Source organism: Terrabacter sp. R4-6, assembly GCF_057529065.1.
The window spans coordinates 2,093,753-2,149,514 of the sequence record NZ_CP197224.1 but is presented as its reverse complement, the minus strand read 5'-3'; the positions used below and the strand labels follow the sequence as shown (position 1 = coordinate 2,149,514).

The window sequence follows — 55,762 nt, the reverse complement described above, 5'->3', positions numbered from 1 at the left end:
GGTGCCGAGCCTCGAGGAGCGCGTCGGCGGACGCGGTGAGCAGGATGACGAGGTCGGCGGTCGCGACGGCGTCCATCGTCGTGGCGGTCGTCGTCGGGACCTGGTGGCCGACCTCAGCGGCGAGTGCGTCGAGGCGACCGGTCGACCGGGCGACGAGGGTGAGTCGGGCGGCGGCACGGTCGCGGGCGAGCAGCCGCGTGACGGCGGCACCGACGCTGCCCGTGGCCCCGACGATCGCGACGTGCGGGTCGGACGCGTGGTCGACGGCGTCGCGCAGGAGGCGGCGCGCCTGGTCGTCGACGATCGCGGCGGTGAAGGCGTTGCCGTTCGTCACCCCGATGTCGGTGCGGGTGCGGAGCGAGACCCCGCCCGCGGTCACCGTGGCGGTCAGGGCGCCGAGCCCCACGACGTCGCAGCCGAGGGTCCGGGCCTTGTCGACCGCACGGTGAACGCGGGCCCGGCCTTCGCTGGGGGAGGTGAGCAGGTGGCGTGCCCCGAAGGGCACGAGCACGACGTGGCCGACCGGCGCACCGCCGATGTGGATGCCGGCCATGGAGATCGGGCGCAGCGGGAGGCGGCGCAGGGCGGTGTCGTAGACGGGGTCCGGCACGCGGCCGAGCGGCGACCAGACGCGGGCGAGGTCCTCGCCGAGGCGGGCCCGCGGGTGGACGGTGAAGGCGAACGTGCTGCTCACGAGGTGCTCCTGAGGGGTCTGCGTATGCCGTGTGGCGGGGCTGCCGCCGTCACGAGTAGCGGGCCGGCGCGGTTGCAGGAGAGGAGGAGCGGGCGGAAGGGGTGATACGTCGAGGAGCGCGCTGGACGGCATACGCCCTCGGATCTGGGTACGCGTGCCTAGGCTGCGGTCATGGCGACATCACGCACGGGGAAGTGGTCGATCGCGTCGCGGAACTCGTTCCTGTCGATCGGGTCGACGGGGTCGGTGCTCTCCATCGGGAGCGTCGGGTCGGTGCTGTCGGTCGGCAGCGTCGGCTCGTTCGCGTCGTTCCTGTCGATCGGGTCGTCGATGAGCGCGTTGTCGCTGCTGTCGAACATGTCACGGCTGTCGGTGCTCTCGCACCAGAGCGACGGGTCGATCCTGTCGGCGCAGTCGAAGCGGGCCGTGCGCGGCTACCGGGTCAACGGCTCGCTGGGGCGGCGGCGTCCGTAGGGCGGTAGACGAGCCAGAGGGCTCCGCTCGGCGTCGGGGTCGCGCTGACGAGGGTGAGGCGCTGGAGGTCGGTGGCGCGCTCGAACAGGCGACGGCCCTCCGGGTCGACGACCGGCGCGACGGCGAGGTGAAGCTCGTCGACGAGACCCTCGGCGAGGAGCGACTGGGCGAGCTCGATGCTGCCGTGGACGCCGATGTCCTTGCCGGGCAAGGCCTTGAGGTCACGGACGATGTCGGCGAGCGGACCCGAGACGGGTTCGGCATCGCCCCACTGCGTCGTGAGCGGGGTGGAGGTCACGACGTGCTTGGTGACGCCGTTGATGAAGTCGGCGAAGGGCTGGACGTCGGACGTCGGCCAGTAGCGCGACCACTCGTCGTACATGTGGCGCCCGAGGAGCACGGCGTCCTGCTGCGCGATGAGTGCGCTCTCGCGGTCGACGAGCTCGTCGTCGAAGGTCGGCGGCTGCGGCAGGTCGGGGTCGACGTCGGGCGGGAAGAGCCGGGTCGGGTCGTCGACGGAGCCGTCGAGCGAGGTGATGGTGTAGACGACGATCCGGCGCACGGCGGTCTCCTGGTGGTCGGGTCTAGGGAGCGGCCGGGCCGCTGAGGGTGAGGCCGAGCCATGCGGCGAGGTCGGCGACCTCGCGGTCGACGGCGGTCCGGATGGCCTTGGTGAACCGGACGTCCTCGTGGATCGCGTTGACGACGAGCGTGCCGGCCTTGCGGTCGGCCTGGGCGTCGAGCTTCCCGACGAGCCGGTCGTGGTGGAGGATCGGCAGCGCGAAGTAGCCCCAGCGGCGTTGGTCCTTCGGCTTGTACATCTCGAGGATGTACTCGAAGCCCCAGAGCTGCTCGGCGCGGACGCGGTCGTGCACGAGCCGGTCGAACGGGCTGAGCAGCGCCGTGCGCCCCGTGAAGGTCTCCGGGACGTCGAGGTATGCGGGGTCGACGCGCCACGTGCCGGGCACCCCCTCGACCTCGGCGGGCTCACCGGCGTCGCCGACGTAGTTGCCCTCGCCGGGCATGACGGTGCCCGTGGCGCGGGCGATGCCGAGGGAGGCGAGACGACGCTCGTTGCGGTGGGCGATGGCCTCGTCGAGGCTGAGCGCGGGCAGGTCGGGCGGGTAGACGCGCTCGGGGAGGTCGAAGTAGCGCTGGCGGCCCTTGCGGCCGGCGATGGCGACCTCGCCCCGGAGGGCGAGGGCCTCGAGCATCTTGGTGATGTTGCGGTTGTTGGTCCAGCCGGTCGAGGGCCACGGGACGACGCTCGTGTCGGGGATGTCGCGCGACAGCAGCGGGCCGTCGGCCTCGAGCGTGGCGAGGATGTCGCGGCGGAAGGAGTCGTTGGCCTCGAGCCAGGTGGCCATGAAGGGATAGGGCTCGGCCTCGCGCACCTCCGCGATCACGGCCGGGATGTCCGTGGGGCTGCGGACGTAGGCGACGGTCTCGACGAGGGTGCGGTCGTGCTCGATGGCCCTCGTCAGGTCGGCGGGGTCGTAGGTGCGGCCGAGCCGGCTCCACAGGACGAGGTCGGCGCTCGGTGCGATGGCCGCCGTGGGGTCGATCTGCAGGAAGGTCAGGCGCTCGACGGTCCGGACGAGGTCGGTCGGGCGCGGCGTGTCGAGCAGCTGCGCGTGCACCGCGATGCGACGTGCCTGGTCGACTGTGAGCTGGTGGACCGCCATGCCGCAGACGCTAGCCGAGCGCGGGGACACGGCGGCCGAAGCGCGGCCAGGCATTGCGGGCAGCGCTGGTGCTCACGTGGTGGGTGAGCTCGCCGACCAGCCGGTGAGGTCGACGACCCGCAGGACGAGGACGCGCTCGAAGGGCCGGTCGCGGTCGCGGTACTGCGGGTAGCGGTCCCTGAGCAGCGCGGCGAGCCCGGCCTCGCGCTCGGGCAGCGGCTCAGCCACCCACTCGAGCGAGGCCCGAACCCACCAGAGCCTCGACCAGTCGTCGCGGTCCCACTGCTCGACGAGCAGCGTTGCGCGCGAGTCGGCCTCGAGGTTGTGCTGCCGCTGCAGACGCGACGACGACTTCGGCTTGACGCGGTCGACGGGCATCCCGACGAAGCCGTCATCATCGACCGCGAAGACGCACGGCACCGCGTCGACCCCGCGCGTCGCGTGGAGGGTGCAGAGGACGCCGTGGTCGCGGGCGACGAGCCGGCGCAGCGCCTCGTCGCGGGCGAGTCTCATCGAGCACCTCCAGCCGTCCACCGAGGAGTCGGGGTCGTGGCCACCCAGCGTAGGTGGCCAGAGGCGACGCGGACGTCGCTCACGGCATACGCCTCGCCGGGGACCGGCTGCGGAGGCCACTACTGTGGCGGCATGGCTGGTCAGGTGCAGGCGCCCTTCTGGGCCAAGGTCATCGCGACGTTCACCGGGTGCGCGTCGATCGGGGCGCTCGCCGGTCTCATGGGCGGCGCGCTCACGAACGACGTCGGCCGCGGGCTCGTCGTCGGCATCGTCGCCGGCCTGCTCGTCGCGCTGGCGCTCGTCGTGCTCAAGCCCGACCGCATCCGCGGCGAGTAGCGCCCGGCGGTCGGCTCGCCTCAGTCGGGCAGGCTCAGGCCGTCGCGCTCGTCGTCCCACGCGGCGGCGCTGATGCGCCACCCGTCGGCCGTGCGGACGAGCTGGATCGTCTTCATCCCGCGCCCGGTGAACGCCTCGCCCTCCTGCGTGCCCGCCTTGGCGTAGCTGCCGAACCAGTGGGCGATGTCGCCGAAGACCTCGACGCGTCCCGCGACCGGCCACTCGCGGAAGTCGGTGAGCGAGCCGTCGGTGAGCAGCGCCTCGCGCGGCGCGATGAACTCCTCGACGCCCATGACCGCCGGCTCCAGGCCGCACGTCCGCACGATGACCGCCCGGGGGAGCAGCAGCCCGCGCAGCAGGGCCATCCGCTCGGCGCAGCCCGGTCCCGACACGAACGCCCCGAAGAACGCGTCGACGATCCCCTCGATGGTGGCCCGGTCGGTCTCGTCCGTCGCGTCGGTCGTCACGGCCCACACGCTAGCCGCGGCACCCCGACCGATGGCGTATGCCGTGCGCCCGGGTCCGCGTGGAACGTGACCTCACGAGGCCTTGCGCGTGAAGGTGAAGTGGGTGACGCCGGTGGGGGAGGCGACGGTCTCGACGTCGAACGCGTCCTCGATGCCCTCGAGCCCGTCCCAGAGGCGGACCCCGCGGCCGAGCACGATGGGGACCTGGACGAGGTGCATGTGGTCGACGAGCCCGGCGGCGAGGAAGTCGCGCACGACGGTGGCGCCGCCCCCGATCCGCACGTCCTGACCGTCGGCCGCCGCCTGGGCCTTCTCGAGGGCCTCGAGCGGGGAGGCCTCGAGGAAGTGGAAGACGTTGCCGCCCTCCATCTCGATGGACGGGCGCGTGTGGTGGGTGAGGACGAAGACCGGGGTGTGGAAGGGCGGGTTGGGTCCCCACCAGCCCTTCCAGTCCGGGTCGTCGTGCCAGCCGGGCGGGCCGAACTTGTTGGCGCCCATGATCTCGGCGCCGATGCCGGGACCGTGCCGCTCGGCGTAGGCGTGGTCGACCCCGTCGGTGCCGTTCGGGTCCCAGTACTGGGTGCGCATCATCCACCGGTGCAGCTTCTGGCCCGCGTGGCCGAAGGGGGCCTCGAGCGACTGCGGCTCGCCCGTGGCGAAACCGTCGAGGGAGATCGAGAAGTTGTGGATCCGGGTGCGTGACATCGGTGTCCTCCGTGGTGGTCCGGGGCGCTCGCCGGTCGGCGCCGCCGTCGAGCTGCTCGGCGACCGTGCCCGACTCTAGTGCTGCGTGACGACACCGTCGGCGATGGCGGATCGGGACCTTCTGCAGGCGAGCGAAGAAATCTCGGGATCCGTGTCGAGGACCCCCACAGCCGGTCGACGTACGAGTACGAAGGACACCACAGCAACCAGGAGGAGAGATCGAGATGCCGCGTTTCATGGGATTCGTCAGGATGGCAGAGGGGATCGGTACGCCGCCGCAGGCGCTGTTCGACGCGATGGACGTCCACATCGGCGAGCGGGCCGCCGCAGGAGTGTTCCTCGACGGCGGGGGCCTCTACGGGACGGAGGACGCCGTCAACTTCGTCGTCAGCCAGGGCGAGATCACCCAGCACGACGGGCCGTACGCCGAGTCCAAGGAGGTCATCGGCGGGTGGTCGATCATGCAGTACGACACCGTCGAGGAGGCCGTGGCCGACCAGCGGAAGTTCGCCGAGCTGCACGCCGAGCACTGGCCCGAGGTCACGGTGATCTCGACCTTGCGCCAGATCTCCGACGGTCCGGACGCGCCCGGCGACTGACGCCGAGCCGCACGTCGTCGCCACGACGTGGCAGGTCGGTCCGGCCTGCCACGTCGTGCGTCAGTCGAGTCGCGCGCTCGCCGCGCGAGGGGCGCAGGCCGGCGGCGCGTCAGTCGAAGGCCGGGCGCAGCTCCTCGCGCAGCTCCATGACGTTGCGCGGGGTCACCTTCCAACGCGCCTCGTCGGTCTCCTCGAAGGTGATGTCGTACTTGCGGTTCGTCCGGTCGAACTGCACGAGGACCTTGCGCGGCAGCACCTCGCCAGGCTGGTAGTAGCCGTCGGTGTAGGCCTTCACGGCCGGCCGGACGGCCCAGGGGTCCGACGCCACGGCCGTTATCACGCCGTCGGGCGAGTAGAGGTAGCCGTGCGCTTCGTTGAACTCGCCGTCGGGGAACTCCAGGATCATCGCCATCGACTCCCAGCCGTCATCGACGCCGTGGCCCTCCAGCGTGTCGATGAGTGCGCGGATGAGATCGGCGGTGACGTTGCCTGCCATGAGGTTCCTCTCGAGTCTGGTGACCGCGCCCTCGTCCGTGCCGGGGTCGATCTGGACGCCAGTGTGCCAGCAGCACCGTTCCGTGCCGACGGCCGCACATCCACCCTGGGCAGCCCGTCCGGCCGGGGGCCTTGGGAGCGGGTCGAGTCAGCCCGTCGACCTGCGGAGTGAGATGCCCAGCCCCGTGAGGAGCAGGGCTGCGGCGAGGAGGCCGGCGGCGGCGCTGAGGTCGACGTCCTGCTCGCTGACCGTCACGTGCTTGGGCAGGTCGGCCAGCACCTTGGTCAGACCGTCGGCGTCGGTCGCGGCGAAGTACTCGCCGCCCGTCCTCTGCGCCACGCCCTTCAACGCCGCCTCGTCGACGACGAGGAAGTTGCGGCCACCCAGTGACCCGCCACCTGCACCACCGAAGTCCCGCGTCCGAGGCTGGAAGCCGCCGTACTGGTCGCGCGTGCACGCCATCTGCGTCGGGTTCGTCGTGCCGAAGCCGATCGGATAGACCCGGACCCCGCGTGCTGCCGCCTGCTCCGCGGCCTGGGCTGGGGTCACACCGCGCGTGTTCGCCCCGTCCGTCAGCAGCACGATGATCTCCGGAGCCACGTCCACGGCCGCCCCTCCGCCGGCGCCACCCGAGCCGCCACCGACACCGCCCGGACCACCCGAAGGCGTCGGCGCGGGAGTCGGGTCGGCCAGACCCGGCCCGTCCATCGACGGCTCGTCGACTGCGTCCGCCGGCGCCACGTTCGGGTCCAGCTCGGCGATCCCGTCGATCGACCGCAGGATCGCCGCGCCGATCGCCGTCCCGCGCCCCGTCGTCACCGCGTCGATGGACGACAGCAGCTCGTCCCGGTCAGCCGTGGGCGCCACCGCCAGCTGGGCGAACCCGGAGAAGACGACGAGCCCGACCTTCGTCTCGTCGTCCTGCCCCTCGACGAACGTCCGCACCGCCGCCTGCGCCGCGCTCAGCCGGTTGGGAGCCACGTCCGTCGCGCACATCGACCCCGACACGTCCAGGGCCAGGATGATGGTCGAGCTCGACGTCGGCACCTCGGCCCGCACCGTCGGGCGGGCACTCGCGAGCCCCAGCAGCCCGAGTGCGCCGAGCACCAACGCGATGGGCACGTGCCGCTTCCACGATGCCGACCCGGCCCCGGCAGCCCGCAGCAGCGCCACGTTCGAGTAGCGCACCGCCTGCCGCCGCCGACGCCGCAGCTGCCAGACGTAGACCCCGAGCAGCACCGGCACGAAGAGCAGCGTCACGAGCAGCAGCGGCACCCCGAACGACACGTCAGATCACCCGCCCGTGGCGCAGCACCGACACCGTCGCCCCACCGAGCAGCAGCAGCCCGGCGAAGGCCGCGACCCACGACGTCACCTCGTGCGGCACCGTCCGCGTCGTCCACTGCAGCTCGATGGCGTCATACACGGCAGCCAACGTCGCGGCGTCGGACGCCCGTCGGTACGTCCCGCCCGTCGCCTCCGCCACGGCCTGCAGCGACGACTCGTCGAGCGCCGTCGCGATGCTGAAACCGTCGACCGTGATCGTCGTCCCCGTCGGCGTCCCGAGCCCGATCGGCTCGATCCGCACCCCCGCCGCGGACGCGAGCTCGGCCGCGCCGGAAGGCCCGTCGTCCGTCGTGTCCTCGCCGTCGGTGAGCAGCACGATCGCCGTCCCACCGTGGTAGCCGATCGGAGTCTCCTCGTCCGTCCCCTTCTCCGCGTCACCGGGCGCCTTGACCGGCTTGCCGACGATCGCGCTCAGCCCGCCGAGGATCCCGTCGCTCAGCGAGGTGTCGCCGGCCGGCTTGAGCCGCGCCACCGCCGCGAGCACCGCGGTCCGGTCCAGGGTCGGGCGCTGCGTCACGAGTCCCGTCCCGCCGAACGCCACGACCGCGATCCGCACCGACGCCGGCTGCTTCTCGACGAACGTCCGTGCCGCCGCCTTCGCCGCCTCGAGCCGCGAGGGCTTCACGTCCGTCGCCGCCATGCTGTTCGACACGTCGAACGCGAGCACGACGGTGCCCTCCCGGTGCGGCTCCGCCACCGACGCCACCGGCCGCGTCAGCGACAGCACCATGACCGACAGCGCCGCGATGAGCAGCGCCGACCCCAGGTGCCGCCACCGCGACCGCGTCGGCGCGGGCATGACGAGCCCGTCCGCCGTCAGCGCCGCCCGCCGCTCCTCCTGCGCCCGCAGCACCCGCCGGTAGCCGGCCACGAGCAGCGGCACGACGAGCAGCCCCGCCAGCGCCCACGGCCACGTCAGCGACAGCTCGCTCATCGCCGCCACCTCATCGCCGCCACCTCATCGCAGCCACCTCATCGCCGCCACCTCATCGCAGCCACCTCATCGCAGCCACCTCATCGCCGTCGCCTCCGCCGCAGCTCGGAGATCCGCAGCAGCGACCGCACGAGGTCGTCGTCCGTCCGCACCGGGTAGAGGTCGACGCCGGCCTTGCGAGCCCGCGCCTCGAGGTCCGCCTGCCGCGACTCCGCCGCCGCCGCGAGCCGGGCCCGGAACGCGACGTCGTTCGTGTCGACGAAGATCTGCTCGCCCGTCTCCACGTCCTCGACGTAGACCCCGCCCGCGTCGGGCAGCTCGCTCTCGCGTGGGTCGACGACCTGGATCGCGACGACCTCGTGCCGTCGCGCGAGCCGCGACAGCGGCGCCTCCCACCCGTCCGCCGAGATGAAGTCCGACACGACGAGCAGCAGCGAGCGCCTCCGCGCGATGCCGTATGCCGCCGCGAGCAGCACCCCGAGGTCCGTGACCGTCCCCGAGGGGGCTGGGACTCCGGCCCGTGTCCGACGACCCAGCGCACGGCGTACTCCAGGGAGGCGCGACGTGCCTCGCTCCCGGTTTGTGGCCTCTCGACGGTTGAGGTCCTCGAGGGTGCGGGCCTCGCGGCGGTCGAGGAGGGTCTTCGCGATCCGCAGCACCTGGTTGCGGCCCGACGCCGGCGGGATGACGAGGTCGACCCCGGTGTCCATGACGACCGCCCCGACCCGGCTCCCGCCACGGGTCAGCACGTGCGCGAGCGTCGTCGCCACCTCGGCGAGCACGAGGTCCTTCTGCCGGTCGACCGGCCCGAAGCCCATCGACGCCGAGTGGTCGAGCAGCAGCCACGCCGTCAGCTCGCGGTCCTCGACGAACTCGCGCACGTAGGGCTCGTCGAGCCGCGCCGTGACGTTCCACTCGATGTGGCGCAGGTCGTCGCCCGGCACGTACTCGCGCAGGTCGGTGAAGTCGAGCCCGGCACCGCGGAAGAGGGTCCGGTAGTCGCCCTGGAGTCGCCCGTCGAGCCGCCGCACCACCCTCCACTCGAGGCGCCGCAGCAGGCTCTCGGCGCTCAGCGTGGTGGTCGCGCCCATGTCGCGTCACCGCCACCGGCGAAGCCCGGCCCGCCGGCCCCGCCATCCTCGCCACCGGGTTCCGCCCCGAAAGCGCCTGCCACAGAGACCGATCCGCCCGCCCGCTCGCGAAGCGGCGCCGTCGGCACCGGCACCGCCGCGAGGATCGGCGTCAGCAGGTCGTCGGGCGAGAGGTCCTCGGCCAGCGCCTCGTAGGACAGCACGATCCGGTGCCGCAGCACGTCCCGCGCGAGGTCGCGCACGTCGTCGGGCAGGGCGTGGTCCCGGCCCCGGAGGAACGCCAGCGCCCGCGCCGCCAGGACGAGGTTGATCGAGGCCCGCGGGCTCGCGCCGTACGTCAGCAGGCGGGCCAGGTCGTCCCGGCCCACGCCCGCCGGCTCACGGGTCGCGGTGGCCAGCCGGACGGCATACTCGATGACCGCGGGGTCGACGTAGACGGCGTCCGCCTCGCGCTGGAAGCCCCGCAGCATGTCCGGGTCGAGCACCCTGACGGTCGCCACCGCCGCCGAGATCTGACGCTCGACGACGACGAACTCCTCGGCGGCAGAGGGATATCCGATGAGGACCTTGAGCATGAAGCGGTCGACCTGCGCCTCGGGCAGCGCGTACGTCCCCTCCGACTCGATGGGGTTCTGCGTCGCCATGACGAGGAAGGGGTCCGGCGCCGGGTAGGTCTCGCGCCCGATCGTCACCTGCCGCTCCTGCATGACCTCGAGCAGCGCGCTCTGCACCTTCGCCGGCGCCCGGTTGATCTCGTCGGCGAGCACGAGGTTGGCGAAGACCGGCCCGAGCGAGACCTGGAACTCGCCGTCCTTCTGGTTGTAGATCCGCGTCCCGACGAGGTCGGCCGGCACGAGGTCGGGCGTGAACTGGATGCGCTGGAAGTCGCCGCCGATGGCCTGCGCGAGCGTCTTGATCGCCATCGTCTTGGCCAGCCCCGGCACGCCCTCGACGAGCAGGTGGCCCCGCGCGAGGAGCGCGACGAGCATCCGCTCGACGAGCACGTCCTGCCCGACGATCGTCCGCTTCACCTCGTAGAGCGCCTGCTCGAGCGCGTGCCGAGCGTGCTGACCGGTGGGTCCCTGTGCGTCCATGCCGTCCTCCTGCTCGTTCCCTGCTGTTTCACGACTGCTGGTTCACGACTGCTGGTTCACGACTGCCGGGTCACGCTCGTCGACGGCGTATGCCGTGTGCTCACCTCCGCGCGGAGGCTCCGTCTCAGCGCGGTGGGCTGCCCGCGGCCCCTCCCGCCGTCGCGATCGGCACCGCGAAGCCGATGCCGACGAAGAGGCTCTGGTCGGTCGGGTTGGCCAGCCCCGTGACGATGCCGACGACCTGCCCGGCCTGGTTGAGCAGCGGCCCACCCGAGTTGCCCGGGTTGACCGCCGCGTCGATCTGGATGAGGTGCTCGAGCTTGCGGTCGCCCTCGACGCGGACCGTCCGGTCGAGCGCCGACACGACGCCCGCCGACAGCGAGTCGGTGAGGCCGAGCGGGTGGCCGACGGCGAAGACCGGTGCCCCGACCGCCACGCCTCCGCCGAGCACGGCCGGCACGACGGTTTCGGGGAGCGTCGACGGGGTGAGCGTCGCGATGTCGCTCTCCGGCTTCTTGCTCGCGACCTTGGCCGGGGAGGTCGTGCCGTCGGCGAAGGTGACGGTGATGCCGGTCGACCCGTCGACGACGTGGAGCGCCGTCAGCACCGTGCCGTCCTCGTTGACGACGACCCCCGCGCCACTGCCCTCCTGCTGCTGCCCCGCCACGGTGTCGCGGGTCTGGATGAGCACGAGCGAGGGGGCGATGGCCGCGTGTGCGACCGACCCGTCGGCGGGCGCGGCAGCGTCTGCCTCGGCCTGCTTCTCGATCCCGCGCTGGACGCTCGTGTCGACGTCGCGCTGGGTGAGGACGGGCGGGCCGGGAGGGCGCGTCACGGCGTACGCGACGACGAGCGCGACGACGAGGACGAGCGCGACGAGGGCCCACCACGCGCGGCGCGGCACCCGGCCCAGCCGGTCCCGGAGCCGCTGCCACCGGCTCGGCGGAGGAGGCTCGGGCTCCGGGTCGGGCGCACCGCGGACCAGCCCGGCGCCTGGGGCGACGGCGGTGTCGATCGCGGGGGGAGCGGTGACCCGTGCCACCCTTTCGACTGTACGTTTCCTGAGACCGGAGCGGCAGGGGCTGTCGAGTCTTCACAGGATCGCCGGAACCGAGGACGGCCGCGTCCACGGCGGGTATAGAGAGGTATGCCGTCCGCCGCGTCCCTGCTGAGCGAGCACCTCCGCGAGCAGCGGGAGGCCCTCGCGACCTCCGAGGCCGCCGTGCGCGCGGGCGAGCCCGAGGGGGTCCACGACCTCCGCGTCGCGATGCGGAGGATCCGGAGCGCCCTCGCGAGCTTCCACGCGCTCGTCGACCCGGCCGTCACCGAGCCGCTCCGCGACGAGCTGCGCTGGGCGGCCGGTCGCCTCGGGGAGGCCCGCGACGCCGAGGTCGTCCAGGACCTCGTCGACACGCTCCTGGATGACATCGGCCCCGCAGGACTGACGGGGCTCGACGAGGCCGTGATCGGACTGCGCGCCCGGCTCCACCTCGACGCCACCGCCGCGAGCGAGGTCATCGACGAGACCCTGGGGTCGACCCGGTATGCCGCTGCGATCGGGCTGCTCGACAGCGTCGTGGCGCACCCGCCCTTCACCGAGGACGCCGAGCAGGGCGCGAAGAAGCTCGTGCGCGCCGTCCTGCGCAAGGAGGGCAAGCGGGTGCGCGAGCGGGCTGACCTCGCCGACGACGCCCTCGCCACGGGAGACCCGGAGCTGCGGTCCGCCTGCCTCCACGACGTGCGCAAGGCCGCCAAGCGGCTGCGCTACGCCGCCGAGGCCGTCGCGCCGGTGACCGGGTCGAAGGTCCGCCGGGTGGCCGAGCGCGCCGCCGGCGTGCAGGGACTCCTCGGCGACCACCACGACGCCGTCGTGACGCGGGCGACCCTGCGGCACCTGGCCATCGACGAGGACGCGGGGGTGGCAGCGGCCTTCCTGCTCGGCCACCTCGACGCCGACGAGCAGCGCGCCGCGGACCGGCTCGAGCGCCGCGGCGGCAAGGCCCTGCGGCGCCTCGACCGCGCCACCGACGAAGCCATCGCCTGAGCCATCACCTAGGACACGCCTAGGACACGCCTAGGACTCCCCGCCGGCCTCCCCGCCGGCCTCGGTGACCAGACGGGGCACGGGCTGGTCGGGGTGCGGTTCGTCGCCGACCGCTCTCTGGGCCAGCCACATCCGGGCCTCCAGCTCGTCGCGCACCGCGGCGTAGGTGGGGTCGTTGGCCACGTTGACGAGCTCCTCGGGGTCGGCCTCGAGGTCGTAGAGCTCCCACTCCTGGACGTAGCGGCGGTCCGAGCAGCCCGGCAGCCCGAGGCCGTCGTTGTAGAAGAAGATCAGCGTGTAGCGGTGCGTGCGGTAGCCGTAGTGCGCGCCGACCTGGTGGCTGCGGTCGTCGTGCATCCAGTAGCGGTAGTAGAAGCCCTCGGTCTCGCGCTCCCGGTCACGCTGCGCCGCAGCCGGATCCGTCAGGTCGCCCCAGAACGACCGCCCCTGCATCCGCTCCGGCACGTCGACCCCGGCCGCGTCGAGGAGGGTCGCCGCGATGTCGACGTTCGTGACGATCCGGTCGAGCGACAGACCGGCCGCGACGGCGCGCGGGTAGGACAGGACGAACGGCATCCGGATCGACTCCTCGTACATGAAGCGCTTGTCGAACCAGCCGTGGTCGCCGAGGAAGAAGCCCTGGTCGGAGGAGTAGATGACGATCGTGTCGTCGAGCTCGCCCCGGTCGGCGAGCCACGACGTCAGCCGTCCGACGTTGTCGTCGACGGACGCGACGCACGCGAGGTAGTCCTCCATGTAGCGCTGGTACTTCCACAGCGCCTCCTCGTCGGCCGAGAGCCCCGGCGGCACCGGCTGCTTGAGGTCCTCCTCGGTGAGGTGGTCGGCGATCCGCATCGCCGCCCGGCGCGCCGTGTCGGACCGGCCGGCGAGGTCGTCGGTGAACGTCGCCGGCACCGGGATCGGCGTGCCCCCGGCGGGCCCGCCCTCGGCATACATCCCCGCGTGCGCGGCGTCGGGCTCCCACGGCCGGTGCGGCGCCTTGTGCCACACGAGCACGCACCAGGGGTCATCACCGCCGGAGCGATCGAGCGACTCGACCCAGTCGATGGCGAGGTCGGTGATGAGGTCGGTCGCGTAGCCCGGCTCGACGCGCAGCCCGTCGGGGGAGAGGAAGCGTGGGTCGTGGTACTCGCCCTGGTCGATGAGGGCGTCCCACCGGTCGAAGCCCTGGGGGTCGTGGTCGACGCCGTCGGTCGACCCCTGCCCCATGTGCCACTTGCCGACGAACGCCGTGCGGTAGCCGGCCTCGCGCAGCGCCGTGACGAAGGTCGGCTGCGACGCGTCGACGAACGTGTCGAGCGTCGTGACGCCGTTGACGTGGCTGTAGGTGCCGGTGAGGATCGAGGCCCGGCTCGGCGCGCACAGCGAGTTCGTCGCGAAGAGGTTGTCTAGCCGTACGCCGGCGGCCGCGACGGCGTCGATGTGCGGCGTGCGGTTGACGACCGAGCCGTAGGTGCCGATGGCGTGCGCGGCGTGGTCGTCGCTCAGCAGGAAGACGATGTTGGGCCGGCGCTCGCTCACGATCCCTCCCTGTCGCCCGCTCCCTCGCCGGCTCCCTCGTCGGTGGGCGCCGAGCGGTGCGCGTCGGCCGCGGCCTGGATGCGCGCGACGTAGCCGGTCCACCAGGCGTCGTCGCCCATGTGGTCATGGTCGCGACCGCCGCGCCCGTCGATCGACTCGCGCAGGATGTCGGCGTGCCCGGCGTGCTGCGACACCTCCGCCACGCACCGGACGAGCAGCGACCCGAGCGTCGTCGCGCGCCGCTCCTCCGGCCACCACGCGACGCTCGCCGGCGCGTCGAGCCCGAGCTCGCGCACGACGGCGTCGCAGTGCGTCGCCGCCCGCTCGTAGAGCCCGACGAGGCCGGCGCGGGACTCCTCGGCCGTCGCCCACATGTCGGCCGAGTCCCAGATCGAGCCGTCCTCGACCCACGGCAGGCGCTCGCCCGAGGGTCGCCCGACGGAGTCGCCGAGGTAGGCGAGCTGCACGCCGGCCACGTGCTTGACGAGCCCGAGCAGGTTGGTGCCGCTCGGCGTCAGGGGCCGCCGCACGTCGTAGTCGTCGAGCCCGTCGAGCGCGCGCAGCAGCCCGTCGCGCCCCTCCTGCAGGTAGCGCAGGAGGTCGTCGACGAGGTGTGGCCCGCCCACCCGCGTCGACTCGCTCGTCCCACTCACGTGGCTGGTCCCGCTCGGCGTGGCGCTCACGCCGACCACGCTAGACGCCACCCCCGACCGCGGCGAGGCATGAAGCCTCCGCCACCGAGGGCGTATGCCGTGTCGCCCCGTGGTCAGGAGGCCGCGCCCTCCAGCACCCCGGCGTCACGCCGCCTCGCCGCCGGCGAGCCGGGCGTCGGGGCGAAGCGCCAGATGATCCCCTGCTGCGCGAAGGTCCACGCGTTGTTGAAGAACCAGTAGGCGATGAGCCCCGCGGGCACGAAGACCGCCGCCGCGAGCACGCCGACCGCCCCGAGCCACGGCAGGAGCCGCTGCACCGTCGCCATCCCCGCGGGAAGGTCGGTCAGGTCGGTCATGGGCAGCACGAACCAGCGCTGGGCGAGGAGGCTGAGCAGGGCGGCCCCGAGCGCGACCGCGACGAGGACGATCCCGGCCGCCGGGTTCGACCCCAGCGTCGTGCCGAGGTGGCTCGTCAGGTGCAGCCCGGCGAGCGAGGCCGCCGACGCCGAGGCGACGAGGCCGGCGTCGAGCGCGCCGACCGAGTGCCCGGCCGTGAGGTCGGAGACGACGCGGTAGAGCGCGTAGAAGAGCGGCAGCTGGAGCAGCGCCGGCGCGAGGCTCCACCCCGAGACGCCGTGCTCGGTGTGGATCGCCTTCTGCTCGGCGCGCATCGCGGTCAGCTGCTCGAGGTCACGGCTGCCGGCATACCTCTGGCGGAGCTCGCGCAGCTGGGGCGCGGCGTGGGCGCGGGCGTGCGACGAGCGCACCCCGTGGATCGTCACCGGCAGCAGCACCGTGCGGACGGCGACGACGAGCAGCAGGACGGCGAGCAGCCACGCGCCCGCGGACCCGGGGCTCAGGCCGAGCGCGCCGGCGACGTCGTGGGTGGCCGCGAGCACCGCGGCGACGGCATGGGTGAAGGGGGACAGCAGGTCAGGCACGGTTGAGCTCCTCGGCTCGGGCCCGCGGAGGGGCCGGGATGGGTGGGCAGTGGCCCGGACGTCGCAGGTGCGACGAACGGGGTCAGTGCCGACCCGGAGCCCGAGGACGCTGGGGGCAGTGCGGTGCGTCGAGGGCGCACCAGTACGCCGACGACGCGGGTACGGCACCCGGCACCCCGGAGGGGTGGACGGGCACCGGCACCGGCCGTGCCGGGCGCACGGCCGTCGTCGCGAGCACGACTGTGAGGACGCCGACGGTGGCTGCGGTGAGGAGCACCTGTCCGGCGCCGACACCCGTGACGGTGCCGAGGAGGACGACGACCGTCGCGGCGAGGCTCGCGGCGAGGGCGGGGAGGGCGGCCGCGTCGGTGGACGCGCGGTGGCGCAGGACGCTCATGCCGTCTCCTCTCGTGACCGGGCTGCTCGGCAGCCCCGGGTCGTCGACCCACCTCGAGCGTACGTCACCCTGCTGGCGAGTCCCGCTCCCACCGGGAGGCGACGGCACTCGCCTGCTCGTCGCGGGTGAGGGCGCTCACGTTGAGCTCGTGGTCGGCCGCCGGCGCGGAGAGGGCGTCGGCCTCGTGCAGCGCGACGAACTCCTCGTCCGTCAGCCACACCGGCCGGGTCGATGCGCGCCGCCATGCCTCCTCGAGCGGCACGGTCAGGCGCACGACGACGCAGCCCGGGAGCAGCTCACGGTAGAGCGCGAGGGTGTCCGGCGTGAGCACGTCGGCGACGACGACGTCGATGCCGGCCGCGACGAAGCGTCCGGCCAGCGAGCAGGCGTTGCGCACCCCGAGCCGCTGCTGCCGCCGGCCCTCCTCGCCGTCCCACGGCGCGACCCCGCCCGAGACGACGAGCTGACGCACGTCGTCGACGTCGACCACCGCACACCGGTCGAGCGCCTCCGCGACCGCGCGCGCCGTCGTGGACTTGCCCACCGCGGGAGGTCCGGTGAGCACGAGGACGGGACGCGGCGGCATACGACCCATGCTGGCGCATGCCGGCCGGCGAGGGTCGTCCCGTTGCCAGAGTGGTTCGACACGTCCGGGATGACGCCCGAGGAGGCCGCCGAGCAGGTGCTCGCCCACGCGTACGCCCTCGGTCGGCGTGGTCTCCGACGACCTGCGGGCGCGGGCGGCCCCGCCGCCCTATCCTCGGGTTGCGGGGAGCAGGTCCCCGCGACCCTCGAGGAGGGCGGCATGGCCGAGACCAGCAGCGGGCACGAGGGTGGCGCGGGTGCGTCGCCGACGCCCGTGCGGTCGAGTCGCGAGGCCCGCCAGGCTCGCCGGGAGCGACTCATCCGCGCCCCCCTTCTCGACCGCTTCGGGCTCGTCCTCGTCCTCGTGCTCATCACGATCGCCGTGCAGGGCCTCATCGACGTGCGCGGCTCGCTCCTCGCCCAGCTCTTCGCTCACGCCATCACCGGACTCGCCCTCATCGCCGCGGTCCGTGCCTCGGGCAGCCGGCGTCGCTGGCGCCGCGCGGTCGACGTCCTCGTCGTCGTCGTCGTCCTCATCAGTCTCGGGACCTTGTGGTGGCGTCGCGCCGACGGGTCGTCCGCCGTACCTCCCGAGACGACGTGGCTGCTCGCCGCGGCCCTGACGCCGGTGCTCATCGCCCGTCGGGTCCTGCAGCACACCGTCGTGACGATCCAGACGATCATGGGCTCGGTCGCGGCCTACCTCCAGCTGGCCGTGGCCTACGCGTTCCTCTTCCAGACCATCGACGCCTACACCCCGAGCCCCTTCTTCGGCGAGGACGTGTCGACGACGACGTACATGTACTTCAGCCTCGTCACCATCTCGACGGTCGGCTTCGGGGACGTCGCGGCCGTGGCCGACCTCGGCCGGATGGCCGCGGCGAGCGAGGCCGTCGTCGGGCAGGTCTACCTCGTCACCTTCGTCGCGCTCATCGTGTCCCGCTTCGCGGCGGGTATGCCGCGTGCCTCGGCGGGCGCCCCGGTGACCTCGCGGTCGGGACCCGTCCCTCGGACGCTCTTCGAGGCGCTCGACTCGTCCCGGTCGCACCAGCCGCCGCCGGACCCCGACCCGGACGAGGACGAGGACGAGGAGGACGGGGCGCCCGACCGGGCCTGAGCGTCAGCTCGTGGTGCCGAGGTCGATGCTCTCCCCGACCGACCGCTCCAGCACGACGGGAATGCCAGTCGGCAGGCTGCCGCTCAGCTCGCGCATGAGCGTCGCGGTCGGGGGGAGGGCGTCGGGCGCCTTGACCTGGATGACGAGGCTGAAGCCCTGGTTGGTGACGTCGAGGATCTCGGCCCCGGGTGTCGACGCGAGCCACGTCCGGGTGCTCGCGCGACCGATCTCGACGAGCTGCGTGACGGCGATGCCGATGACGGTGTTGAGGACGACCGGCACGAGCACGAGCAGGACGAGCACCCCGAAGGTGACGCGCACCTTCCGACGCGGGCCACCGCCTGCCTCGCGGATCGACGCCGTGTAGCCGAGCGTCGTGAAGACGAGGCTGCCGGCGAGACGAGGGCCAGGAAGTTGGAGAGGAAGAGCACGAGCGCGCCGAACGCGAGGCTCGGGTTGCCCTCGGCGAGACAGATGCCCACGACGCAGAGCGGCGGCACGAGCGAGATCGAGATCGCGACGCCGGGCAGGATCGCGGCGACGTCACGGCGTGCCAGGGCGATCGCGCCGGCGAACCCGGTCGCGAGCGCCCCGAGAAGGTCGACGAGGCGCGGGCTCGTGCGCCCGGCCACCTGCGAGTTGGAGAGCAGGTCGTAGGGGCTCGGCAGCATGAGGGAGAAGAGCGCGCCGACCGCGACGACCATGACCCCGCCGAGCACGACGAACTTCACCCCGCCGGTGCGCTCTCGCTTCACGAGGGCGAGCGCCGTCCCCATGATCGGCGTCGAGAGCGGGGCGATGATCATGGCGCCGATGACGGTCGCCGTCGAGTCGGCGATGACCCCGGCGCTCGCGATGCACGCCGCGAGGAAAAGCATCGTCCAGAAGGCCGACCGCTTGGAGAGGGTGTCGCCCTCGTTGAGGTCGAGGTCCGAGGTGAGCTCCTCGAAGGTCCGACGCTGGTTCTCGGGGAGGACACGGGCGCGGATCGCAGTCAGCATGGCGCCGGGGTGGCCGAGCGGTGGCGGGCCGGGGAGCGGTTCACGCGGCCGACACACCGGCGCCCTAGCATCGCGGCATGTCCGACCTGCGCGAACCGCTCGAACCGCCCACCCCGACCCGCGTGCGTGACGCCGGGTCCGACGACGCAGCCGCGTGCGCCGCGATCTACGCGCCCTACGTCACCGGGACGACGGTCACCTTCGAGACCGAGCCGCCCGACGTCGCCGAGATGGAGCGCCGGATCGCCAAGGCGCAGGCGCGGCACGCGTTCCTCGTGCTCGAGGAGGCGGGCGAGGTCGTCGGCTACGCGTACGCCGGTCCGTTCAAGGAGCGCGCGGCGTACCGGTGGTCGTGCGAGGTGTCGGTCTACCTCGCGGCCGACCGCCGCGGTCGCGGCGGCGGGCGCCGGCTCTACGAGGCGCTGCTCGAGCGGCTCACGGCCCGCGGCCACCGGATGGCCGCCGCGGGGATGACCCAGCCCAACGAGGCGAGCGGCCGGCTGCACGCGGCGATGGGCTTCGAGCCGGTCGGCACGTACCGCGACATCGGCTGGAAGTTCGGCTCCTCGCACGACGTCACCTGGGTCCAGCGCCCCCTCGGCGACCCCCTCCCGTCGGCGCAGGAGGGTCAGGACCCACCCGACCCCACCTGACCTCGCGCAACCCCACGTCGAGTGGTCGTTTCGGTGCGTACGGGAGTGACCACTCGAGGGGGTGTGGTGCTCGAGTGGTCACTCCCGTACGGGGATCCTCAGGGGAGGGCGGGGTAGTCCGTGTAGCCCTCGGCGCCGCCACCGTAGAAGGTGTCGGAGTTCGGCTCGTTGAGCTCGGCACCCTCGCGCCAGCGGCGGACGAGGTCGGGGTTCGCGAGGAACTCGCGCCCGACGGCCACGAGGTCGCCGAGGTCGCGCTCGAGGATGTCCTCGACGTCGGCCAGCTCGGTCACCTTGCCGAAGCCGGTGTTGAGGATGACCGGGCCGTCGAAGCGCTTGCGCAGGTCGCGGACGAGGTCGGACTCCGGGTCGCCGAGGATGCTGAGGTAGGCGAGCCCGAGCGGCGCGATGCCCTCGACGAGCGACTCGTAGGTCGCGGCCGTCTCGGCCTCGTCCTCCTCGAGGACGCCCTGGATGTTGTGCGAGGGCGAGATGCGGATGCCGACGCGGTCGGCGCCGATCGCCTCGGCGACGGCCTTGGTGATCTCGACCGTGAGGCGGGCGCGGTTCTCGGGCGAGCCACCGTAGGCGTCGCTGCGCTCGTTGCTCGACGGCGCGAGGAACTGGTGCGGCAGGTAGCCGTTCGCGGCGTGGACCTCGACACCGTCCAGCCCGGCCGCGACGGCCTGGCGCGCGGCGTGCGCGAACTCCGCCACGAGCGCGGGGATCTCGTCGGTCGTCAGGGCCCGCGGGACGGCATACGCCTGCTGACCCTTCGGGGTCACGATCTCGCCGGGCGCGGCGATGGCGCTCGGCGCCACGCTCTCGAGCCCGCCCTTGTTGTCGGGGTGGGCGATGCGGCCGGCGTGCATGAGCTGGACGACGACGTGGCCGCCACCCGCGTGGACGGCGTCGGCGACGAGGCGCCAGCCGGCGACCTGCTCGTCCGAGTGGATGCCGGGGGTGTCCAGGTAGCCCTGGCCGACGGCGCTCGGCTGGGTGCCCTCGGTGATGATGAGGCCGGCGCTCGCGCGCTGGCCGTAGTACTCGGCGTTGAGCTCGGTCGGCGCCTGGCCCTCGCCCGCGCGGTTGCGCGTCAGCGGTGCCATGACGAAACGCTGGGGGAGGTCCCAGCGGCCGATGCGGATGCTCTCGAAGGCCGTCGACACAGGCCTGCTCCTCACGTCTAGGGGACTGTCGGTGGGTTGGTGGCGCCCACCGACGATCGGTGGAGCCTTCAACTACCTAGGCGACAAGGAGGGCAGGCGGTCGATCATTCCCGGGTGTCCAGGGTTGGGGGTGTGGCCGATCCCACGCGGGCGTCGGGTGCCCGGCCGGCCGGTGCGGGTAGGCCGCGTCGTCCCGGGCATGCCGAAGGGGAGGATGCGCAGGCATCCTCCCCTTCGTACGCGCTCACCTCGCGGAGAACTCCGCGGTGGTCGTCGTGACGACGACCCGGTGGGTCACGGCGCGTAGATGTACTTCATGCCGGGACCGTCGGTCAGCGTGCGCGTGTTGTAGTTGTACGCACCGGCGAGGGCGTTCATCTCGATGATCGTCACCTCGTTGCCGTTGACCGCGGTCACCCAGGCGACGTGGCCGACGCTCGAGGAGCCGTGGACGCCGGGCTCCATGACGAGGATGGAGCGCGTGCGCGGCGTGCCGCTCACGGTGTAGCCCGCGTTGGCGGCGCCGGTGTCCCAGACCATCGCGTTGCCGGTCCAGCCGCCGGGGTAGTAGCCCTCGGACTGGTACCACTTGTTGAGGGCGCCCCACGTGCACTGGCCGTCGGTGGCCCAGTTGGACGAGGCGCGCATGCCGGAGGAGGCGCTCGGGACGGAGCCGTTGCTGCTCGACTTCGACGAGGAGGTGCTCGTCGTCAGCGTCTTGCGGGTCAGGTCGCGCGAGGCGCGCTGGGCAGCGGCCTTGCGCTCGGCGGCGGCCTTGGCGGCAGCGCGCTCGGTCTTGACCTTGACGTCCTCGATGACCTGCGGCTTGGCCGGCTTGGCCGTGCGCTGGGCGACGGCCTTCTGCACGGCCGGCGCGTAGCCGATCTTCGAGAGCGCGGTCGACGCGACCGGGGCGGCGGCCGTGGACGGGCCGACAGCGGCCGGGGCCGCGGCGTCGACGCCGGCAGCAGCCGCGACCTCACCCTGAGCGGGCGAGAGGGTGTCGGCGCTGGCCGGGTTGGCGAAGGTGGCGACGAGTCCACCGGTGGCGGCGACGACGGCGCCCGCCTTCATGGCCGGCTGGGCCGACTCGCGGGCGAGGAGCTTGAGCTCGTTGAGGGGGTTGTGGCGGCCTGGCGCACGATGGCGACCGCGGATGTTCTCAGTGTTCACGCGTGTTACCTCTCCGCGCCTACGAAGTTAGCTGTCGGGTTCGGGCGGAAAGGTGCCCGGGCCACCCCCGCTTCGTGACGAGGTCACGTGGCGGTTCGGTCTTCACCCCAAGGACGTCCGAAGTCGTTGCGCCGGACGCCCGGAGAAACGTGTGGTTCCTCCGCTCCCGTCACAAGGTTTGATCTCTCTCGTCAGGCGGTGACAGGACTAGGCGGTCCACCTCACGAGAGCCCGACCAGGTGGCCGGACTCCCGGAAGACTAGACGAGGCGACTGGCAAATGTCACGCCACGGTAACGACGACGCGCGGCGATCACCCTTGAATGTCCGGTGTGTCCGTCTATACCAACGCTTTACCTTCCGCTGGATGAGACGTGGATCACAGCGCAGGGCGGTGCCCGACAAGTCCCCCACGGGTACGCCGCGGGGTCCCTCGGTGAGGCCCCCCCCGGCGAACCTCGGGTCGGTGCTGGTGGAGCCGCGCGGCGGCTCAGGTGGTGCCCGACAGGTGGCCGAAGACGACGACGTTGTCGCGGTACTCGTTGCGGCTGTCGGTGGGACCGCCGCACGTCACGAGGCGGATCTCGGCCTTGGTGAAGTCGCCCTTGTAGACGAGCTCGGTCGGGAACTGTGACTTCTTGTAGGCCGCCACCGTGTCGACGGTGAAGGTCAGGTGCGAGCCGTCCCGACGCGAGACCTTGACGACGTCGCCGGCCTTGACCTTGCCGAGCTCGTAGAAGATGCCCGGCACCCCCGACGGGGTGTCGACGTGCGCGGCGAGGACCGACGGACCGAGCTGGCCCGGCGTGGGGCCGTCGTCGTAGATCCCGACCTCCTGGGCCGTGCCTGGCACGGAGATCGTCCCGTCGCGCTGGATGCGCAGCGGCACGAAGTGCGACGACCGCACCCCGATCGAGGGGATCTCGATCGACGTCGGCTCGGACGCCTCGAGGAACTCACCGATGCCGCTGCCCTTCGCGTCGCCGCCGGCCGTCCTGCCGGATGTCGGTGTCCCGCCCTGACCGGGGGACGCCGACGGACTCGACCTGGGACTCGACGTGGGACTCGACGTGGGACTGCCGGACGGGCGCGCCGGCGCTGGGGCCGAGGCGGCCCCGCCCGCCGCGGGAGGCGGCGGGCCGGGCGTCCCCGGGTTGCCCCGGAGGCCCATGACGAGCGCCACGATCCCGACGACGACCAGGATGGCCGTGACCGCCAGGGCCGCCGCCACACCCGCGCCGAAGCGACGGGTGGGGCGGTCAGCGCCGTGGAGCCGGGTGCGCTCGGTCATGGGGGTGGTCCCGTCGATCAGGCGCGCGACCGGGCGCGGCGGGCGGCGAAGGTGCCGGTTCCGGCTGCGGCGAGCAGGGCGCCGCCGCCCACGAGCATGAGGGCCTCGTTCTGGCCGCCGCTCTTGAGGCTGTCGGCGGCCAGGCCACCACCGGTGTGCATGCCGCCGGCCGGGGCGACGCGCAGCGCGCCACAGAGGGCCGGGTCGGTGGCCTCGGTCGGGAGCGACTTGTCGAGGTCGCTCTTCGTGTCGCCGGAGTACTTGCCGTCCTCGTTGTAGTCGACGCCGTGGATGACGACGACGGACTCGCCGGCCGAGATCGCCTTGGCGACGTCGCTGGAGACCTTGATGCTGCCGCGCTGGTAGGTCAGCTTGCCGCCGGGCGCGGTGTCGAAGCGGTCGATGGCGAGGCCCGACTTCGGGCTCGTGTCACCGGTCTTCGTCAGCGAGACGACGATGTCGCCGTAGGCCGGGCCGCCCTCGGTCGTGTTGAGGTGGCCGTCGCCGTTCTTGTCGTCGGACAGGATCGGGCACTCGTGGCGGGCCTCGGCGCCGAAGTGGATGTGCGCGGCGTGCGGGTTGTCGGGGAGCAGGCCGTTGGCGGCCATCGTCACGGTGATCTTGTTGCCGGTGACCTCGACCATGGCGGTGCCGCTGCCGTCGACACCGTTGCCGGCGACGGGCTTGAGGTTGGCGCTGACCCAGGCGTCCGCGGCGAAGGCCGGGCCGATGCTGAGGGCCATGGCGGCGGCTGCAGCGAGGCTGGCGCCGGCGATCCGAGTGGTGGTGGTGCGCATCTGTGTTCCTCCTTGACGAGGAGACAAACCGTCCATCCTTCTCTGCTTCGGACGGGGGGTCGTCGTCGACCGTCTCCGGGCGGGGGTTCGCCGCCGAGGGCCGGCTGGATTGGGGTTCCACCGAATTTTCTTCGGCCGGCTCGGCCCGTGGCGGGCCCGACGGGTCTTCACTGGAGGGGTCGGGCGCGCACCGCGCCCGCGCACAGGCCATGGAAGGACCCACCGTGCTTCAGGACTCCCACGCCTTCAGCGGCTTCTCCGTCGACGACATCCCCGCGGCCCGGGCGTTCTACGCCGACGCCCTCGGCCTGCGCGTCACCGAGGAGAACGGCATGCTGACGCTCCACCTCGCGGGCGAGGGTGGCGACCGCCCGACCCTCGTCTATCCGAAGCCGGACCACGAGCCGGCGTCGTTCACGATCCTCAACTTCCCCGTCGACGACATCGAGGCCGCGGTCGACGACCTCACGGCCAAGGGGATCGTCTTCGAGCGGTATGCCGGTACCCCGATGGAGACCGACCCCAAGGGGATCTTCCGCGGGGGCGGGCCGCTCATCGCGTGGTTCACCGACCCGGCCGGCAACGTGCTCTCCGTCATGGAGGCGCCCGGCCCCGGCTGATAGGTCCGAGGGCGCCTCAGGCGTCGTGGCCCTCGGTGACGGCGGCGCGGCGCTTGAGGCACAGCTCGGTGATCTCGGAGACGAGCTCGAGCGGGACCGGCCGGCTGATCGGGAAACGCACGGTGTCCTTGGCGCGCCGGTAGGGGCTGATCGCCTCCTCGAACTTCGCGTCGCCCGTCGGGACGGGGTAGAGGCCGACGTGGTTCTTCCAGCCGGCGTAGTAGATGAGCGGCTTGCCGTCGACGGTGAACGTCGCCATGCCGTAGCTGATCTTCTCGCCGGCGTGCGGGGCTACCTCGCGGATCGTGCGGCGGACCCCCGCAAGCTGAGTTCGCGTCTCCTCGGGGTAGGAGGCGATGTAGTCATCGACTGACGCAAATCTCGGGGCCAATCCTGGTCCTCACCTAGTTCCGGACCGGTCGTTGGAGGGGGTGCCTCGACTGTATTCGGCAAAGGGGACGACTGCAAAGTAAGCACGCATTTGGTGACCAAATGGTCACAAAACTACAAAACGTCGGCCGAGCGATGGTTTCCCAGCAAGACGTGCGGGAGACGGCGCGCGGACGTCTGGGGCTCACACTTCGGGGCCTCAGACGTCGACCCACGCCTCGCCGGCCAGGACCCGACCGACGACGCCCTCGGGCCGACGGCCGAGGAGGGTGGCGGCGGCGAAGTCGGCGGCCAGGCCGTCGAAGACCTCGTGGCGTCGCAGCATCGCGTGCTTGCCGCCCTCGACGGTGACGTAGCCGACCTCCGCGGTGCGGGCGAGGTCGCGGGCCACGGACGCCGAGCTCGTCGGTCGGGCGACGCGGTCGTCGTCGCCGTGGACGACGAGGATGCGGCGCCCGCTCAGGTCGAGGTGCCCTTCGGTGGGGTAGACCCACGGGTTGAGCGCGACGGCGCTGACGACGGGATCCTCACCGGCGGCGAGGAGCGCCGCGCGTCCGCCGAGCGAGTGGCCGACGAGGCAGACCGGAAGGTCGGGGCCGAAGCGGTCGGCGACCTGCCCCAGGGCCCAGCGCACGTCGTCGACCGGCGTGTGGTGGGCGTCCCAGCCGCGCGTCGAGTTGAGCAGGCGCAGCACGGCGAGCTCGCCCTTGGCGGCACGTGCGATGCGGCTCGCGATCGGCACCATCCGCAGCACCGACAGCTGGGTGGGGCTGACCCGCATCGGCTTGCGCCGGGCCGCGCCGCCGTGGAGCACGAGGACGATGCCGCGGGGCGCGCTCGGAGCCGCCGTGTCGATGAGCCGGGCGTGCGTCACGTCTCGCTCCTCTGTCGAAGCCGGGTATGCCGTCTGCTCGGGTTCGCGGGTCACGACCGGTCTTCGGAGCGCGAGCGTCAACGGCTTGGTGCCCTCACGGCATACCCGATCGGTGCGGCCGGGAGGCCGTCATCCAGCGCTGTCCAGGGTTGTCCGGGGTCGCTCAGGGTCGCTCAGGGTCGTTCAGGGGCGCAGGAGGACCTTGATGGCGCGGCGCTCGTCCATGGCGCGGTAGCCCTCGGCGACGTCGTCGAGGGGGAGCGTCAGGTCGAAGACCTTGCCGGGGTCGATGCGGCCGTCGAGGACGCGGTCCAGCAGGTCGGGCAGGTAGGTGCGCACGGGAGCCATGCCACCGGCGAGGCCGACGTTGCGGACGAACATCTGCCGGACGGGCAGCTCGACGCCGTGCGGGGCGCCGACGAAGCCGACGGTCGAGCCGGGGCGGCCGATGCGGAAGGCGGTCTTCATCGACTGGTCGGTGCCGACGCACTCGAGCACGGAGTCGGCGCCGATGCCGTCGGTCAGCTCGAGGACGGCCTCGACGCCGGCGTCGTCGCGCTCAGCGATGACGTGGGTCGCGCCGAACTCGCGGGCGAGGGCCTGACGCGGCTCGTGACGCGACATCGCGACGATGCGCTCGGCACCGAGCTCCTTGGCGGCGATGACGCCGCAGAGGCCGACGGCGCCGTCACCGATGACGACGGCCGTGCCCCCGGGCTGCACGCGGGAGGACACGGCAGCGTGCCAGCCGGTCGCCATGACGTCGGCGAGGGTGAGGAGCGAGGGGAGCATGGCGTCGTCGGGCATCCCGTCGGTCGCGACGAGGCTGCCGTCGGCCTGGTTGACGCGGACGAGCTCGGCCTGGCCGCTCTCGGTCCAGCCCTGGTGGTCGCACACCGAGGTCATGCCGGCGCGGCAGTGCGGGCACGTGTTGTCGCAGTGGACGAAGGGGATGACGACGAAGTCACCCTTCGTGATGTTGCGCACGTCGCCGCCGACCTCCTCGACGACGCCGACGGCCTCGTGGCCGATCGTCGAGCCGGGCGTGATCGGGTTGGCGCCGCGGTAGGGCCAGAGGTCCGAGCCGCAGATGCAGCCGGCCACGACACGGACGATGGCATCGGTCGGGGCCTCGATCGTCGGGTCGGGGACGTCGGTCAGGCGGATGTCACCGGGGGCATGGATCGTCGTCGCGCGCATGCGCCCATCCTTCTCCTGACGGCGGCCCGACCTCAAACCCTGTACACGAGTGACCACTCGAGTGGTCGTCTCGATGCTCGTCAGCCGCGGGAGCGGAGGCGCAGGTTGGGCAGGCCGGGAGCGGGGAGGGTGTGGTCCCAGGCGTCGGGGAAGGTGCCGTAGCGCGCGTCGGGCGCCGCGGCGGCATACGACCCCTCCTCGCGCGGGGAGCGCTCGCGCTGCCAGTCCTCGCGGAAGGCGACCACCTCGTCGTGGCTGCGGCCGATGAAGTTCCACCACATGACGATCTGCTCGCCGAAGGGTGCGCCTCCGAGGACGAGGAAGCGCGCGTGCCCGTCGGGGGCGGCCTCGACCGTGATGCGCCCGGCGCCCGTGGCGTGGAAGGCGATCTCGCCGGGCTTGGCGGTGGCGTCACCGACCGTGAGCAGGCCCGTGTCGCAGAGCAGCCCGTGCTCGTGGGTGGGGTCGACCTCGATGTCGAGCGAGGCGCCGGCGGCGAGCGTCACCTCGGCGCCGACGAGGTCGGAGAACATCGTCACCGGCGAGGTCTGGCCGAAGAGGGTGCCGAGGAAGACGAGGACCCGCGCGCCGTCGACCTCGGTCACCGGTGGGGCGTAGTGCTCGAAGCCCGGCTGCGTGTCGCGGTCGGCGTCGGGGAGCGCGACCCACAGCTGCGCGCCGTGGAGGACCGTCGTGTCGGGGGTGGAGTACTCCGAGTGGGCGATGCCCGAGCCCGCGGTCATGATGTTGAGCTCGCCGGGGCGGACGAACGCGTGCGCGCCGGTGGTGTCGCGGTGCTCGACCTCGCCGGTGAAGAGCCACGACACCGTCTGCAGGCCGGTGTGCGGGTGGCCGGGCACGACCATGCCGCCCGTCTGCGAGACGTCGTCGGGGCCGTAGTGGTCGACGAAGCACCACGCCCCGATGAGCGAGCGCTCGCGCTGCGGGAGGCTGCGGCGCACCGGCATCGCGCGCGGGCCGCCGAGCGGCACCTCCCGGTAGGGCAGGACGACGGCGGTCGAGGGGGTCGGGTCGTCGCCGCAGACGACCTCGGTGGGGTGGCGGTCCGGGTTGCTCACCCGTTCAGGCTAGGCCCGTGGGCAGGTCTGGTCGCAGGTCTCGTCGCAGGTCCGGTCGCAGGTGTGGTTGCTAGGTTGCCCCGCATGACCGACCCGGCTGCCAGCGCTCCCACCGCCGGGGCAGGCTCCGGATCCGACCGTGGCCGCTGGTCGGCGTGGCGGGTCGTGTGGTGGTTCGGCTTCGTCAGCGTCGCCGCCGACATGGTCTACGAGGGCGCGCGGTCGATGTACGGCCCGCTCCTCGCCTCGCTCGGCGCGACGGCGCTCGTCGTCGGGCTCGTCACCGGTGCCGGCGAAGCGATGGCGCTCGTGCTGCGCCTCGTCTTCGGGCCGCTCGCCGACCGGACCGGCCGCTACTGGGGGCTGACGATCGTCGGCTACGGCCTCACCGCCGTCTGCGTGCCGCTCCTCGCCGTGACGCCCTTCGTCGGCGGCGCCGGGCTCGCGCTCGCAGCCGTCCTCATCCTCCTCGAGCGCTCCGGCAAGGCGGTACGGAGCCCGTCGAAGTCCGCGCTGCTCGCGCACGTCGCGTCGGCGGTCGGCCGAGGGCGGGGCTTCGGCGTCCACAAGGCGCTCGACCAGGTCGGGGCGTTCGCCGGGCCACTCCTCGTCGCGGGCGTCGTCGCAGCGACCGGCGCGATCTGGCCGAGCATGGCGGTCCTCGCGATCCCCGGTGCGGCCGCGATGCTGCTCCTCGCCGTCATCCGCTACCGGGTGCCCGACCCATCGGTCTACGACGTCGAGACGGTGGGCAGCCCTGCAGCAGAGGCAGTTCCGGGTGGCGGCGGTTCCCTTCGCGGGCTGCGTGGGTGGTTCGCCGACGCCCTTGGTTCGGGACTGCCGCGCGAGTTCTTCGGCTACGCGCTCGCCGCCGGCCTCATGACCGGGGGCCTCGTGACGTTCGGGATCATCGGCTACCACCTCACCGTCGAGGGGCTCGTCCCCGTCGCCACCGTCCCGGTCGTGTATGCCGGCGCCATGGGCGTCGAGGCGCTCGCCGCCCTCGGGGTGGGGCTCGTCTACGACCGGCGCGGCGGCGCCGTGCTGTATGCCGTGCCGGTGCTCGTCGCGCTCGTCCCCCCGCTCGCGCTGTCGGGCTCCGTCGTCCTCTCCCTCGTCGGGGTCGCCGTCTGGGGCCTGGCCTACGGCGTGCAGGACTCGACGGTCAAGGCGCTCGTCGCGGAGGTCGTGGAGGCGCCTCGCCGCGCGACGGCATACGGGGTCTTCGCGGGGGTGCAGGGGGCGTTCGCGATCGTCGGTGGGCTCGTGGCCGGGTGGCTCTACGACCGGTCGCTGCCCGTGCTGGTCGGCGTCGTCGCGGTGAGCCAGCTCGTCGCGCTCCTCCTGCTCGCCCGCACCGTCCGCTCGCTCCACACCCGACCCGTGTGACGACGGGGCCACTCGAGCAAGGGGGAGGCCCCCTTTCACCATCGAGTGGCCCCGTCGTCACATGCCGTGACACCCCTCCACCGTCGAGTGGCCCCGTCGTCACGGGACGACGGGGCCACTCGACGGTGAACTGGGGCGCGGGGTGGGTCAGCTGACGGCGTCGAGGGCGTCGACGACACCCTCACCGAAGAAGCTGTTGTCCTCGACCGGGCCGACACACGTCGGGCCGGCGGTGGTCGTGCCGCACGCCTTGTCGTCGGCCTGTGCGCGCAGCCTGTCGATCATCTGCGCGGGCGTCCACGTCGGGTGGACCGACTTCATGAGGGCGAGCACGCCGGCCACGTGTGGGGACGCCATCGACGTGCCGCTCTTCGTGCCGTAGCCGTTGTTGGCGACGACCGTCGAGAGGATCGACGAGCCGGGGGCGGCGACGTCGATCTTGCCGAGGCCCCGGTTGCTGAACGACGACAGGCGGCTGTCCATCGTGCCGGTCGGGAAGCGCTGCATCGAGCTCACCGTCACGACGCCGTCGAGCTCGGTCGGGATGTCCTCGCACCCGCTGTTGAGCGTGCGGCTCACGAAGCCCGACGCGGGCTGGTCGTCCGGGCTCGTCGTGTCCTTGAACGACGACTTGTCCGACAGGTCACGAGCCGAGTTGCCGGCCGCGGCGGCGTGCACGACACCCCGGTCCGTCGACCACGTCACCGCGCGACGCACGGCCTCCTTGGCGGCGTACTGGTCGGGCTGGTCCTCGCAGTAGAACTCGAACGGGTCGACGTAGTAGCTGTTGTTCGTCACGTCCATGTGCTTGAGGCCCGCCCAGATGAAGCCGCACACGGCGTACTCCGGGTAGATGAAACCGGCGTCGTTGACGACCTTGACCGCGGCCATCCGGACGTTCGGGGCGACGCCGACGATGCCGACGCCGTTGCGGGCCGCGGCGATCGTGCCGGCCACGTGGGTGCCGTGGTCGCTCGTCGTCGGGTACCAGCCGGTCGCCGACAGGTCGGGCCGACCGGCGTCCGTGCAGTTGACCGAGTCGGCGACGTCGATGTTGGCGGCGAGGTCGGGGTGGTCGGGGTCGATGCCGCTGTCGAGGACGCCGACGAGGACGTCGCGGGAGCCGTCGGTGATCGCGTGGGCCTGGTCGGCCTTGATCATCCGCAGGTCCCACTGCTCGGTCTCGCGCGGGTCGGTGGCCTCGGCGGGCGTCGCGTCGGACTCGAGGTCACCGTTGACGGCCTTCTTCGCACCCTGCTTGTAGCCGGACGCGCCGCGGCCCCAGGACGCCCCCGCGACCTCGGGCGTGCCCTCGGAGACGGCGACGGTGCGGGTCGCGCCGACCGAGTCGACGGCGTTGCCACCCTTCGCGACGACGTCGGCGCGGAAGGTCGACACCTTCGAGTGCGCGATGACGACGCCGATCTGCGGCCACGACTGGACGACGACGCCGCCCGCGGCCCTGACCGCGGTCTCGACGAGACGCGTCTGGCCGGGGTTGGCGATGCGGGCGTTGACGACGTAGCTCATGAGCCGGCCGTCCGGGGTGCTGATGGTGACGGGCGTCGAGACGGGCTCGGCGGTGGTCGCGTCGGTCGAGGCGACGGCGACGCCACCGATCGCTGCGGTCGAGGCGAGGGCGAGCGACGCGACGGCGACGACGCCGCGTCTGGTCAGGCTGGGGTGTCGCATGTGGTGAGCTCCCGTGGTGTGAGGGACGGTGCCGGCGCCCGGATCGGGCGCGTCCCCACATCCTCGGACCGAACTCACGGGTGCGCGCGCTGAGATTGGCACGCGCGCGGCGGTGCCGGCTTCAGCTCGTCTCGGCAGGGCGGGTGAGCGGGGCGAGCGCGATGAGGAGCACGAGCGAGGCGAGCGGGACCAGGCCCCAGGGCAGGAGCATGACCGCGACGGAGACGGCCGCGAGCGCGAGCGAACCGACCGGCAGGTGCCCTTCGACGGCGAGGGCCACGAGCACCAGCGCCAGGGCGACAGCCGTGAGCACGCCGCCGCCCGACGACAGTGCCGCCGGGACGGCGTCGCCGAGCAGCCCCGTGACGTGACCGATCCAGACGCTGGCCGTCGCGCCGGCACCGAACGCCGCGAGCAGCGCCGTGGGCACCGCGAGCGGGAGGTGGCGCAGGCGGGCGCCGAGGCTGACCGTCAGCCACGCGAAGCCGGCGACCGACAGGACGAGGAGCACACCGGCGGCCACCGACAGGGCGCCCTGGTCGCGGGCGGCGGCGACCCCGCCGAGCCCCCCGAGACCGCGGAGCCCGTCGAGGGAGTCGAGTCCGTCGACCCAGTCGACGATGCCGTGGGTGAAGAGCAGGAGCGGCGCGACCAGCGCCAGCAGGGGCACCCGGTCCGTCGCCTCCCGGCCGCCCGCAAGGGGGGTCGTACGCGTGCGCACCCACTCGGGCGCCGGCGCAGCCGGCGCGGTGGCGGGCGTGGGAGGCGCGGTGCGCGTCGACGGGGGCGTGACGGCATACGCGGCCGGTGCGGTGTGGGCTCTCGGGGAGCCGGCGGCGCGGGCCGGTGAGAGCGTGCTCGTCGTCATGGCTCCAGCGTGGCCGTCGGCGATGACGGTGCCCATCGGGGTCGACCCCGACCCGCCCCCGAACGGCCCCTGAGAGAGCGGGGTGGACGCGTGGGGCATTTTGCCCATTTCGGAGACTTTGACCCTCTTTGGGTCGTACCGTGCGGATGTGGGGCCGAGGTCAGGGTCGGCCCCGTCAAGGCTCTGGTCAAAGGGGTAGACATGTCGGTGCGCTTCAACGCTCCTCCGGGATGGCCGGTTCCGTCGTCGTCGTGGGCTCCCGGTGACGAGTGGATGCCGGACCCCAGCTGGCCGACGCCGCCGCGCGGCTGGACCTTCTGGGTCGTCGAGCAGCGGGCGGCGGGTGACGTGCGGGAGGCCGGCACGCCGCGCTTCGGCACGCCGCCCCGCACGACCGCCGCCACCTACGGCACCGACCGTGGGAGCTGGCTCGCCGGTCTGCGCGCCCGCGCCTCGACCGACGCCCTGGAGGTGGCCACGTCGCCCGGTCGCGCCGTCGAGCCGGTCGCGACGCGCGCCGGTGCCGACAGTGCGTGGGAGCTCGACGGTCTCCTGACGTCTGCAGGCCGGCTGGACATCTGAGGTGGACCTCCTGCTCAGGGTCGCACCGGAGGTGCGGCTCAGCTCGTCGACGTCCGGACTGCGGGCGCTCCTCGACGAGACCGCGGGCACCCGCGTCGGCACCGGCGTCGGCGTGCGCACCGATGCCTCGGCCGTCTCCGACCGCGGCGGCAACGAGGCCCCGAGCCTCGCCGAGCTCGAGGGGCGGTCACGTCAGGCCCAGGAGTCCGGCGACCTCAACGCGTTGCGGTCGATCGAGGAGGCGCTCGTCGCGCTGCACCTCGAGAACCACCCGCCGCGCCGCCGGCCCGAGCCGCCCGAGGCCGCCGCGATCCCCGCCAAGGAGCGGAGCCTGCTCGAGCGCAAGGCCTTCCACGCCGCGCTGCCGCAGGTGTCGGTCTTCAAGCGCGCCGCCCGAGCCAAGGCCAAGGCGATCGCCGAGACCGAGGCGGACGGCTTCAGCCGCACCCTCGACCTCGCCCACGTCGTCATCGCCCAGCACCGCGCCGCCGCCCTCGACGACCAGTGGAACGACCTCGCCGGGCACGAGCGCTGCGCGGTCATCGCCGAGCTCGACGCCGACTTCGCCGCGGCCGAGTGCGGCTGCACGTGCGTCGACGCCGGCTGGGACGCCGAGACCTCGCGCGGCTACGTCACGATCGTGGCCCGCTACAGCTCGCTCGACATCGTCGCCGAGCGCGGACCCGGGGTCTCGTCGAGCGGCCGCCGGATGCTGCGCCGCCGCACCCGCTCCGAGCGCAACGCGCTCTACCTCGGTGGGCTCGCCTCGTTCGCGCTGGCCGCTGCCCGCCGGGCGATCAGCATCGCCGTCGCGGCCGACGACATCCACCTCGTCATCGTGCGACCGACCGAGGACGGCGACGGGCTCGAGCCCATCTACGTCGGCAGCCTGAGCCGCGAGGCCGTCACGCTGCGCCCGGCTCTCGCCGACCCGCTGCCGCTGCTGCTCGGTTCGGCGGCCCGGCCGATGCAGTTCGACGGGCCGGCGCACGACCTCGTGGCCGTGGCTCCCGACGCCGACGTCATGGACATCGTGCGCGTGTGCGTGGACGCGCTCGGCGACGAACAGCTCGACGACCTCCTGGAGACCGGCCACGCCTGACGCCGGCCTCGTCGTCCCGGCACCACGTCGAGGGGCGGCAGGTCGTGGCCTCTCGACGGGTGAGAGGCGCCACGTCGTGGCCTCTCGACGGGTGGGGTCAGGCGGGGAGGGTGCAGGCGGCCGACTGGCCCTTGGGGGCCACGGCCAGGTAGCCGGGCAGGGTTGCCAGCCCCTTCTGCCACAGCGCTCGCCACGCGGCCTCGGCCGCGGCCGGGGTCATCCCGCCGGCCTTGAAGTGCGACTGGTCCTTGAGGTGGGTCTCCCACGGGGCGACGGCCACGCGGGCCTGCGCCAGCACGCCGTCCACGGTCTTCATCGAGGCCGCGCAGCTGCGGACCGCCTCGGCCTGCGCACCCGTGGCCCCGGCGTCGACGGCACACGCGTCCTTCGAGGCGGCCAGGGCCTTGTCGGCGGCGCGGAAGGCGACGATGTTGTCGGCGGCCTTCTCCGTCGTCGCGGGCCATGCCGCCTTCGCCTGGGCCAGCGTCAGCTTCCCGGCCTGGAGGTCGTTCATGATTTTGAGGTGGCGGTCCCACTGGGAGAGCGAGCGATAGGCGTCGGCGCGCGCGGCTGACTGCAGACCCCACTTGGCGCGGCACGACGCGACGGCCTGGACCATCGGGTCGGGCTCCGGCGTCTCGGTCGCCGTCCCCGTCGCGGTCTCCGAGGGTGTGGGCGTCGAGGTGGGCGTCGAGGTGGCGGATGTCGTCGGGTCCGGTGTCGTCGTCAGCGGTGCCGCGACGCCCGGGATCGCGCTCGGGGAGCCGCTCGGCTCGGCCGAGGTGAACAGTCCTTTCCCGAACCACACGGCCGCGCCCAGCACGGCGACGGCGACCACCCCGATGAGGACGGGCAGGATCCCCCGTCGACCCCGCTCCTGCTCCTTCATCTGCCGTCGTGTCTGCGGCTGCTGCCCCATCCCATCCCCCACTCGCCAGCCGGTCGCGCGGATGCCCCGGCCCCCACCGGCACTTGCGACCTCGGTTGCACGATAACCCGCTACCCGTGCGTACCTGACCCGAAACCCCTTGTCATCTGGTCGAATAGGGCGGAATGGTCGTTGTCCGGCGTCACCGGAGGCCTGCCCGACTGGTGGCCACGGGGTGATGCTGCATCCCTGATCAGCGCTATCCTCCGAGCGAATCCTGTTGTGTCATGGGTCATCCGGTGCTTCTCGGGGGAGTGGAGCGGGGGTGGTGGTCGTGACCGAGCTTCCGCCCGGCAAGGGTCCGGATGCACCCGGTCAGAGTGACCAGAGTTCGAAACGTCACTACGACAGTGGATTTCGGGCATATGCCGTCGAACGGGCCAAAGCGCCCGACGCGCGGCTCTCCGTCGTGTCGGCAGAGCTCGGCGTCAGCGCCAGCAGCCTCCGACGATGGGTCAAGGCGCACGACAGCGCGTCGGCCCTCGCCGCGGACGCGCCGCAGGTGCCGGACCCCGCGCCGGCGCTGGCGCAAGCCCGGGCTCCAGCCGTCTCGACCCCCGTGCCGGTCGAGGCCGGGTGGTCCGGGCCCGCTCGACACGAGGACTCGCACGTCATCGCTATGATCGACGCGATCCTCGAGATGTTCCCCGGCCCGGGCGCGCTGCCCGCGGACCACGAGCTCGACGTCGCGGGCCCAGGCGAGCAGCGTGCTGCCGCGGCTCCGGGCGACCGCATCCCGCTGCACCCGGGCGACGACATCTTCCCGGCGCTGTCCAAGCTGCTGCCCGTCTACCGCTTCCCGATCATCCTGGCCGCCCTGCTCGGCGCGATCGTCGTGTCGAGGTTCGTGCCCACCGACTACGCCCTGCGGCCCACGGTCGTGGCCCTCCACGTGCTGGCGCTCGTCGTCTCCTTCGGCGCCGTCCTCGTCATCGACTGGCACGGACTGCTCTGGCTCGCCGGGCGTCGCCGCCTCACCGAGTCGACCCGGCTCGCGGCCGGCGCGGGCCCGCTCATCTGGGGCGGCCTGGCGGGGCTCATCGCGTCCGGGGCGCTGCTCCACCCCGACCTCGGCTCGCCGCTGACGGTCACCAAGCTCGTCCTCGTGCTCGCCGTCGCCTGGAACGGCGCCGCCATGTCCGCCCTCCGTCGGCGCATGGCGCAGCTGCCGGCATACGTCACGCCCGGCAACCTGCCCCGCCGCGACTGGCGCCTCATGATGGCGGCCACCGTCGTGTCCCAGATCGGGTGGTGGGGCGCCATCCTCATCGGCTTCGTCAACTCGTCGACATGAACGGGCACTCCAGCAGGCAGGGGAAGACATGAGATCGAGCGGGCGGACATGAGCAGCCCGGTGCGACCGGACGCGTCGCGAGCCGCGTCGAGGGCTGCCGCGGACGACCTCCGGCCGGTGCCGCGGCAGCCTGCCGTGCGGCGCTCCGTGCCCCCGGGCCTCGCACCGGTGGTGGCCGTGGTCGCCGGTCTGGTCGCGTGCGTCGTGGCGGCGAGCTCGACGGGGGCCACGGACCCGCTCGTCTTCGTCGAGGACGCGGGTCCTCTCGTCCGGTGGTCGGTGCCGCTCGTCCGGGTCGTGCACGACGTCGCGGCGGCCGTCACGGTCGCCTCCCTCGGGTTCGCCGCCTCGCTCGTGCCCGCGCCCGCCCGGTCGGGGCCGAGGATCCGGGCCGTCGCGCCGCCCGCACCCATGCGCCTCGCCGTCGGTGCCGGCTTCGTCTGGGTCGTCACCGCGCTGGCCGGGGTGGTGCTCACCTTCGCGGACGCCGCCGGTCTGCCGCTGTCGAGCCCGGCCCTGGTGCAGCAGCTCGGAGCGCTGGTGTGGCAGATCGACGCGACGAGGATCGGGCTCATCAGTGGCGCGTGCGCCTTCGTCGTCGCGACCGGGGCGGCGGTGGCGCGCAGCCGGGTCGCGGCCGCCTGGCTCGGAGCCCTCGCCGCGGTCGGCATCCTGGTGCTCGGACTCGCGAGCCACACGGGCGCCTCCGACGACCACGAGACGTCGGTCAACGCCATGGGCCTGCACCTGCTCGGGGCGACGACCTGGGTCGGTGGGCTCGTGGTGCTCGTCATGCTTCACCGCTGGCTCGGGGAGGCGCTGGGGGTGACGGCCCGGCGCTACTCGACGCTGGCGCTCGCCGCCTTCGTCGCCGTCGGGCTCTCCGGGGTGCTCGCGGCGACGACGCGCCTCGCTGCGTGGTCCGACCTCGGCACGCCCTACGGACTGCTCCTCGTCGTGAAGTCCGTCGCCTTCGTCGCGCTGGGCGTGGCCGGCTGGTGGCACCGCCGGACGACGCTCGCCGACCTCGACGCAGGGGTCGGGCACCGGGTGTTCCTGCGGCTCGCACTCGGGGAGGTGGCGGTCATGGGTGCGACCTTCGGCGTCGCCGCGGCGCTCTCGCGCAGCGCGCCGCCGGTGCCCGAGGAGCTGCCCGACCCGACGCCCGCGCTCGCCGTGACCGGCTTCCCGGCGCCGCCCGACCCCGCCGCCGTGGCGTGGTGGGCGGCCTGGCGCACCGACTGGCTCTGGCTCGCGGTGGCCGTCGTCGCCCTGGGGTTGTATGCCGCCGGGGTCGTCGCCGCGCGCGTCACCTCCGCGCGTGCTCTGGTCGAGTCGCACAGCGACGACAGTCGCGCGGGAGTGCGCGACGACAGTCGCGCGGAAGTGCGGGACGACAGTCGAGAGAGAGCGCGGGCCGACAGCCGCGCGGGAGCGCGGGACAGTCGCGCGGGGCGTCGTCGCGCGCAGGCCGTGCTGGGGTGGTCGCGCTGGCGCACCGCCGCGTGGGTGCTCGGGTGCCTCCTGCTCGTGTGGACGACGAGTGGCCCGCTCGGGACCTACGGCCGCGTCTCGTTCTCGTGGCACACGGCGCTCCTGCTCACGCTCGCGCTCGTCGTCCCGCTGCCGCTCGTGGCCGGGTCACCGCTGACGCTCGCCGAGCGGGCGCTCTCGCCGCGCGACGACGGCACCCTCGGGCCGCGCGAGGTCGTCGTCGGCGTGGGGCGGTCCCGTGCCGTCACGGTGCTGACGCGTCCGGTCGTGGCGACGGTCGTGCTCGTCGCCGGCCTCGTCGTGCTGCACACGGCCCGCCCGCTCGAGCTGGTGCTCACCACCCATCCGGGACACCTCGTGATGGTGGGGTCGGCGCTCACCGTCGGGGTCCTCTGGGCAGCGGCGATGACGGCAGGCACGGTGCGGACGCCGGACACGGAGAGGACGGCAGGCACGGTCCCGCCCGACCGGCAGCCGGACGCCCGGGGTGGCAGCCCGTCACGCACGGTCCTCGGGTGCCTCGGCGCGCTCGTGCTGGGCGCGTTCGCCGCGGCGGCCTGGCTGGCCCGAAGCCCGTCCGTCCTCGCCGCCGAGCAGCTCGGCGGGCTCGAGCTGCCGTGGCTGCGTGACCTTGCCGCCGACCAGATGCGTGCCGGTGCCGTCGTGCTCTTCGTCGTCGTGCCGGTGTGCGTCCTCCTTGCCGTCGTCGCCATGTCGAGGTCGCAGTCGAGGTCGCAGTCGAGGTCGCAGTCGAGGTCGCAGCCGAGGTCGCAGCCGAGGTCGCAGCCGAGGTCGCAGCGGAGGCCGGACGGGAGGGGGCGCTGAGAGCGGGTGGGGGCGGACGGCATACGCCCTCGTCGCGAGCCGACCACGGCAGGGACTCCGGCGCTACGCTGCGACGACGGGTGCGCGGACTTCTGGACCATCCCTCCACCGCGGGCCCGTCGATGCGCGATGATGCCCGGCGGGGAGGGCCATGAGGGGTGGCCGAGGGGGGCCGTGCTGTGACCATTTGCTTCAACCCGCCGCCGGGGTGGCCGACGCCGCCTGCGACGTGGGTGCCGCCTGACGAGTGGCTGCCCGACCCCGAATGGCCCGAGCCTCCGGCCGACTGGAGCTTCTGGTCGGTGACCGCGCAGCCGCCCCGGTCGGAGAGGTCCCGGCGTGCCGGGCGCGGGCGCCTGAGCAAGGTGTCATTCCCCCTCGCCACCGTGGCCGCGCAGTCGACGGTGTCCCTCGCCGCCCTCTTCCCCGAGCGGGGTCGACAGGCTTCCGCGACCTACGGGGGCTACGGCAGCTCGTCGGGCGGCGCCGCGGCTCCAGCGATGAAGGCCGGGCGGGAGTACTACGAACCACGAGGCTGGGGCGGCTCGGCGTCCGGTGGCGTCGCTGACCCGCTCAACGGGTCGGTGCTCAACGGCTCCGCGTCGGCCGTGCCCGGACGCCTTCTCGTGCAGGCCGATCCGTCCGCCGACGCCGCCGAGGCCGGCCCGGGCGACGAGCCCGAGGTGACGCCGGGCATCCGGCTGTCACCGATCCTGCGGCTCGTGGCGCACCCGTCCGGTCTGCGCGTGCAGTTCCGGGTCGGCGGTCCGGTGGCCGCGGCGCTCGCCGACGTCATGACGCCGGCGATCGAGGCCGCCACCCCCGGCCTCGGCTCACCTCAGGGCGGCCCGTCCGGCCGTGCGGCTCAGGCCTCCGGCCGAGAGGGGCGGGGAGGGCGGCAGGGCCGGCTCAGCCTGCTCCGGCGCGGTCGTCGCGACGCCGGTGGCCTGCCGGTCGATGGGTCGGCAGGCCGAGCGCCGGGAGGCCACGGCGCGCTCTCGATCCGCGAGCTCGCCGGCCGGGCCCTCACGGCCCGCCGCGAGGCCGACCGTGACGAGGCCCTCGCCGTCGACCGCGACCTGTGCTCCCTGCACCGTCAGCCGTTCAGCGCGATCCGCCCGCCGGCGGTGACGCAGCTCGTCCCCGTGACCGCCTCCGAGGTGGCGGCCATCCGGCAGCAGGCCCTCGCCGCGACCGGCGCCACGGCCAAGGGCCTCTCGCGCGCCGAGAGCACGGAGCTCAAGGCGCTCGCCACCGAGCGGGCAGCCGCGTTCGTCAGCGCCAGCAACGTCGCGCGTCGGGTGCTGCACGATCGGCAGGAGGCGCTCGCATCGGGTGCGTGGCAGCTCCTCGAGTCGCACGACCCGGCTGCCGTCGTCGCCGTCGTCGACGAGGCGCTGCGGCTGTCGGGCAGCGACGTCACGTGCCTCGACGCCGGTCTCGACCCGGTGACGCAGCGGGCCTACGTCACCGTCCTCGTGCGCTTCGCGACCATCGGCATCGTCGCCGAGGAGGGCCGCGAGGTCACCGCGTCGGGCCGCGCGTCGTGGCGTGCGCGCACGGCCTGGGAGCGCAACGGGGTGTATGCCGCCGGGCTGGCTGCCGTCGTCCTCGCCGCCGCGAAGCAGGTCGACAGCATCGCCCCGGCGACCGACGACGTCAACGTCGTCGTCGTCCGCCCGACCCGCAACGGCCGTGGCGTCGAACCGGTCTACGTCGGGCGGCTCGACCGGGAGGACGCGTCGCTGCGCCATCCCGAGGCCGACCCGCTGCCGCTCGTCATCAGCTCCGCCGTGCCGCACGGCATACGGATCCACGGTCCGGAGCGCGAGGTCACCGCGCTCGAGCACGCGGCCGACGTCGACGGTGCCCTGCGTGAGATCGTCGACGCGTGCCGCGCCGCGGACGCGCAGGCCGCCCGGCTCCGGCACGGGGGTCGGGTGCAGACCGGCGGGTCCGTCCCTCCCGCAGGCTAGATCGCGCCGGCTAGAGGTCGCGCCGGACGAGGCGCCGCAGCGCGAGGGCCGCGACGGGTCGGTAGCCGACGACGGCGAAGGCCGGCCCGTCGATGACGAGCTCGGTCGTGCAGCCGCCAGGCGCCGGCCGGACGACGTGGTCGAGGGTGGCGTGCACGGGGCCGAGGCGCACGTGCCAGCTCCACTCCATCGCCTCCGCGTCGACCGACAGCACCTCGAAGGGAACGCGGACCCCGAGCGGGCCGACGACGAGCCCGTTGAGCCCGGGCGCGATGCGCGGCGTCGCGGCGATGACCTCCTGGATCTGGGGCGACCAGCTCGACCAGAGGTCGAGGTGCTCGTAGCGGGCCCAGGCGACGGCCGGGTCGGCGCCACCGCTCGCCGTGATCGTCGCGCGCACCGCTCAGCTCCCTCGTCGCTCAGGCACGGTCGATCACGCGCTGTCTGCGGCCGGGGCCGGCGCGGGCCCGTCGACGTTGATTGTCGGCGTGCCGGAGCCGCAGCGGACGATGACGGCCCGTGACGTGCCGTCGCCCGGGTTGGACTCGCGGTGCACGGCTCCGGCCGGCACGCGGAGGAAGTCCCCCGGGCCGGCCTCGACGACGACCTCGCCGCCAGGACCGGACTCGAGCCGCATCCGGCCCGAGACGACGTAGAGCGTCGTGTCGTGCTCGCCGTGGTGGTGCCACCCGGACACGGCGCCGGCCTCGGTGTCGACGGTGCCCGACCACATCGACTCGGTGTGCAGGGCGACCTGCCGGCTCATCCCCGGCGTCGGGTCGGCCGGGTTGAGGGCGTCACCCGCGACGTGGCTGCACGGCTCGGCGGCGGCGGTCGGAAGGTCGGTGTGCTCCGTCATGCCCCCATCAAACCCCCACGGCTCTAGCCTTGTCGTGTCCGTGTTCGTGTCGTGGTTCGTGTTCGTGTCGTGGTCGTGTCCCGTTCGTGTCGTCGGCGAGGTGAGGTGGCGCGTGGCAGCCGGTCGTGCTGGTCAGGTCGTCGTCGTGGGCGGCAGCATGGCCGGACTGCTCGCGGCCCGGGCGCTCGCCGAGCACGCCGAGTCGGTCGTCGTGCTCGAGCGGGAGCGCCTGCCGGAGGCCGTCGGGCCGCGCGGCCGCGTGCCCCAGGGACGGCACCTGCACCTGCTGCTCTCGGCAGGCCTCGACCTGCTGCGTGACTGGTTCCCCGGGATCGAGGACGAGCTCGAGAGCCACGGGGCCGTACGCGTCGACGGCACCGGCGCGTGGGTGCACCAGGGCGGCGCCTACCGCGCCCGCGGCGACTGGGGCCGGCCGGCCGTCTCGCAGACGAGGCCCCTGCTCGAGCACGTCGTGCGCTCACGGGTCGCTGCGCTGCCCGGGGTGAGCGTCGAGGACGGCGTGACCGTCGAGGGCGTCGTCCGGTCCGGGCGTCGCGTGACGGGGGTGGTCGTGGACGGGCAGGAGCGGCCGGTCGACCTCCTCGTCGACTGCTCCGGGCGCAGCTCGCGTCTCGCGCACGACCTCGCGGCGTCGCACGTGCTCGACCCGCCCGTGACCCGCGTCGGCATCGACATCGGATACGCGTCCTTCACGATGCGCCGGTCGCCCGACGACTTCGAGGGCCACTTCGTCGTGTGCATCGAGAACCCGGGCTCCTTCCGCGGAGGTGCGGTGCTGCCCGTCGAGGAGGACCGGTGGCAGGTGACGCTCGCGGGCGTCCACGGTGACGCGCCGCCGGCGACCGACGAGGGCATCGCGGCGTTCGCGGCGAGCCTCCCGACCCCGGCCGTCGCCCAGCTCATCGGCCGGTGCGAGCGGCTCTCCGAGGTGTCGACCTACCGCTTCCCGTCGAGCCAGCGCCGGCACTACGAGAAGGTGCGTGACCTCCTCCCCGGGCTCGTCGTGCTCGGTGACGCGGCGAGCAGCTTCGACCCGATCTACGGCCAGGGCATGACCTCCTCGGCGCTCCAGGCGGCGGCGCTGGGTGAGGTCGCGTCGCGGGTCGGTGTCGCGGCCGATGATCTGCCGAAACGCTTCCATCGCAAGGCCGCTCGCATCATCGACGCGCCGTGGCGCATCGCAGTCGGCGGCGACTTCGGCCACCCTGCGACCGAGGGTCCGCGGCCGCTCGGCACGGCCGAGCTCAACGGCTACCTCCAGCGCGTCGTCCGCGCCTCGCACGCCTCGGTCCCCGTCGCGCGGGCCTTCAACCGGGTGCTCCAGCTCGCCGAGCCACCGACGTCCCTCGTCCACCCGGCGCTCGTCGCGCGGGTGCTGCGCGAGTCGCGCCGCTCACCCGTCGCGACGGGCGCCGAGATCCGTCACCCCCGGGTCGGGCCCGTCCAGGTGGGCTGACGGTCGGGCGCATGCCGCGCGGCCGCCGCTTCTTTGACAGGGTGGACGCATGAGGACCGACCACTTCATCCGATTCGAGCGCGTCGACTCCGTCGAGGAGACGTCCCGCGGGCTGCTCGCGCGACTGCACGAGGAGGCGCTGCGCATCGACGCGGTGCGACCCGACGTCGTGCGCGTCCAGCTGAGCCGCGGCGGCGTCTTCGACGAGAAGCCGACGTATGCCGTGTGCGTCGACCCGCTGGAGGGTGACGTCACGTGGCGGACGGAGCAGACGGAGTCGGAGGTGGGCTCCGCGTGGCGGCTCGTCACCGACGACCTCGTCGTGACGCTCTGGCTCGAACCGTTCCGCGTCGACGTGCACCGCACCGACGGGTCGGTCGTCATCGAGTCCACGCCGGACTCGGAGGGCCGCTACTGGACCTACGCGACGCTCAACGACGCGTGGACGACGCGTCGCCGGATCGGGCGCGACGACGCGATCTACGGTCTCGGCGAGAAGGGCGGCCACCACAACCGGCGCGGCCGCGACTTCACGATGTGGAACACCGACGTCCTCAACGAGCACGCGACGGCCGAGTTCCGGGCGGGCCTGTCCGCGGACGACCCGCGCGCCGACATGACGAGCGCCGAGTTCGACCCGTACTACGTGACGATCCCGTTCTTCTACCAGCGTGACGCCGCCTCCGGTGCCGTGGCCGGCTCGTTCGTCGACAACGGCTACCGCGGTGAGTACGAGTTCAGTCGCGAGGACGAGTACCGCGTCACCTTCCACGGCGGTCAGTGGACGGAGTACGTCTTCGCCGGACCGTCGATGGCGAGCATCCTCGAGCGCTACACGTGGCTCACCGGTCGTGCGTCGTTGCCTCCGATCTGGGCGCTCGGCTACCACCACTGCCGCTGGCACGCGTACAAGCAGCAGGACGTCGAGGTCATCGCCAGGCGCTACCGCGACGACGAGTTCCCTTGTGACGGCATCTGGCTCGACATCGACTACATGGACGGCTACCGCGTCTTCACGTGGGACTCGGAGCGCTTCCCGGACCCGGCGGGGATGCTCAAGGGCCTGGCCGACCAGGGCTACCGGGCCATCACCATCGTCGACCCGGGCGTCAAGCACGACCCCGGCTACGCCGTCTACGACGACGGGCTCGAGCAGGACGTCTTCTGCCGCACCGAGGGTGGCGACACCTACATCGGCCAGGTCTGGCCGGGCAACACGGTCTTCCCGGACTTCGCGACGCCGGAGGCCCGGTCGTGGTGGGGCGCGCTCAACGCCAGGCACGTCGAGTCGGGTCTGGCGGGGATCTGGAACGACATGAACGAGCCCGCGACCGGTGAGATCGCCCCGCAGGCGATGCTCTTCGACAAGGGGCGCGCCAAGCACGAGCGCTTCCACAACCAGTACGCGCTGCTCATGGCGATGGGCACGATCGAGGGCCTGCGGGCCGCTCAGCCGGACGCGCGTACCTTCATCCTGTCGCGCGCCGGCTTCGCGGGCATCCAGCGCTACGCCGCGAACTGGATGGGTGACAACCAGGCCCGCTGGGACCACCTGTGGGTGAGCATGCCGATGGCGTGCGGCTTCGGCCTCTCGGGACAGCCCTTCGTCGGCGCCGACATCGGCGGCTTCCAGGGCGACACGAACCCCGAGCTCTTCCTGCGCTGGATGCAGATGGGCGCGCTGACTCCCTTCTGCCGCAACCACTCCGAGACGAACAACATCGACCAGTACCCGTGGTCGTTCGGTCCCGAGATCCACGACCTCGCCCGCGAGGCCGTCCGCCTGCGCTACCGGCTCATGCCCTACATCTACTCGGCGTTCGTGCGGGCGACGGAGACGGGTGAGCCGGTGCAGCGCCCGCTCGTCCTCGACCACCAGTACGACCCGAACGTCGTCGACCTCGACGACCAGTACCTCTTCGGCCGCGACCTGCTCGTCGCGCCGGTGACGGAGCAGGGCCAGACGTCGCGCACCGTCTACCTCCCCGAGGGCGACTGGTACGACTGGCACACCGGCGAGCTGCACCCCGGCGGCCAGCGGATCACCGTCGAGACGCCGCTCGAGCGCCTACCGCTCTACGCCCGCGCCGGCGCCGCGATCCCGATGTGGGCCGAGGCGCCTGTCTCGACCGACGGCTACCGGCCCGAGTCGGTCGAGCTGCACGTCTTCGGCCCGGTCGTCGACGGACGCTGGGAGTCGGTGCTCGTCGAGGACGACGGCCTCACGGTGGCCGATGGCGAGGCCGAGCGCCTCACGACGACCGTCGTCGTCGAGCGGGCCGCGGGCGAGGTGACCGTCGCGCACGAGACGTCGGGCCCCGGGTATGCCGGTCACGCGCGCACTCGCTTCGACGTCGTACGCCACAGCTGAGCCGGGCGGGGCGGTGCCGTTCGCCGGGATCGAGGCGAACGGCATACGCCCCCACCGGGTATGCCGCGGGGGACCCGAGCGCCCACGGAGCGCCCACGGAGCTCCCAGCTGGGCGCCCCTTGAGCGGGTGACCCCCGAGCGGAAGACTGGCGAGCATGGCTGACACGGCGGAGCGCGAGCAGGGCCAGAAGAGCGAGAGCCTGCTCACCGTCATCATCGCGCTGGCGATGAACGCCCTCATCGCCGTGGCGAAGTCGGTCGTCGCGATCATCACCGGGTCGGCGTCGATGGTGGCGGAGGCCGCGCACTCGTGGGCCGACGCGGGCAACGAGATCTTCCTGCTCATCGCGGAGCGTCGGGCGGGGCAGCCGCGGGACTCGACGCACCCCTTCGGCTACGGGCGCGAGGCGTACGTCTGGTCGATGTTCGCGGCGTTCGGGCTCTTCGGAGCCGGTGCGGTCGTGTCGGTGTGGCACGGCATCTCGGTGCTCGGCCACGAGGAGCCGGAGACGTCGTACACGTGGGCGTATGCCGTGCTCGCCATCGCCTTCGTGCTCGAGAGCGTCTCGTTCGTCCAGGCGACGCGGCAGACCCGGTCCGAGGCGCGGAGCCGCGGTCTGCGGCCGCTCAAGTTCATCGCCAACACGTCGAACCCGACGCTGCGCGCGGTCTTCGCCGAGGACGCAGCGGCTCTCATCGGCCTCGTCATCGCGGGGCTCGGGATCTTCCTGCACCAGATCACCGGCAACGCCGTCTGGGACGCCATCGGCTCGATCTTCGTCGGGCTGCTGCTCGGCGTCGTCGCGATCTTCCTCATCGGGCGCAACCGCGACTACCTCGTCGGCCAGGCCGTGCGGCCGGAGCTGTGGGAGCGCGCGTTCGACGCGCTGAGCGGCAGCCCCGAGGTGGAGCGCGTGACCTTCCTGCACCTCGAGTTCGTCGGTCCGGGGCGCGTCTTCCTCGTCGCGGCCGTCGACCTCACCGGCAACGACACGGAGTCGGAGGTGGCCGACCGGCTCGCTGCGCTCGGGCACGAGGTCGAGCAGCACGACCTCGTCGAGCTCGCGATGATCACGCTGTCGCGGACGGACGCACCGAGCCTCGAGCGACCGACCGTCTCCTAGCAAGGTCGTCACGGGCGCCGACGCGCCAGGTTGCCGGGGACCCACCATTCGGTGGCGCGTACCGAAATGACCACTCGACGGCCTGGGTCAATCGAGTGGTCACTCCGGTACGTGCTCTGGGCGTACCGAAATGACCACTCGAGGTTGCGACGCGTACGGAAGTGACCACTCGAGGTTGCGACGCGTACGGGAGTGACCACTCGAGGGTGTGTTGGCGGACGGCCAGGCTCAGTCGAGTGGTCACTCCCGTGCGCGCGGACGTGCCGGCGACCCCGCCACGGTCGGCGGGGTGTGGGGCGCGGCCGTCAGGTGTGCCAGGTGACGCCGGCGGCGGTGACCGTCGCCGTGAGGTCGCGCTCGTGGACCTCGGTGTGATGCCGCTGGCAGAGCAGAGCGGCGTTGCTGACGCACGTGCGGCCGCCGTGTCGCCAGTGGACGACGTGGTGGGCGTCGCACCAGGTCGCGGGGACCGTGCACCCGTCGAAGCTGCAGCCCTGGTCGCGCGCGATGAGGGCGAGGCGCTGACCGCGGGTGAAGAGGCGCTGACTGCGCCCCACGTCGAGCGGCTCGCTCTCGCGACCGAGCACCATCGGGATGATCTCGGCGTCGCAGGCCATCCGGCGCACGACACCCGGCGACAGCACGTCGCCCGTCAGGGTCGTGCCGCAGCGGGACGAGCTGCGGCGGCGGAACGACTCGGGGACGTCCGGCTCGAGGTCGGACACGAGGCTCTCGAGGTCGATGAGGACGACGACCTTGGCCTTGTCGGTGGTCGGAACGCCGTCGGCCGAGGCGACCCCGCGCTGCACCATCGTCAGCAGGGCGTCCATCCGGCGTCGCGCGGGAGTGCGGTCGTCGGGTGTGACCGTGCGGCCGTGCTCGTCCTTCTCGGGGCAGGGGATCGAGAGCGGGTCGATCGCGGACCTGAGGACGGCGGCGCCCTCCGGGTCGAGCACGCCACGCAGACCGACCATGCCGGTCGCGTTGGGCGGGGTGAACCAGAGCCCACGCGCCTCGCGTCGCCCGCGGTCGAGGCGGTCCTCGTCGCGCGGCGGGCGGACCTGCTCGGTGTGGTGCCGGACGAGGCGGGCGAGCTCCTCGGATCGCAGCTGCGGCGCCTGGTCGGTGAGGTCGGCCAGTGCGGTCGTGAGGTCGTCGGGGTCGGCCACGGGGCTCGTGCGCTGGTCGAAGTCGACGATCTGCGCGGCGTTGCCGACCGTGACCTGCTGGGTGGCCACGAGCAGACGCAGCCGTGCCCACCGTGCCTCGGCCAGGGCGGTGCCGACGGTGACGAACGCCCTGGCCTGACCGGCAGTCAGGCTCGGGTCGTGGCTGCGCAGCCAGTCGGTGCGCGACAGGCCGTCGGGTGCCTCGATGCCGCGCGACACGAGCTCGGAGACGATGGTGACGAGCGTGACCTCGTGGGTGCGCCGCTGACGGGCAACTCGCTCGGCCGCGGCGGTGAGCTCGGCCTCGGCATGGCGGGTCAGCCCCAGCCCGGCCGCGGCCTCGACGACGATGGCCTCGTCGACGCCCATCGAGGCGCCCGCCTCGTCGACACCCGCCGAGGCGCCCGCGCGAGCCGAGGTCGCCTCGACCCACGCGGGGTCGTCGACCATCTGCTCGTAGCCGGCGGCGTCGAGCCACCTCGGGTGCCGCAGGTCCAGCTGCTCGAGCGAGTCCGCGTCGGCAGCCGCCAGGCCCGACCACGGGCCGGCCGCTCGGCGCTCAGGACGAGCAGCAGGGGCCACGCGACGCGCTCGACGCCCGGCCCGCGCAGACCGCGCGTCGGGCTCGGACGGAGGAGACGGCATACGCCCCGCGAAGCGCTCCCAGAACCCGCCCTCGGCTGCGCCGCCCGTGGCGCGCTGTCGCGCCTCGAGGTCGGTGAGCCGGCTCCTCAGGAGCTCGAGCATCGTGGGTTCGCCTGCCATGAAACGACTTTAGACGGGACCACCGACAGTGCCCCCGACCCTCGCTGTCGCGCTCGTGGCGTGTGCCGGGGGCCGCGTTTCCGTCCCGCGCCACGGTTCGTCGGTGAATCGTCCCGTGCAGGGCGCGCCTGCCCCTATCCTGAGCCCGCCGCACCACGGTGGGCGGCTCGACACAGGGGATCCAACGCATGCCCACTCTGCGCGCCGTCGCGGCTGCCTTCGCGGCGTCCTTGACGCTGACCACCATCGTCGCCTCGCCCTCGTCGGCGATGACGTATGCCGTCCCGACCGCGGGCGCGCCCGCTCGCGCGGCGACGGCGTCCTCGACGGCACCTGCCTCGGGAGACGTGTCACAGGTCCGTCGCGAGCGCGCCGGCTCGGTGGATCGCACGACGGCGACGCGTGCGGCGGCCCTGACCGGCTCGACCGCCACCGCGCCGCAGCGCACCCCGCGAACGACGTCCTCGGACTCGACGTCCGCTGACGACGCCACGGCTGCCCCGGCACCGACCGAGGGAGCCCGCACGGCCACGGCCACCGGCGCGGTCTCGGCGGCATCGCTCCCCGGCGGCATGCACGCGCTGCCGGCGCACCGCCTCCTCGACACCCGCACCGGCCTCGGCGCCACCCAGGCCGCGGTGGCCGCGGGCACGAGCGTCTCGTTCCAGGTGACCGGGCGCGAGGGCGTCCCTGCGACCGGGGTCGGCGCCGTGGCGCTGACGGTCACGGTCGTGTCGCCGACCGGCCCGGGGTTCGTGACGGCATACGCGGCTGGTTCGCCGGTGCCGACGGCGTCTTCGCTCAACTACGCGACGGGTGACCTCGCGACCAACCTCGTCGTCACCCGGCTGTCCGCCGACGGTCGCGCGGAGCTGCGCGTCGGCGGTTCCGGGTCGGCGCAGCTGCTCGCTGAGGTCGTCGGCTGGGTCGAGGCCGGCGACGTCACCGAGCCGGGCGCATACTCCCCGCTCGCACCGAAGCGGCTCCTCGACACCCGCGACGGGACGGGCGCCCCCAAGGGCATCCTGACGGGCGGCACCACGGTGACGCTGCCCGTGGCCGGCCGTGGTGGCGTGCCCGCCGACGGTGCCGGCGCCGTGGTCCTCAACGTCACCGCGGTCGGGGGCACGGCATCCGGCTTCCTCACGGTCGGGCCGACGCTGAGCGGCACGGTGACGACGTCGAGCCTCAACTACGCCACGGGCCAGGTGCGCGCCAACCTCGTGCTCGTGCCCCTTTCGGACACCGGCTCGGTCGACCTGCGGGTCACGAGCAACGGGTCGGTCCACGCCATCGCCGACGTCGTGGGCTGGGTGCGTGCGGGCCCTCCCGCGACCGACGGCGCCATGTCCGCAGTCGCCCCGGCTCGCCTGCTCGACACGCGGACGGACGGCGGCGGCCCCGTCGGGAACGAAGGGTGGGCCGAGATCCAGGTCACCGGCTACGCCGGGGTGCCGTATGCCGGTGTGCACGCAGTCCTGCTCAACGTCACCGCGACGCGGGCCACGGCGCAGGGGCGCGTCAGCGTGCTCCCGGGGGCGAGCAACCTGCCGACCGGATCGCAGATGCAGTTCACCAAGAGCCGCAACGACGCCAACCTCGTGCTCGCTCCGGTGTCGCCCGACGGCTGGGTCGACCTCCTCGTGCAGTCCTCGGGCACGGTCGACCTCGTCGCCGACGTCGTCGGCTACGTGACCGGTCCGCCCGTCGACACGATGGAGCCGTCGTCCGTCACGTCGCTCGTCACGACCAAGCCGACGAAGAACTCGGTGACGCTGACCTGGCAGAACCCGACGGACGCCGACCTCACCGGCGTCACGATCCGTCGCGTCGTCGACGGCGCGACGACGGGCGACCCGTTCGAGGGCACCGTCGTCGCCGAGACCACCGGCACGACGTTCACGGACCAGAACCTGACGCCCGGCACGACCTACGGCTACTCCGTCTGGGCGCACGACTCCTTTCCGAACATCTCCTTCCCGGTCGAGGTCACGGCCACCACCACGCCCCTCGTGTGGTCGGCGCCCGTGCGTGTGGCGCCCTACGTCGGCGCCCCCCGCGCCGTTGCGTGCGTGACGACCACGTGGTGCATGGCCGGCGACAGCTCCGGTCAGGTCCTCACGTGGAACGGCACCGCCTGGAGCGCCCCGAAGCGGGTCGTCACGCCCGCTGACACCGACACGGACGGCGGCATCTCGTCGCTGTCATGCGTGTCGTCGTCGTTCTGCACGGCGGTCGCGGACCACGGCGGGGTCGTCACCTACCGCAGCGGCGTGTGGAGCGCCGTCACCCGGATCAAGAGCTCGACCGGTGCTGAGCTCGCCGCTGCCTCGGTCGACTGCACGTCCGCCACCTTCTGCATGGCCGTGGGCATGGACGAGAGCTGGAAGAGCTGGACGGCACGCTACAACGGCACGTCGTGGACCGCCGCCACGACGATCACGGCCTCCGTCGGCCAGGTCGACTGCGTCTCGACGAGCTTCTGCATGGCCGTCGGGCAGGACATGTATGCCGCCGGGTGGGCAGCGCGCTGGAACGGCAGCACGTGGACGTCGACGAAGATCCAGCCGAGCGGCGCGTCGACGTACGACGTGTCGTGCACGAGCGCCACCTTCTGCATGGCCACCTCGAGCGGCGGCCTGTCGGTCCGCTGGGACGGGTCGTCGTGGAAGGTCCTGCCGACCTTCGACTCCACCAACGGTTTCCAGGGCTACGACGTCTCGTGCACCTCGACGACGTTCTGCATCACCGCTGACTACCAGCGCGGCTACTCGCGGTGGAACGGCACGACCTGGAGCAGGGTCACCGCGTTCGGCTCGCCCCGGGGATTCTCGCTGTCCTGCGTCTCCACGACGTGCATCGGCGTGGAGTCCCAAGGGCGCTACACCCGCTTCAACGGCTCGTCGTGGTCGGCTCTGGCCGGCTTCGACGCGACCCGTGGGGGCATCGTCGACCTCGCGTGCGGCGCGGCGACGAGCTGCCTCGCCACGGACGAGCGCGGCAAGGCCTACCGCTGGAACGGCACGGCGTGGGCGGCGCCGGTCACCATCTCGTACGTCGCCTCGAGCGCGAGCTGCGCCAGCTCGACGTGGTGCCTCACGAACGTCTCCTCGGCGCGCACGTGGCGCACCGTGAGCGGGTCCACCTGGTCGGCCAACGGGACCGCTCCTGCCGATCTCGGCGACCCCGACTGCCCGGTGACGGGGTGGTGCGTCGCGTTCGACTCGTTCGGCCACGTCAGCACCTTCAACGGCACCTCGTGGAGCGCCTACAAGACGGTCTTCACCTTCAACGGCGGGGCGCCGACCGCGGTCGACTGCCTGAGCAAGACCTTCTGCATCGCCGTCCACGGCGGCAACGGCTTCTGGTCGCGGTGGAACGGGTCGACGTGGTCGGCGCCGAAGGATCTGGCGAGCGGCACCGAGCGCAGCGCCGTCGTGTCGTGCGCGTCGACGACGATGTGCCTCGCCGTCGACGAGGGTGGCACGAGCCTGCGGTTCGACGGGACGACGTGGCGCCGCCTCGCCGCCCCCACGGACTTCCAGCTGGAGGGCACCTACGACGTGGCCTGCCCGGCGACGAGCTTCTGCTCGGCACTGCTCAACGGTGGCTCGGTCGCGACGTTCAACGGGACGGCGTGGAACGCGGCCACCCAGGAGACGGGCCTCTACGACGTCTGGGACAAGCCCGCCGACCGTGTCTACGAGCTCGAGTGCCCGTCGACGTACGCGTGCGTCGTGGCCGGCCGCGTCAAGGTCGTGAGCTCGCACTGACGCCGGCCGGGCATCAGGTGACGTTGCGGATGGAGCCGCGCACCTGGACGGGCATCTCGACGAGGTGCTCCCCGCCCGGCTCGTCGGGGCCGAGGACGAGCTCCATCGCCTTGCGGCCCATCTCCTCGTAGGGCAGCTTCGCGGTCGTGAGCGCCGGCCGCAGGTAGGAGGCGATCTCGTCGTCGTCGAAGGAGGCGATCGACACGTCGTCGGGGACGCGCAGGCCGTGCTCGCCCAGCGCCTGGTAGGCGCCGAACGCCACGCGGTCGTTGAGGCAGAGCAGCGCGGTGACCGGGGCGCCCGACTCGAGCACCCGCTTGGTCCCGGCGTAGCCGTTCCACGGCTCCCAGGAGCCGACGTCGACGACGGCCACAGGTGTCGCGCCCGCCTCGACGAGGGCCTCGTCGATGCCGGCGAAACGCGCGCCGATCGTCACCGAGGAGCGTCTGTCGGCAGGGGCGCTCGGGGCGCTGCCGATGATGCCGATGCCCTCGCCGTGCCCCTGCTCGAGGAGCAGGCGCATCATGGCGCGCCCGGCCTCGTGCTCGGCGGGCAGCACGGAGGCGTAGGTGTCGTCGCCGGCGCTGCTCGCGCTGTTGGTCGTGACGACGCGCATCGACTCGGGCAGCGGTGGCAGGTCGAGCAGGCGTGCGGCCATCGACCCGAACACGATGCCGTCGACCTGGCGGTCGATCATGAACTCGAGGGCCTTGGCCAGCTGCTTGGGGTGGTTGCCGGTCTCGGCGATGAGGACGGCGTGGTCACGCTCGTCGGCGACGTCGAGCAGGCCCCGGATCATCGCGGAGGCGAAGCGGGTGATCGTCACCTCGTCGGAGATGAAGCCGATGGTGCCGGTCGTGCCGAGGCGCAGGGAGCGGGCGGCCGGGTTGGGCCGGTAGTTCAGCTCGCGGGCGGCCTCGTGGATGCGGGCCACCGCGTCGGCCGAGAGGCGTGAGCCGGGCCGGTCGTTGAGCACGAGGCTGACGGCCGTCTTGGACATCCCGGCCAGAGCGGCGACGTCGGCGAGCGTCGGTCGCTTGGTCACCTGCCACCCCCGTCGGTTCGTCGCCTCTTCGCGGCACCGCCAGATCGCGTATGCCGGGTGCTCCCTCCCAGGGCACCCGCGGACAGCGTACCCCACGGTAAGGACGCCGAGGAGGCATACCTGCTGGTGAAAAGGTTTTAGCAACCTCTTGTGGAAGGTTGGACAGAGCCGCTACCTTCGGGGCTGAAAGGTTTTAGCAGTGGCGCTGACCTTCCCACCACGGAGGAACCGATGAAGCTCACCTCGACCACCACCCGCGTCGCCGTCGGCCTGCTCGCCGCAGCGCTGCCGCTCTCCATGGCCGCCTGCACCAAGGGCGGCAGCTCCAGCTCCGGCGGCGCCGGTGGCGAGCTGACGATGTGGACGCACAATGCCGGCAACAAGGCCGAGCTCGCGGCCGTCACGGCGATCGTCAACGACTACAACAAGAGCCAGAGCAAGTACAAGGTCAAGATCCAGGCCTTCCCGCAGGACAGCTACAACCAGTCCGTCGTCGCGGCGGCCGCCTCCAAGAAGCTGCCGTGCATCCTCGACATCGACGGCCCGAACGTGCCGAACTGGGCGTGGGCCGGCTACCTGGCGCCGCTCGACGGCCTCGACGCCACGCTCTCGAAGTACCTCCCGACGGTGCTCGGCAAGTGGGACAACAAGACGTACTCCTACGGCTACTACGACGTCGCGCTCGTCATGGTCACGCGCAAGACGATCCTCGACAAGTACGGCATCCGCGTCCCGACCACCGACTCCCCGTGGACGAAGGACGAGTTCGACGCCGCCCTGAAGAAGATCAAGGCGTCGGGCGACTTCCAGAACCCGCTCGACATCGCGACGAGCTTCACCGGCGAGTGGTGGCCCTATGCGTACTCCCCGATGCTCCAGAGCTTCGGCGGCGACCTCATCAACCGCGACGGCTACAAGACCGCCGAGGGCTCGCTCAACGGGCCCAAGGCCGTCGAGTGGGCGACGTGGTTCCGCAGCCTCGTGACCGACGGGCTCGTCCCGCTCAAGTCCGGCGCCGACCCGGCCAAGGACTTCATCAACGGCAAGTCCGCACTCCTCTACAACGGCACGTGGACGGCCGTCGACACCCGCAAGGCCTTCGGCAAGGACACCCTCTTCCTCCCGCCGCCGGACCTCGGCACCGGCCCGAAGATCGGTGGCGGCTCGTGGCAGTGGGGCGTCTCGACGAACTGCTCCGACCAGGCCGGCGCGCTCGACTACATGAAGTTCGCGGCGCAGGACAAGTACGTGGCCTCGGTGGCTCGGGACACGAACAACATCCCGGCGACGGACGCCGCGGCGGCCCAGGTCAAGGGCTACGAGAAGGGCGGGGAGAACCAGGTCTTCCTCGACTACGCGAAGAAGTTCGCCGTGCTGCGTCCCGTGACGCCGGGCTACCCCTTCATCGCGACGGAGTTCACGAAGACCGCGCAGGACATCCTCAACGGCGCCGACCCCAAGCAGGCGCTCGACCAGGCGGTCAAGAACATCGACGCCAACCAGAAGTCCAACGGCTACTTCCAGTGAGTGACTGAGATGACCACCATCACCGCAGCCGAGAACGCCTCGGCCGGCGCGACGCGTCGAGGGCAGCTGAAGTCCCAGCGCCCCAAGGAGTCCCGGTCGTCGACGACGACGGCGCTGCTCATGCTGGCGCCCGCCGCCGTCCTGCTCGTGACCTTCCTGCTCGTGCCGATCGGGCTGACCTTCGGGCTCGCCTTCACCAACGCGAGGCTCATCTCGCCGCGGCCGGCCGAGTTCGTCGGCGTCGACAACTTCGTCCGGCTCTTCGAGGACGAGACGTTCTGGGCGTCGCTGCGCAACACGATCGTCTTCGCGGCGGTCATCGTGCCGGTGCAGTCGGCGTGCGCCCTCGGGCTGGCGCTGCTCGTCAACGTCAAGATGCGCGGGGTCAACTTCTTCCGCACCGTCTACTTCCTGCCCGTCGTCACCTCGATGGTCGTCGTGTCGATGCTGTGGCTGTTCATGTACCAGAAGAACGGCCTCATCAACCAGGTGCTGCTGAAGTTCGGCATCGAGGGGCCGGACTGGCTCGGCGACCCGAAGACGGCGCTGCTCGCGATCATCCTCATGTCGGCGTGGCAGGCGATGGGCTTCCACATGGTCATCTGGCTCTCCGGCCTGCAGACGATCCCGGCCGACCTCTACGAGGCGGCCGAGCTCGACGGGGCCGGCGCGTGGCAGCAGTTCCGCTACGTCACGTGGCCGGGCCTGCGGCAGACGAGGACCTTCATCCTCATCACCATCACGATCTCGGCCTTCGCGCTCTTCACGCAGGTCAACATCATGACCCAGGGCGGGCCGCTCGACTCGACGTCGACGGTCGTGCTCATGGCGGTCCGGACCGGCTTCCAGCAGCAGCAGACGGGCTACGCCTCGGCGATCTCGCTCGTCTTCTTCGTCCTCGTCCTCGCCGTCACCCTCGTCAACCGCTACGTCACCCGAGACAGGGACGCCCGATGAGCACCACGACCGCTTCTGCCGGCGCCCCCGGCCTCGGCTCGGACCACCTGGCGCACGTCGCCGAGACCACCACGACGGCACCGCACCGTGTGGGAGAGGGACGACACGGCATACGCAAGCCTCTCGGCGTGCTGGCACGGCTGGTGCTGTGCCTCGTCTTCGGGCTGCCGCTGCTCTTCATGATCGTGTCGAGCTTCAAGCCCGACCTGCAGATCTTCGACGACCTCGGCAGCTGGAAGGCGTTCGCGCCGACGGGCGACATCTCGCTCGACAACTACACGGGCGTCTTCGGACGAGTTCCCTTCGCGCAGTTCATGATGAACTCGGTCATCATCACCGTGGTGACGGTCGTGCTCGGGGTCGTCGTCAACTCGATGGCGGCGTTTGCCCTGGCGCGGATCAAGTTCAAGGGGAGCGGGTGGGTGCTCGGGCTCATCCTCGCGACGCTCATCGTGCCCTTCGAGACGCTGGCGCTGCCGCTGCTGTGGTGGGTGAACAAGCTGCCCTTCCTCGGGCCGGACGGCCTGTCCGAGGGGTGGCTCGACACCTACCAGGTGCAGATCGTGCCGTTCGTCGCGAACGCCT

General features: G+C 72.6%; 53 protein-coding genes, 1 pseudogene and 1 riboswitch (2 of these 55 cut by a window edge). Of the genes and pseudogenes, 20 read left to right on the top strand and 34 right to left on the bottom strand.

Annotation, left to right across the window (positions count from 1 at the left end):
* Positions 1-694: the 5' portion of a saccharopine dehydrogenase NADP-binding domain-containing protein gene (locus ACSSS0_RS10130; protein ID WP_487231046.1), read on the bottom strand. The gene continues 407 nt to the left of window position 1, outside the view; only the first 694 of its 1,101 coding nucleotides appear in the window; its start codon is at positions 692-694; the stop codon falls past the left edge of the window.
* Positions 695-865: 171 nt separating this feature from the next.
* Here ACSSS0_RS10130 and ACSSS0_RS10125 point away from each other — a divergent pair, with 171 nt between their 5' ends.
* The gene (locus tag ACSSS0_RS10125) at positions 866-1,168 is read left to right on the top strand and encodes a hypothetical protein (RefSeq protein WP_487231045.1); all 303 of its coding nucleotides are present in this window, start codon (positions 866-868) and stop codon (positions 1,166-1,168) included.
* On the opposite strand, the gene ACSSS0_RS10120 is transcribed toward ACSSS0_RS10125, so the two are convergent.
* The 3 genes from ACSSS0_RS10120 to ACSSS0_RS10110 all read right to left on the bottom strand — a co-directional run bounded on the left by ACSSS0_RS10120 (position 1,137) and on the right by ACSSS0_RS10110 (position 3,366).
* Positions 1,137-1,730, bottom strand: a complete 594-nt coding sequence (locus tag ACSSS0_RS10120) for a dihydrofolate reductase family protein (protein ID WP_487231044.1) — start codon at positions 1,728-1,730, stop codon at positions 1,137-1,139. The genes ACSSS0_RS10125 and ACSSS0_RS10120 overlap by 32 nt on opposite strands.
* A gap of 22 nt (positions 1,731-1,752) precedes the next feature.
* Positions 1,753-2,853 carry a DNA glycosylase AlkZ-like family protein gene (locus ACSSS0_RS10115; RefSeq protein WP_487231043.1) on the bottom strand — a complete coding sequence of 367 codons (1,101 nt, stop codon included), beginning with the start codon at positions 2,851-2,853 and terminating at the stop codon, positions 1,753-1,755.
* Positions 2,854-2,925: 72 nt separating this feature from the next.
* A complete protein-coding gene (locus ACSSS0_RS10110) occupies positions 2,926-3,366 on the bottom strand; it encodes a PNPOx family protein (protein WP_487231042.1) in 441 nt (146 codons plus the stop codon).
* Positions 3,367-3,498: 132 nt separating this feature from the next.
* Here ACSSS0_RS10110 and ACSSS0_RS10105 point away from each other — a divergent pair, with 132 nt between their 5' ends.
* Positions 3,499-3,702, top strand: coding sequence for a hypothetical protein (locus ACSSS0_RS10105; protein WP_435984118.1), 204 nt, complete (start codon positions 3,499-3,501; stop codon positions 3,700-3,702).
* A 20-nt stretch (positions 3,703-3,722) separates the two neighbouring features.
* Here ACSSS0_RS10105 and ACSSS0_RS10100 read toward each other — a convergent pair whose 3' ends face one another.
* Together ACSSS0_RS10100 and ACSSS0_RS10095 are read right to left on the bottom strand one after the other, a co-directional pair.
* Positions 3,723-4,169 (bottom strand): DUF4440 domain-containing protein, encoded by a 447-nt coding sequence (locus ACSSS0_RS10100; protein WP_487231041.1) that lies wholly within the window; start codon positions 4,167-4,169, stop codon positions 3,723-3,725.
* A gap of 72 nt (positions 4,170-4,241) precedes the next feature.
* A complete protein-coding gene (locus tag ACSSS0_RS10095) occupies positions 4,242-4,874 on the bottom strand; it encodes a dihydrofolate reductase family protein (RefSeq protein WP_487231040.1) in 633 nt (210 codons plus the stop codon).
* Positions 4,875-5,125: 251 nt separating this feature from the next.
* Between ACSSS0_RS10095 and ACSSS0_RS10090 the strand changes: the two genes are divergently transcribed.
* Entirely contained in the window at positions 5,126-5,473 is a 348-nt protein-coding gene (locus ACSSS0_RS10090) for a YciI family protein (protein ID WP_487231039.1), read from the top strand.
* Positions 5,474-5,582: 109 nt separating this feature from the next.
* On the opposite strand, the gene ACSSS0_RS10085 is transcribed toward ACSSS0_RS10090, so the two are convergent.
* The 6 genes from ACSSS0_RS10085 to ACSSS0_RS10060 form a co-directional block, all read right to left on the bottom strand.
* Entirely contained in the window at positions 5,583-5,969 is a 387-nt protein-coding gene (locus ACSSS0_RS10085; RefSeq protein WP_487231038.1) for a hypothetical protein, read from the bottom strand.
* A gap of 147 nt (positions 5,970-6,116) precedes the next feature.
* On the bottom strand, positions 6,117-7,256 hold the full coding sequence (locus ACSSS0_RS10080; protein ID WP_487231037.1) for a VWA domain-containing protein: 1,140 nt from the start codon (positions 7,254-7,256) through the stop codon (positions 6,117-6,119).
* A gap of 1 nt (position 7,257) precedes the next feature.
* On the bottom strand, positions 7,258-8,250 hold the full coding sequence (locus ACSSS0_RS10075; RefSeq protein WP_487231036.1) for a VWA domain-containing protein: 993 nt from the start codon (positions 8,248-8,250) through the stop codon (positions 7,258-7,260).
* A gap of 80 nt (positions 8,251-8,330) precedes the next feature.
* Complete coding sequence (locus tag ACSSS0_RS10070; protein ID WP_487231035.1) at positions 8,331-9,341, bottom strand: DUF58 domain-containing protein; 1,011 nt, start codon at positions 9,339-9,341, stop codon at positions 8,331-8,333.
* On the bottom strand, positions 9,320-10,435 hold the full coding sequence (locus ACSSS0_RS10065) for an AAA family ATPase (RefSeq protein WP_487231034.1): 1,116 nt from the start codon (positions 10,433-10,435) through the stop codon (positions 9,320-9,322). The genes ACSSS0_RS10070 and ACSSS0_RS10065 overlap by 22 nt, the downstream gene beginning before the upstream one ends.
* Positions 10,436-10,559: 124 nt before the next feature.
* Positions 10,560-11,477 carry a S1C family serine protease gene (locus ACSSS0_RS10060; RefSeq protein ID WP_487231033.1) on the bottom strand — a complete coding sequence of 306 codons (918 nt, stop codon included), beginning with the start codon at positions 11,475-11,477 and terminating at the stop codon, positions 10,560-10,562.
* 105 nt (positions 11,478-11,582) lie between these two features.
* On the opposite strand from ACSSS0_RS10060, the gene ACSSS0_RS10055 reads away from it, so the two are divergent.
* Positions 11,583-12,479, top strand: coding sequence for a CHAD domain-containing protein (locus ACSSS0_RS10055; protein ID WP_487231032.1), 897 nt, complete (start codon positions 11,583-11,585; stop codon positions 12,477-12,479).
* Between the two features lie 30 nt (positions 12,480-12,509).
* Here ACSSS0_RS10055 and ACSSS0_RS10050 read toward each other — a convergent pair whose 3' ends face one another.
* The 5 genes from ACSSS0_RS10050 to ACSSS0_RS10030 form a co-directional block, all read right to left on the bottom strand.
* Positions 12,510-14,021 carry a sulfatase family protein gene (locus ACSSS0_RS10050; RefSeq protein ID WP_487231031.1) on the bottom strand — a complete coding sequence of 504 codons (1,512 nt, stop codon included), beginning with the start codon at positions 14,019-14,021 and terminating at the stop codon, positions 12,510-12,512.
* Entirely contained in the window at positions 14,018-14,704 is a 687-nt protein-coding gene (locus ACSSS0_RS10045) for a DinB family protein (RefSeq protein ID WP_487231030.1), read from the bottom strand. The genes ACSSS0_RS10050 and ACSSS0_RS10045 overlap by 4 nt, the downstream gene beginning before the upstream one ends.
* A gap of 83 nt (positions 14,705-14,787) precedes the next feature.
* A complete protein-coding gene (yidC, locus tag ACSSS0_RS10040) occupies positions 14,788-15,615 on the bottom strand; it encodes a membrane protein insertase YidC (RefSeq protein ID WP_487231029.1) in 828 nt (275 codons plus the stop codon).
* Positions 15,616-15,697: 82 nt separating this feature from the next.
* A complete protein-coding gene (locus tag ACSSS0_RS10035) occupies positions 15,698-16,012 on the bottom strand; it encodes a hypothetical protein (RefSeq protein ID WP_487231028.1) in 315 nt (104 codons plus the stop codon).
* Positions 16,013-16,076: 64 nt separating this feature from the next.
* Positions 16,077-16,598: an AAA family ATPase gene (locus ACSSS0_RS10030; protein WP_487231027.1), complete on the bottom strand. Its 522-nt coding sequence runs from the start codon at positions 16,596-16,598 to the stop codon at positions 16,077-16,079.
* A 42-nt stretch (positions 16,599-16,640) separates the two neighbouring features.
* Here ACSSS0_RS10030 and ACSSS0_RS10025 point away from each other — a divergent pair, with 42 nt between their 5' ends.
* Positions 16,641-17,714 (top strand): potassium channel family protein, encoded by a 1,074-nt coding sequence (locus tag ACSSS0_RS10025; protein ID WP_487231026.1) that lies wholly within the window; start codon positions 16,641-16,643, stop codon positions 17,712-17,714.
* Between the two features lie 3 nt (positions 17,715-17,717).
* Here the strand turns inward: ACSSS0_RS10025 and ACSSS0_RS10020 are convergent, their stop codons facing one another.
* Both ACSSS0_RS10020 and ACSSS0_RS10015 read right to left on the bottom strand, forming a co-directional pair.
* The gene (locus ACSSS0_RS10020; protein ID WP_487231238.1) at positions 17,718-18,035 is read right to left on the bottom strand and encodes a hypothetical protein; all 318 of its coding nucleotides are present in this window, start codon (positions 18,033-18,035) and stop codon (positions 17,718-17,720) included.
* Between the two features lie 137 nt (positions 18,036-18,172).
* Positions 18,173-18,490: pseudogene (locus tag ACSSS0_RS10015) on the bottom strand (DUF389 domain-containing protein); the annotation flags it as partial.
* A 302-nt stretch (positions 18,491-18,792) separates the two neighbouring features.
* Here ACSSS0_RS10015 and ACSSS0_RS10010 point away from each other — a divergent pair.
* Positions 18,793-19,368 carry a GNAT family N-acetyltransferase gene (locus tag ACSSS0_RS10010; RefSeq protein WP_487231025.1) on the top strand — a complete coding sequence of 192 codons (576 nt, stop codon included), beginning with the start codon at positions 18,793-18,795 and terminating at the stop codon, positions 19,366-19,368.
* A 98-nt stretch (positions 19,369-19,466) separates the two neighbouring features.
* Here ACSSS0_RS10010 and ACSSS0_RS10005 read toward each other — a convergent pair whose 3' ends face one another.
* From ACSSS0_RS10005 to ACSSS0_RS09990, 4 genes are all read right to left on the bottom strand, one after another.
* On the bottom strand, positions 19,467-20,537 hold the full coding sequence (locus tag ACSSS0_RS10005) for an alkene reductase (protein ID WP_487231024.1): 1,071 nt from the start codon (positions 20,535-20,537) through the stop codon (positions 19,467-19,469).
* Between the two features lie 294 nt (positions 20,538-20,831).
* A complete protein-coding gene (locus ACSSS0_RS10000; protein ID WP_435984140.1) occupies positions 20,832-21,710 on the bottom strand; it encodes a CHAP domain-containing protein in 879 nt (292 codons plus the stop codon).
* Positions 21,711-21,714: 4 nt separating this feature from the next.
* Positions 21,715-21,904: riboswitch (cyclic di-AMP (ydaO/yuaA leader) on the bottom strand.
* Positions 21,905-22,199: 295 nt separating this feature from the next.
* A complete protein-coding gene (locus tag ACSSS0_RS09995) occupies positions 22,200-23,000 on the bottom strand; it encodes a sortase domain-containing protein (protein WP_487231023.1) in 801 nt (266 codons plus the stop codon).
* A gap of 17 nt (positions 23,001-23,017) precedes the next feature.
* Complete coding sequence (locus tag ACSSS0_RS09990) at positions 23,018-23,797, bottom strand: hypothetical protein (protein ID WP_487231022.1); 780 nt, start codon at positions 23,795-23,797, stop codon at positions 23,018-23,020.
* A gap of 224 nt (positions 23,798-24,021) precedes the next feature.
* Between ACSSS0_RS09990 and ACSSS0_RS09985 the strand changes: the two genes are divergently transcribed.
* Positions 24,022-24,417, top strand: coding sequence for a VOC family protein (locus tag ACSSS0_RS09985; protein ID WP_487231021.1), 396 nt, complete (start codon positions 24,022-24,024; stop codon positions 24,415-24,417).
* Positions 24,418-24,433: 16 nt separating this feature from the next.
* Here the strand turns inward: ACSSS0_RS09985 and ACSSS0_RS09980 are convergent, their stop codons facing one another.
* The 4 genes from ACSSS0_RS09980 to ACSSS0_RS09965 all read right to left on the bottom strand — a co-directional run bounded on the left by ACSSS0_RS09980 (position 24,434) and on the right by ACSSS0_RS09965 (position 27,960).
* The gene (locus ACSSS0_RS09980) at positions 24,434-24,808 is read right to left on the bottom strand and encodes an iron chaperone (RefSeq protein WP_435984144.1); all 375 of its coding nucleotides are present in this window, start codon (positions 24,806-24,808) and stop codon (positions 24,434-24,436) included.
* 198 nt (positions 24,809-25,006) lie between these two features.
* Positions 25,007-25,681, bottom strand: coding sequence for an alpha/beta hydrolase (locus ACSSS0_RS09975; RefSeq protein WP_487231020.1), 675 nt, complete (start codon positions 25,679-25,681; stop codon positions 25,007-25,009).
* 183 nt (positions 25,682-25,864) lie between these two features.
* Positions 25,865-26,881, bottom strand: a complete 1,017-nt coding sequence (locus ACSSS0_RS09970) for a zinc-dependent alcohol dehydrogenase family protein (protein WP_487231019.1) — start codon at positions 26,879-26,881, stop codon at positions 25,865-25,867.
* Between the two features lie 80 nt (positions 26,882-26,961).
* A complete protein-coding gene (locus ACSSS0_RS09965) occupies positions 26,962-27,960 on the bottom strand; it encodes a pirin family protein (protein ID WP_487231018.1) in 999 nt (332 codons plus the stop codon).
* Between the two features lie 84 nt (positions 27,961-28,044).
* On the opposite strand from ACSSS0_RS09965, the gene ACSSS0_RS09960 reads away from it, so the two are divergent.
* Positions 28,045-29,349 (top strand): MFS transporter, encoded by a 1,305-nt coding sequence (locus ACSSS0_RS09960; RefSeq protein WP_487231017.1) that lies wholly within the window; start codon positions 28,045-28,047, stop codon positions 29,347-29,349.
* Positions 29,350-29,496: 147 nt separating this feature from the next.
* Here ACSSS0_RS09960 and ACSSS0_RS09955 read toward each other — a convergent pair whose 3' ends face one another.
* On the bottom strand, positions 29,497-31,041 hold the full coding sequence (locus tag ACSSS0_RS09955) for a S8 family peptidase (protein WP_487231016.1): 1,545 nt from the start codon (positions 31,039-31,041) through the stop codon (positions 29,497-29,499).
* 121 nt (positions 31,042-31,162) lie between these two features.
* On the bottom strand, positions 31,163-31,909 hold the full coding sequence (locus tag ACSSS0_RS09950; protein WP_487231015.1) for a hypothetical protein: 747 nt from the start codon (positions 31,907-31,909) through the stop codon (positions 31,163-31,165).
* Between the two features lie 201 nt (positions 31,910-32,110).
* Between ACSSS0_RS09950 and ACSSS0_RS09945 the strand changes: the two genes are divergently transcribed.
* Together ACSSS0_RS09945 and ACSSS0_RS09940 are read left to right on the top strand one after the other, a co-directional pair.
* On the top strand, positions 32,111-32,491 hold the full coding sequence (locus ACSSS0_RS09945) for a hypothetical protein (RefSeq protein ID WP_435984151.1): 381 nt from the start codon (positions 32,111-32,113) through the stop codon (positions 32,489-32,491).
* A 1-nt stretch (position 32,492) separates the two neighbouring features.
* A complete protein-coding gene (locus tag ACSSS0_RS09940; RefSeq protein WP_487231014.1) occupies positions 32,493-33,593 on the top strand; it encodes a hypothetical protein in 1,101 nt (366 codons plus the stop codon).
* Positions 33,594-33,690: 97 nt separating this feature from the next.
* Here the strand turns inward: ACSSS0_RS09940 and ACSSS0_RS09935 are convergent, their stop codons facing one another.
* Complete coding sequence (locus ACSSS0_RS09935) at positions 33,691-34,482, bottom strand: hypothetical protein (protein ID WP_487231013.1); 792 nt, start codon at positions 34,480-34,482, stop codon at positions 33,691-33,693.
* Between the two features lie 304 nt (positions 34,483-34,786).
* Here ACSSS0_RS09935 and ACSSS0_RS09930 point away from each other — a divergent pair, with 304 nt between their 5' ends.
* The 3 genes from ACSSS0_RS09930 to ACSSS0_RS09920 all read left to right on the top strand — a co-directional run bounded on the left by ACSSS0_RS09930 (position 34,787) and on the right by ACSSS0_RS09920 (position 40,110).
* Positions 34,787-35,815 carry a transposase gene (locus tag ACSSS0_RS09930; RefSeq protein ID WP_487231012.1) on the top strand — a complete coding sequence of 343 codons (1,029 nt, stop codon included), beginning with the start codon at positions 34,787-34,789 and terminating at the stop codon, positions 35,813-35,815.
* Between the two features lie 48 nt (positions 35,816-35,863).
* Positions 35,864-38,134: a bifunctional copper resistance protein CopD/cytochrome c oxidase assembly protein gene (locus ACSSS0_RS09925; RefSeq protein WP_487231011.1), complete on the top strand. Its 2,271-nt coding sequence runs from the start codon at positions 35,864-35,866 to the stop codon at positions 38,132-38,134.
* A 365-nt stretch (positions 38,135-38,499) separates the two neighbouring features.
* Positions 38,500-40,110: a hypothetical protein gene (locus ACSSS0_RS09920; protein WP_487231010.1), complete on the top strand. Its 1,611-nt coding sequence runs from the start codon at positions 38,500-38,502 to the stop codon at positions 40,108-40,110.
* A gap of 10 nt (positions 40,111-40,120) precedes the next feature.
* Here the strand turns inward: ACSSS0_RS09920 and ACSSS0_RS09915 are convergent, their stop codons facing one another.
* Entirely contained in the window at positions 40,121-40,510 is a 390-nt protein-coding gene (locus ACSSS0_RS09915) for an SRPBCC family protein (RefSeq protein ID WP_435984157.1), read from the bottom strand.
* A 33-nt stretch (positions 40,511-40,543) separates the two neighbouring features.
* Complete coding sequence (locus ACSSS0_RS09910) at positions 40,544-40,969, bottom strand: cupin domain-containing protein (RefSeq protein ID WP_487231009.1); 426 nt, start codon at positions 40,967-40,969, stop codon at positions 40,544-40,546.
* Between the two features lie 112 nt (positions 40,970-41,081).
* Here ACSSS0_RS09910 and ACSSS0_RS09905 point away from each other — a divergent pair, with 112 nt between their 5' ends.
* The 3 genes from ACSSS0_RS09905 (at position 41,082) to ACSSS0_RS09895 (ending at position 45,941) form a co-directional block, all read left to right on the top strand.
* Entirely contained in the window at positions 41,082-42,446 is a 1,365-nt protein-coding gene (locus ACSSS0_RS09905) for an NAD(P)/FAD-dependent oxidoreductase (RefSeq protein ID WP_487231008.1), read from the top strand.
* Between the two features lie 49 nt (positions 42,447-42,495).
* A complete protein-coding gene (locus tag ACSSS0_RS09900) occupies positions 42,496-44,817 on the top strand; it encodes a glycoside hydrolase family 31 protein (protein ID WP_487231007.1) in 2,322 nt (773 codons plus the stop codon).
* Positions 44,818-44,972: 155 nt separating this feature from the next.
* The gene (locus tag ACSSS0_RS09895; protein ID WP_487231006.1) at positions 44,973-45,941 is read left to right on the top strand and encodes a cation diffusion facilitator family transporter; all 969 of its coding nucleotides are present in this window, start codon (positions 44,973-44,975) and stop codon (positions 45,939-45,941) included.
* Between the two features lie 305 nt (positions 45,942-46,246).
* Here ACSSS0_RS09895 and ACSSS0_RS09890 read toward each other — a convergent pair whose 3' ends face one another.
* On the bottom strand, positions 46,247-47,875 hold the full coding sequence (locus ACSSS0_RS09890) for an HNH endonuclease signature motif containing protein (RefSeq protein ID WP_487231005.1): 1,629 nt from the start codon (positions 47,873-47,875) through the stop codon (positions 46,247-46,249).
* A 188-nt stretch (positions 47,876-48,063) separates the two neighbouring features.
* Between ACSSS0_RS09890 and ACSSS0_RS09885 the strand changes: the two genes are divergently transcribed.
* Positions 48,064-51,648 carry a hypothetical protein gene (locus ACSSS0_RS09885; protein WP_487231004.1) on the top strand — a complete coding sequence of 1,195 codons (3,585 nt, stop codon included), beginning with the start codon at positions 48,064-48,066 and terminating at the stop codon, positions 51,646-51,648.
* Between the two features lie 13 nt (positions 51,649-51,661).
* Here the strand turns inward: ACSSS0_RS09885 and ACSSS0_RS09880 are convergent, their stop codons facing one another.
* Positions 51,662-52,693: a LacI family DNA-binding transcriptional regulator gene (locus tag ACSSS0_RS09880; RefSeq protein WP_487231003.1), complete on the bottom strand. Its 1,032-nt coding sequence runs from the start codon at positions 52,691-52,693 to the stop codon at positions 51,662-51,664.
* Positions 52,694-52,924: 231 nt separating this feature from the next.
* Between ACSSS0_RS09880 and ACSSS0_RS09875 the strand changes: the two genes are divergently transcribed.
* The 3 genes in view from ACSSS0_RS09875 to ACSSS0_RS09865 are tightly spaced (each overlapping or abutting the next) and all read left to right on the top strand, a layout consistent with a single transcriptional unit that may run on beyond the window.
* The gene (locus ACSSS0_RS09875; protein ID WP_487231002.1) at positions 52,925-54,220 is read left to right on the top strand and encodes an ABC transporter substrate-binding protein; all 1,296 of its coding nucleotides are present in this window, start codon (positions 52,925-52,927) and stop codon (positions 54,218-54,220) included.
* Positions 54,221-55,177, top strand: coding sequence for a carbohydrate ABC transporter permease (locus tag ACSSS0_RS09870; protein WP_487231001.1), 957 nt, complete (start codon positions 54,221-54,223; stop codon positions 55,175-55,177). It abuts the gene before it with no gap.
* Positions 55,174-55,762, top strand: the 5' portion of a protein-coding gene (locus ACSSS0_RS09865; protein ID WP_487231000.1) for a carbohydrate ABC transporter permease. 374 nt of this gene lie beyond the right edge of the window; the window shows 589 of its 963 coding nt (coding positions 1-589); it begins with the start codon at positions 55,174-55,176; the stop codon falls past the right edge of the window. The genes ACSSS0_RS09870 and ACSSS0_RS09865 overlap by 4 nt, the downstream gene beginning before the upstream one ends.

Excerpts from the sequence above, each read along its gene's own strand:
- ACSSS0_RS10125 (WP_487231045.1), top strand. The coding sequence starts at position 866 with ATGGCGACATCACGCACGGGGAAGTGGTCGATCGCGTCGCGGAACTCG.
- ACSSS0_RS10115 (WP_487231043.1), bottom strand. The coding sequence starts at position 2,853 with ATGGCGGTCCACCAGCTCACAGTCGACCAGGCACGTCGCATCGCGGTG.
- ACSSS0_RS10110 (WP_487231042.1), bottom strand. The coding sequence starts at position 3,366 with ATGAGACTCGCCCGCGACGAGGCGCTGCGCCGGCTCGTCGCCCGCGAC.
- ACSSS0_RS10105 (WP_435984118.1), top strand. The coding sequence starts at position 3,499 with ATGGCTGGTCAGGTGCAGGCGCCCTTCTGGGCCAAGGTCATCGCGACG.
- ACSSS0_RS10095 (WP_487231040.1), bottom strand. The coding sequence starts at position 4,874 with ATGTCACGCACCCGGATCCACAACTTCTCGATCTCCCTCGACGGTTTC.
- ACSSS0_RS10090 (WP_487231039.1), top strand. The coding sequence starts at position 5,126 with ATGGCAGAGGGGATCGGTACGCCGCCGCAGGCGCTGTTCGACGCGATG.
- ACSSS0_RS10085 (WP_487231038.1), bottom strand. The coding sequence starts at position 5,969 with ATGGCAGGCAACGTCACCGCCGATCTCATCCGCGCACTCATCGACACG.
- ACSSS0_RS10075 (WP_487231036.1), bottom strand. The coding sequence starts at position 8,250 with ATGAGCGAGCTGTCGCTGACGTGGCCGTGGGCGCTGGCGGGGCTGCTC.
- ACSSS0_RS10070 (WP_487231035.1), bottom strand. The coding sequence starts at position 9,341 with ATGGGCGCGACCACCACGCTGAGCGCCGAGAGCCTGCTGCGGCGCCTC.
- ACSSS0_RS10065 (WP_487231034.1), bottom strand. The coding sequence starts at position 10,435 with ATGGACGCACAGGGACCCACCGGTCAGCACGCTCGGCACGCGCTCGAG.
- ACSSS0_RS10055 (WP_487231032.1), top strand. The coding sequence starts at position 11,583 with ATGCCGTCCGCCGCGTCCCTGCTGAGCGAGCACCTCCGCGAGCAGCGG.
- ACSSS0_RS10035 (WP_487231028.1), bottom strand. The coding sequence starts at position 16,012 with ATGAGCGTCCTGCGCCACCGCGCGTCCACCGACGCGGCCGCCCTCCCC.
- ACSSS0_RS10030 (WP_487231027.1), bottom strand. The coding sequence starts at position 16,598 with ATGCCGCCGCGTCCCGTCCTCGTGCTCACCGGACCTCCCGCGGTGGGC.
- ACSSS0_RS10010 (WP_487231025.1), top strand. The coding sequence starts at position 18,793 with ATGTCCGACCTGCGCGAACCGCTCGAACCGCCCACCCCGACCCGCGTG.
- ACSSS0_RS09995 (WP_487231023.1), bottom strand. The coding sequence starts at position 23,000 with ATGACCGAGCGCACCCGGCTCCACGGCGCTGACCGCCCCACCCGTCGC.
- ACSSS0_RS09990 (WP_487231022.1), bottom strand. The coding sequence starts at position 23,797 with ATGCGCACCACCACCACTCGGATCGCCGGCGCCAGCCTCGCTGCAGCC.
- ACSSS0_RS09970 (WP_487231019.1), bottom strand. The coding sequence starts at position 26,881 with ATGCGCGCGACGACGATCCATGCCCCCGGTGACATCCGCCTGACCGAC.
- ACSSS0_RS09960 (WP_487231017.1), top strand. The coding sequence starts at position 28,045 with ATGACCGACCCGGCTGCCAGCGCTCCCACCGCCGGGGCAGGCTCCGGA.
- ACSSS0_RS09955 (WP_487231016.1), bottom strand. The coding sequence starts at position 31,041 with ATGCGACACCCCAGCCTGACCAGACGCGGCGTCGTCGCCGTCGCGTCG.
- ACSSS0_RS09950 (WP_487231015.1), bottom strand. The coding sequence starts at position 31,909 with ATGACGACGAGCACGCTCTCACCGGCCCGCGCCGCCGGCTCCCCGAGA.
- ACSSS0_RS09945 (WP_435984151.1), top strand. The coding sequence starts at position 32,111 with ATGTCGGTGCGCTTCAACGCTCCTCCGGGATGGCCGGTTCCGTCGTCG.
- ACSSS0_RS09935 (WP_487231013.1), bottom strand. The coding sequence starts at position 34,482 with ATGAAGGAGCAGGAGCGGGGTCGACGGGGGATCCTGCCCGTCCTCATC.
- ACSSS0_RS09925 (WP_487231011.1), top strand. The coding sequence starts at position 35,864 with ATGAGCAGCCCGGTGCGACCGGACGCGTCGCGAGCCGCGTCGAGGGCT.
- ACSSS0_RS09910 (WP_487231009.1), bottom strand. The coding sequence starts at position 40,969 with ATGACGGAGCACACCGACCTTCCGACCGCCGCCGCCGAGCCGTGCAGC.
- ACSSS0_RS09900 (WP_487231007.1), top strand. The coding sequence starts at position 42,496 with ATGAGGACCGACCACTTCATCCGATTCGAGCGCGTCGACTCCGTCGAG.
- ACSSS0_RS09895 (WP_487231006.1), top strand. The coding sequence starts at position 44,973 with ATGGCTGACACGGCGGAGCGCGAGCAGGGCCAGAAGAGCGAGAGCCTG.
- ACSSS0_RS09890 (WP_487231005.1), bottom strand. The coding sequence starts at position 47,875 with ATGGCAGGCGAACCCACGATGCTCGAGCTCCTGAGGAGCCGGCTCACC.
- ACSSS0_RS09885 (WP_487231004.1), top strand. The coding sequence starts at position 48,064 with ATGCCCACTCTGCGCGCCGTCGCGGCTGCCTTCGCGGCGTCCTTGACG.
- ACSSS0_RS09875 (WP_487231002.1), top strand. The coding sequence starts at position 52,925 with ATGAAGCTCACCTCGACCACCACCCGCGTCGCCGTCGGCCTGCTCGCC.